Source organism: Acinetobacter sp. WA-87 (assembly GCF_039938935.1).
In the GTDB taxonomy this organism is placed as follows: Bacteria; Pseudomonadota; Gammaproteobacteria; order Pseudomonadales; family Moraxellaceae; genus Acinetobacter; species Acinetobacter seifertii.
Genome location: NZ_JBDUVF010000010.1, coordinates 1 through 47,775, shown reverse-complemented (window position 1 = coordinate 47,775; position 47,775 = coordinate 1). Strand labels below are relative to the sequence as shown.

The window sequence follows — 47,775 nt, the reverse complement described above, 5'->3', positions numbered from 1 at the left end:
AGATTCCAAAGATTCCAAAGATTCCAAAGATTCCAAAGATTCCAAAGATTCCAAAGATTCCAAAGATTCCAAAGATTCCAAAGATTCCAAAGATTCCAAAGATTCCAAAGATTCCAAAGAAACAATAGAGTAAATACTCTATTTCAACCTATATTTCTTCTTATTTTTAAATTAGTTCTTTTATCATTAATTATGTTTAGTGGGTTCCACGTGGAACGTTTAATTGATTTTATGATCCAGAAATAAAAAAAGCAGGATTACTCCTGCTTTTTATCACTACAGAACATTCTTAGTCAGTGAACGTTACACGTGCAATTGCTTTTTTACCTGACTGAATAATGAAGCTTCCGTTTTCTTTTACAGAGAAGCTTGCATCAACGGCATTCCAGTCAACTTTTACTGCACCACGAGCTACGGCATCTTTTGCAGCTGCAGCATTCGGATTTAATCCAGCTACACGTAAAATCGTAGCAATAAAGATTTCTCCTCCAAACTCACCAAGTGAAATAGTCACTTCTGGTGTGTCTTCAGGTACTTCACCTTCTGTAATACGGTTACCAGCACTCTTATGGGCATTAGCAGCAGCTTCTGTATCATGGAAGCGTTCAACTAGCTCAAGCGCAAGGATACGTTTTACTTCCTGCGGATTACGACCGGCAGCAATTTCATCTAATAAAGCTTTGATCTCATCGAGAGATTTAAAACTTAATAAATCGAAATAGCGTTCGATTAAAGAGTCAGGCATTGATAATACTTTTTGGTACATTGCCCCTGGTGTATCAAATACACCAATATAGTTACCTAAAGATTTAGACATTTTATTTACGCCATCTAGACCTTCTAGAATCGGCACAGTGATACATACTTGTGATTCTTGGCCATAACGGCTTTGTAAGGTACGACCCATAAGTAAGTTAAAGGTCTGGTCTGTTCCGCCTAACTCAACGTCAGCTTCAAGTGCAATTGAGTCATAACCTTGAACTAGAGGATATAAAAACTCATGAATTGCAATCGGCTGATGGTTGCTATAACGCTTAGTAAAGTCATCACGTTCTAACATACGAGATACAGTTTGCTGGCTTGCTAATTGAATAAGGTCAGCAGCAGACTTTTGATTAAACCATTCTGAGTTAAAACGTACTTTTGTTTTATTTGGATCTAATATTTTGAAAACTTGTTCTTGATAAGTTTTAGCGTTAGCTTCTACTTGTTCACGTGACAACGGCGGACGCGTCGCGCTTTTACCAGTTGGGTCACCGATCATCGCTGTATAGTCACCAATTAAGAAGGTAACTTCATGGCCCAAGTCTTGGAACGTTTTTAGTTTGTTAATAAGAACCGTATGTCCTAAATGTAAATCTGGTGCTGTAGGGTCAAAACCAGCTTTAATTTTAAGAGGACGATTCTCTTTAAGCTTTTTCAGTAAATCTTCTTCTGAAATAATTTCGTGCGTGCCTCGTTGGATGAGGGCAAGCTGTTCTTCGGCGGGCAAGAAATTTGACATCACAAAACCTAAACACATCAGTTATTCAATTTGTGCGATATACTAACATTTTTTCAGCGTCTTGCAGGGGAAGTTGTATATGAGCGCAATCTATATCGGCGTAATGACTGGCACTAGTATGGATGGTGTAGATATTGTTGCGGCTTCATTTGAGCCACTACAGCTTCATGCCACTCTTACAGTTCCATTCGAACCCGAGTTACGTGATGAGCTTATGGCATTAACTTTACCCGATGACAATGAAATTGACCGCATGGGTAAAGCCGATGTTGCCCTAGCCAAAATGATTGGTCACGGGATTAATAGCTTAATTGAAAAGCATCAATTAGACCGTAGCCAAATTAAAGCGATTGGTTCACATGGGCAAACTATTCGTCATCGTCCAGAGCATGGCTTTACGTTACAAATTGGCGATCCAAACATCATTACTGAAATTACTCAGATTCCGGTTGTTTCTGATTTCCGTCGTAGAGATATGGCTGCAGGCGGACAAGGTGCTCCATTAGTTCCAGCTTTTCATCAGGCATTATTTCAACATCCAAGCATTCATCGTGTGATTTTGAATTTAGGTGGCATTGCCAATGTAAGTATGTTGCCTGCCAATAATCCTGACGGCGTATTTGGTTTTGATACGGGACCTGCGAATATTTTGATGGATGCATGGTGTCATCGCCATACGGGTCATCCATATGATGAAAATGGCGATTGGGCCGCTTATGGTCATCCTATTCGTTCTTTACTCGACCGTCTTCATGCACATGAGTATTTTTCTAAAGAACCACCTAAGAGCACAGGACGTGAAGACTTCAATATTGACTGGTTAGATGATCAGTTAATCGATTGGCGAAATGATTTAACTTATGATGAGTTAGAAGATACACCTGAAAATATCCAAGCCACTTTATTAAAGCTTACTGTGCGTGCCATTCAAAAAGCGATTTATCGCTCTGAGATGGAAACAGGTGAAGTATATGTATGTGGTGGTGGTGCTTATAACTCTTATTTGTTAGAGCAATTACGTTGGCGTTTACGTAAACATAATTGGTCTGTTCAACCTACAGATGTTTTAGGGCTCTCCCCTACTTGGGTGGAGGCTACCGCATTTGCATGGTTAGCTATGCGTTTTGTAAATGGTTTAAGTGGTAATTTGCCAGCGGTAACAGGTGCTTCTAATTTTAGAATTCTAGGTACGATCACGGCGGTATAAAACTATTAATTGATTTGATTGGTCAGATTCGACCTCATAGCACATTTACTGACCCGAAATGCTGTTATGTAAATGGACATAAAAACTCATGATAAATGCCGAAAAAAATAATTTAAGGCATGTTGTTATGGATTTGACCAACCGTATTCATCAATACACTCGTGGGGCTTGGACATTCGATGTGATTGATTCAGGCCCTCTAGATGGTCCGCTCGTTGTTTTATTGCATGGTTTTCCAGAAACTGCCCATAGTTGGGAGCAAACTTCTGAACAATTGCATCAGCATGGATTTAGAACGCTCGCGATTCATCAACGTGGTTATAGCTTAAATGCTAGGCCTCAAAGCCGATTTCAGTATTCTCTGAGTGAACTTGTAGAAGATGTGGCAAGCTTTATTAAGCAGATTGGTCAACCAGTTTATTTAATTGGGCACGACTGGGGTTCTGTAATTGCGTCTAGTGTAGCCATGAAGTATCCACAATATATTCAACATCTCACTTTAGTTTCTGTACCTCATCAAGCCGCATTTTTAAAAGCTTGTTTAAGCAGTAGACAACTTTTTAAATCTTATTATTTTGCAATTTTTCAGCTACCGATTCTGCCCGAACTTTTATTTAAAAAGATACCGAAATTAGGCCGTAAGTTTCTAAAGTCATCAGGCATGACTGAACAACAAATTGAAATATTCGAAACTGAATTTATAAAAGAAAATAGATTAACAACGGCGTTAAATTGGTATCGAGGATTTTTCTGGGATAAAGCTCGGAATTCGCTTAAAGCTATAGATGTTCCAACGTTGTTTATTTGGGGTAAGCATGATATTGCCGTTACAGAAAAAAGTGCAGAGCTAAACTCACATTATTTTAAAAATAGTTATGACGCAGTTTTTATGGATGCATCGCATTGGATTCCATATCAAAATGCACCAGAACTCGTGCAATATTTTTTAGAATCTGTCCGTGAAGAGTAAAGATATAGGCAATAAAAAACCTCTCAAAATAGAGAGGTTTTTTAAATTTTAAAATTCTTTTAAATCGAGAATGAAGAACCACAACCACATGTTGTTGTTGCATTCGGGTTTTGTACGATAAAACGCGAACCTTCAAGACCTTCTACATAGTCAACTACTGAACCAATAAGGTATTGGTAGCTAAGTGAGTCAACCAGCATTTTTACATCGCCATTTACGAATTCTGCGTCATCTTCATTTACGCTTTCAGCAAAATTGAAGCCATACGAAAACCCTGAACATCCACCACCTGTTACATATACACGTAACATGAGATCGTCATTCCCTTCACTATCACGGAGTTGGCGTACCTTATTGGCAGCATTATCTGTCAAAACTAGAGCTTGGGCATTCATGATGATGGTTCCTCGGATTTTGCTGTGCCTTTCAAAATAAAAAAGACCCTATATTGAGTATAGCATAATCAATATAGGGTCTGTCTTCGAAGTTTAAAGCGAATCTTGAGTATTTTTATCAAGATTATTTGTAATTCTCATCTTGCAAGCCGCATTCGAAGTTTTTCGCATCTTGTTTACAACGGAATTGCCATAATAGTTTCATCATCCGTTTATCATAAACACCACGCTTTGTAAGATTAATTCGTGATTCACGCATAAGCTTTTGATAGCCCGGTTTATCTGCAGCAGGAACATCCATCCAGTATTTTTGTGGAATATCCGCTTTCATTTTTCCTAAGATGGTAAACGCACGTGGTAACTGGCCTGCCACCCATTCTCTAGACTTCTGACCAAATCCAGCTGGGAATTTATCTGGACGAATAATAATATTTCCAGTCACCTGTAAGATTGGATAGTTAACGATTGCTCCTTTAGTACCTAAGCCTTTTTGTAGTTCTAAAGGTTTAAACGCTGCTGCTGGTGCACCAATAATATCAACCTGATGATTATTAAATTTAGCGCCAAAGTTAGTCACATCAGCACTCACAGCCTGTGCTCCTACCTGCTGAACCATAATCTTTTGCGCTTCATCGTAATCTAGTACAGCAATTTTTTTACCTGCAGCTTTGGCTACCGTATTAATGCTGCGATCGTTTACTAAAAGGTAAGCATCTCCTACGGGAATAACACCAACAACCTCGTAGCGGCCATTAACCATATATTTACTAAAAGTAGGACTCGCTAAACCTTGCATTATTTTTACAGCAAGCTTGAGGTCAGGAATCGCACCAATAGCATCTAATGAACCTGTAAATGAGTTAAATTGGCGACCACGCATCCCTGATACGCTAATGCCGTCACATTTACCCGCTTTAAAATCTTCAGCAATCACTGCTTCATTCTGGTTTACTTTTAGTTCGATATCAGCTCCCCAGTTTTTAGCGGCAAGTTGATAATCTTTCATGAGTGCATAAACGTCGCCATTTTTTCCAACGAAGTCAAAAACACATACCGTTTGTTTAGCCTGAACTGCAAAAGAAACTGTGGTAAGTCCCATAGCAAGTAATAGCGTTTTGGAAAATTGCATATTCGTTGTTCCTTTCCTTGTGGAGTTTTTGTTTTTCGATACCAAGAAATTTCATACCGATCAGGTATGAGTCGGATAGGCTTCATATAAAAATCATGTTGGAATATTTTTATAGACCGAATTTGCTTTTATGATTTTACTTCCATGAAAAATAGATAGTGACTGACCTACCTATTAGCAATTATTTTTAATCACTCAAGTCCTTGATCCATTTTTATACCTTCATGTTTCCTTATGAAGTTTTTATCTAAATTTAGCTTAACGTCTTTCTAACTATCCACAATGGCTGAATTGACAGCCTATATAAAGCAAAAAAGCCTAGAACTAAGTCTAGGCTTTTAAGATCAATATGAATTATTCACCAGCCATTGAACATTCAAAGTTAGCTTTGTCTACAGAACAACGTGCTTTTTTCAATACAGACATCATACCGGCATCGTAAATACCACGTTTCGTTAAGTCCATACGACCATCACGTAACATTTTTTGGTACTTAAGTTTGTCTTCAGCACTTAGGTTCATTTTGTATTTACCCGGAATCTGTGCTTCTAGGCGGTTAATCATTGCAAAGTTTTTAGGTAATTGTTTTACGAACCAATCACGAGATTTTTGACCAAAGCCCGCTGGGAATTTATCTGCACGTAATACAAGGTCAGCAGTTACGTGTAAAACTGGGAAGTTCCACATTACACCGTTTGCACCTAAACCTTTGTTTAGTTCTAATGGTTTGTATGCATAAGCAGGCGCACCTACCATATCTACCTGACCATTGTTAAATTTAGCAGCAAAGTTTGAAATATCAGAAAGAACTGCCTGAGCACCTACACGCTGCACCATAATTTTTTGTGCATCGTCATAGCCTAATACGGCGAATTTTTTACCCGCAGCTTTTTCAACAGAGTTGATGTTTTTGTCACGTACGAAAATAAATGCTGAACCTAGCGGAGAGATACCAGCAACTTCGTATTTTTTACCACCAAGGTTAGTTGTCATTTTTGCAGCATTACGTGCATCTAATACATAGGTAATAGCACGCTGTGCGATTTGGTTGTTAGGAACACCACCAAGCGAGTCGATTGATCCTGCGAATTTGTTATATTGGCGTGCACGCATAGCAGTCATTGCTACAGCATCACATTTACCAGCTTTAAAATCATTATCTGCAACAGCCTCGTCCTGACGAGGAACTAAGTTAATTTCAGTACCCCAGCCTTTTGCAGCTAGAGCCCATTCTTCCATCATTTTATATGAGTCGCCTGCTTTTCCTAAGAGGTCGAATACACACACGGTACTCGCTGCTTGTGCTGAAGCAGAAAAACCAACAACAGAAGCGGCAGCCATAGCAAGTACGATTTTTTTCATTTTCTTCATCCTTCCACGGAATAGATTTTTTGTTTGAAGTTTCCTTTCAAACACAGATATTAATCATGTTTTTTAGAAAAAAATAGAGCTTTTACTCAAATATTTTTATCTGATTGGATCATTGTTTGTTCTAGTTAAATTATTTATTAGAAATAAAAATCTCTAATTTTCCGTAAGTTACTTTTTATATTCACAATTTTCATACCCATATTCAGCTTTGAAATATGTGTAGCGATTTTGTGATTAAAAAACAAACTACTCATCATTGAGCGTACATTCAAAATTAGTCCGTTCAATCGTACAACGTGCACGTTTCAGCACACTCATCATGGTCGCATCATAGACACCTTGCTTGGTTAATTTGAGCCGTCCTTCACGTAATATTTTTTGGTATTTCAGCTTATCCTCAACTGAAAAATTTAATTTAATTCTAGGCGGTACACCTGCTTCCAACTGTTTTACCATATTGAAGTTTTGCGGTAACTGTTTAATAAACCATTCACGCGACTTGATTCCAAAGTTGGCTGGAAATCTATCATTTCTTGTTATTAAATCCCCTGTAACGTTAACAACAGGAAAAGTGAACATCGCTCCATTCGTTCCTACGCCTTTACCAATTTCTAAGGGTTTATAAGCATAAGCAGGTGCAGCAATTGCTTCGACTTGGCCACTATTAAACTTTTTCACAAAATCGGTAATTTCCGATGGAATAGGATGTGCACCGACACTTTCAACCATAATTTTTTGCGCTGCGTCATACTGTAAAATAGCAAATTTAGTACCGCGTACTTTTTCAATTGAGTTCAGGCTTTTATCTCTTACAAACAAATAAGCCAAACCAATCTGTACAATACCCACAACCTCGTAGTTTGTTCCATTTTGTGTAGTTACCATGCGATGTCTATTACGCTGATCTAAAACGTAACTAATCGCCTTTTGAGCAATTGCATTACTGGTCACACCACCAATCGCATCAATCGAACCTGCAAATTTATTATAATTTCTTGCTCGCATAGAGGTCATATAAGCTGCGTCACATTTTCCCTCTCGCAGTCTACGATCTACCAAAGCTTCATCTTGAAATGGAATTAAAGTAATGTCAGCTTGCCAACTTTTGGCTGCAAGCGCCCACTCTTCCATCATTTTGTAGGATTCACCTGATTTTCCCAATAAATCGAATACACATACATTTTGCCCAGCATGTGCTGTTCCCATAGCACAGCAAAATACTGTGCCAATTATCCCCAATCCTTTTTTCATTTGACTTTCCCTAGTCTAGTTTTATTAGGAGTTCATTTATCAACCAAGTTTTAAATTGTTTTTATTTTAGCCATATTTTTTAAAAAGTGGTCTATCTCGTTAAAAATTTAGATATTTTCAGACGAATAGCTTAAATAGAGATAGGTTAAGCCATGCAATCCCAGCATTTATAAACTAAAACTGCTAAAACTTTGTCTTCACGGTCAGTTCTCTTTAAAATACAGCATCCCTAACTCACCTCGATAAAACAAGATGATTCAATTTGACCAAGTTTCTTTACGCCGCGGTGGACGTGTTCTATTTCAAAAAGCGTCTATGCAATTACACCCAGGTTGGAAGATTGGTCTGACTGGGGTCAATGGAGCAGGTAAATCAACTTTATTTGCAGCGTTACTTGGAAGTTTAAGCGCAGATGAAGGTTCACTTACCCGTCCTACAGGCTGGACTGTTGCGCATATGGCACAAGAAGTAAAAGCTTTGGATATGCCAGCAATTGATTTTGTTCTTTCAGGTGATGAAGAGTTTTGGGATATTCAAAATAAGCTTGCTCATCCAGATCAACTAAGTGACTTTGAGTTAGCTAAATTACATGGTCGTTTTGATGAGATTCATGGTTATTCAGCACCATCTAAAGCTGCGCAGCTCATGGCGGGCTTAGGTTTCCTAGAAAATCAATTGCGTTTAAACGTTGAGAGCTTCTCTGGTGGATGGCGTATGCGCTTAAACTTGGCACGTACCCTTATGAGCCGTTCCGATTTATTATTACTAGACGAACCAACCAACCACTTAGACTTAGATGCAATTTTGTGGTTAGAAGACTGGCTTAAAGCCTATGAAGGTACCCTCATCCTCATTTCGCATGACCGCGACTTTTTAGATGCGATTACAGATCATATTCTCCATATTGAGAATCAGGAACTTACGCTTTATACGGGTAACTATTCAACATTTGAAACAACTCGAAGTGAACGTTTAGCACAACAACAACAAGCTTTTGAGAAGCAGCAAGAAACACGTGCTCACCTACAAAAATTTATTGACCGTTTCAAAGCAAAAGCCACTAAAGCTCGTCAGGCACAAAGTCGTATTAAACAACTTGAGCGTATGCAACAACTCGCACCCGCTCATGTCGATACGCCGTTTACTTTTAGTTTCCGTGAACCGACAAAAATGAGTTCACCGTTGCTGACCTTAGACAATGCCAGCATAGGTTATGGCGATAAACAAATCGCTGAAAAAATTAGACTTCAAATTACACCAAACTCGCGTATTGGTTTACTCGGTATGAACGGCGCAGGTAAATCAACATTAATTAAGAGCTTGGTGGGTGATTTACCACTTTTGGCAGGTGAACGTAAAGCTTCCGAGCTGCTTAATATTGGTTACTTTGCGCAGCACCAGATGGATGCTTTAGATGGTCACGCTAGCCCAATGTTACAGCTTGCCCGTATAGCAGATAAACAAATTAGTGAAGCCACCCTACGCTCTTTCTTAGGTAGTTTCGGCTTCAGTGGTGAACGCATGGATACACCATGTGAAAGCTTTTCTGGTGGAGAACGCGCTCGTTTGGCTCTGGCACTGATTGTATGGCAGCGTCCAAATGTTTTAATTCTCGATGAACCAACGAACCATTTAGATCTTGATATGCGTCATGCACTGAGCATGGCATTACAAGATTTTGAAGGTGCTGTCGTACTGGTTTCCCATGAACGTCAACTTATTGCCAGTGTGTGTGATGAGCTTCTTTTAGTACACGGCGGTAAATGTACCGAGTTTGAAGGTGATTTACAGGATTATGCTAAATGGCTACGTGAAGCCCGTCAGCAACAAATTAATGCTCAAACTGCCGTAGCACAAAATAACTCGTCCTCTACCACTTCTGCCCCAGCTAAAATCGATAAAGAAGCACAGCGTAAAGAAGCCGCGCGTCGTCGTGAACAAACTCGACCTATTCGTAAAAATATTGAAAAAGTTGAATCTCAAATTGAAAAGCTACAGCCACAGCTTGCTAAGATTGAAGAAGCTTTAGCGGATAGCTCATTATATGAAGCTGCACGTAAAGATGATTTGCTTAAGCTGATGAATGAACAAACTGAACTCAAAGCTAAACTTGAGCAATATGAAGAGCAACTTTTAGAACTCATGATGGAACTTGAGGAAATGGAAGCCTCTTTCGAGAACTAAGTTCTTGCCTGTACTGGTATTTTTAAATAGTAGTACAGGCTTTTAGTTCAAATAAAAGCTTTATTTGCGCTACTATATAAAAATGTGAATGACTTCGAATAATATTTCATTCAGCTGTTAAATTTTTGAGATAGATTCAAATTTGATAACATATAAAACTTAAGCTACATCTTAAGGGTTGCCATACACAGATAATTTAACTAAATTCTGTAACTTCGTTTTTACCCTTGTTTAGTAGGTATTTAATTCGGGATCAGACAAACTGAATGAATTTTATTGATTTTATTACTAATTTTGAACATTTTTTACCTATTTTAATTCAGGAGTATGGCGCATGGGTCTATGCCATCCTCTTTTTGATTATTTTTTCTGAAACAGCTTTTGTATTTATGTTCTTTTTACCTGGGGATAGTTTACTTCTAACCGTTGGTGCTTTGTGTTCAGTGATTGAAATGATGCATCTAGGTTACATGATTACTTTGCTGACTGTAGCTGCAACGCTTGGCTATATTGTGAACTATTCTATCGGTCGTCATTTTGGTAACAGAATTTTTGAAGCAAAATCACGTTTTATTAAGAAAGAGTATTTAAATAAAACCAACCGTTATTTCTTACAACATGGTGGCAAAACTATTCTTCTGGCACGTTTTATTCCTTTTGCACGTTCTTTCGCACCATTAGCTGCGGGCTCTAGCAATATGAGTTATGGAAAATTTTTAATCTATAATGTCGCTGGAGCTATTTTGTGGATTTGTATTCTCTTAACAGCAGGATATTTATTTGGCCACGCGCTCATTCAGGTTACAGACTTGGTAGAAAATTAATCTTTTTTAAATTTAGTACCTTCAAATGAATAAAGGGAATGATTGAATCATTCCCTTTATTTTATTTAGATAAAAATGAAGTTATCTAAATTTCTTATGATTTTCATTACGGATATTAACTAAATTGATTGCTTCCGTTTTTGCTTGGTCTAATTGACCCTTATTTACCAAAACTGTAACACGATCAATCTCAGCAACTAACTGATCTAAACCTGCTTGATATTGCTTTACCTGTACATTTTCAGGCGGTAAACCCTCCAACTTATGAGGTAAAGATTTTTTTGAAGATAATGCTGCCTGACGCATAATCACAAGCTGCTGTTTTGCGTTATTGAGATCTTTCGCTTCAGCAAAGGCTTTTGTGCTCTTTGCTAAAGTTTTCATGTCGGCTTCCAAGTCAGCTGCAAATGCAGAATGACTCACTAAAGCCGCACATGAAATCAGCATACTTGCTAAAATTTTTTGACTCATCATCTTCTCTCCCTAGACTGATTTAGAATCTAGCTATCAATTAAGCATCAATATCTGCATTTAATGCATTTTCTTCAATGAAAGCACGACGTGGTTCAACGTCATCACCCATTAAGCATGAAAACATACGGTCTGCTTCGATTGCATCATCAATAGTCACCTGTAACATATTACGGTTTTCAGGGTCCATTGTGGTTTCCCAAAGCTGTTCAGCATTCATCTCGCCCAGACCTTTATAGCGCTGAATCATCATTCCACGACGTGAGTCTTGCAAAATGTGCTGCCATACTTGATGGAAGTTAGCCACTTGAATACGGCGATCACCTTTCTGTAAATATGCACCGTCTTCAATCAATTTGAACCAACTCTTCGAGTTCTTCAATAAACGAGCATATTCTGCTGAATTTAGTAAGCCAGCATCAAGTAAGTAAGCATGTGGTAAGTTATGAACATACACTGTCACACGTGGCCAATAATGCGCAGTTTTCTCACCCTGAGCATTTTCACGCTCAAAGGTTTCCAGTGTAATTTCTGGACGCAAACTTGGCTGTAGTCGTTGTATAGCTTCACGTACTTGATCAGCCCATTGTTGTACATAAGCTTGATCATGATTCTGGTCAGCTTTAAACGCTTCCATTTCAAGTAATGCATCAAGCAAGCTCGCTGGATAACGCAATGTTAAACGCTGTAGGCTCTTTTGTGAAACTTGATAGTCCTGAATCACTTTTGCCAATGCTTCGCCTGTAATCGCAGGCGCTTCAGCACTAATATGTAAAGCAAGCTCATCAATCGCATTTGAAATTAAGTATGTTTCTAATGCATCGTTATCTTTGATGTATTGCTCTTGCTTACCTTTTTTCAACTTATACAAAGGTGGCTGTGCAATATAGATATGACCACGCTCAACCAACTCTGGCATTTGACGGAAGAAGAACGTTAATAACAATGTACGGATGTGAGAACCATCGACGTCGGCATCGGTCATGATGATAATTTTATGATAACGAAGCTTGTCAGGGTTATATTCTTCACGGCCAATACCACAGCCAAGTGCTGTAATTAATGTACCTACTTCCTGACTCGAAATCATTTTGTCAAAGCGAGCACGTTCAACGTTCAAGATCTTACCTTTCAAAGGTAAAATAGCCTGCATTTTACGGTTACGACCTTGCTTGGCACTACCACCCGCAGAGTCACCCTCGACAAGATATAATTCAGAAAGTGCTGGGTCTTTTTCCTGACAGTCAGCTAATTTACCTGGTAAACCAGCGATATCTAACGCGCTCTTACGGCGTGTCATTTCACGTGCCTTACGCGCAGCATCACGTGCACGAGCAGCGTCAATAATCTTTCCAGCAATCGATTTTGCAGCTTGCGGGTTTTCTAATAAGTAAGCAGAGAACTCTTTGTTCATTGCTTGCTCAACCGCTGGTTTTACTTCACTTGATACCAATTTTTCTTTCGTTTGAGACGAGAATTTTGGATCAGGAACTTTAACTGAAATAATCGCCGTTAAACCTTCACGCGCATCGTCACCAGTCACATTGACTTTCTCTTTCTTGAGAATGTTTTCATTTTCAAGATACTGGTTTAAGCCACGCGTTAAAGCTGCACGGAAACCTGCTAAGTGCGTACCACCATCTTTTTGCGGAATATTGTTTGTGAAACAACGAACATTTTCTTGATAACTTTCATTCCACTGCAATGCAACTTCTACACCAATACCACTTTCGGTATCTGCGGTGAAATGGAAGATCTCATTGAGATGAGTTTTACCTTCGTTAATGTATTTTACAAACTCAGATAAACCACCTTCGTAGTCATATACATGCTCAAGATTAATACGCTCATCACGTAAAACAATGCGCACGCCCGCATTTAAGAAAGAAAGCTCACGTAAACGGCGCGCTAAAATCTCAACGTTAAAAATGGTTTGACTAAAAGTTAGTTCACTTGGCCAGAAACGTACAGTTGTACCACTACTATCCGTTTCACCAATCACACGTAAAGGATATTGCGGATCGCCGTGTTGATATTCTTGTTCATGAATTTGGCCAGCACGATTAATAATTAAATGCAATTTACTTGAAAGTGCGTTTACAACTGAAACACCTACCCCGTGTAAACCGCCTGAAACTTTATAGCTGTTGTCATCAAACTTACCACCTGCGTGCAGAATAGTAAGAATTACTTCGGCTGCAGAAACACCTTCTTCAGGGTGAATATCAGTTGGAATACCACGACCATTGTCTGAAACACTCACAGATTCATCTTCGTGAATCGTAACAATGATTTCATCACAGTGGCCAGCTAAGGCTTCATCGATTGCGTTATCGACAACCTCGAATACCATATGGTGTAAACCGGTACCGTCGTCTGTATCCCCAATATACATGCCCGGACGTTTACGAACTGCATCTAATCCACGTAATACTTTAATACTAGAGGAATCATAAGCCTTTTCATTGGTTTGTTCTGTTTGAGAGGCTGATTGAGACTCTGAACTCATGGTTTCTCCCTAGCAAATATAGGTTTATTCAAAGATGGGTAACATCAAAAAATTATGGTGAAGCAAGACTAACTTGACCGGATTCAACATTGAATAATTGATATGAAATGGACAGATCATGTAAGTGTTTTTTTACCGAAGCATGATCTAAAGTTGTCATAAAAACCTGGCTACCAAGTTGGCTTAATCGTTCAATTAAACGTTGTTGTGCGGTTAAGTCTAATTCTGCTGTCAGATCATCTAATAATACCACAGTTTCCTTATTACTCGCATGCAACATTGCAATTTGTGACAGTTTTAAAGCAATAATCAGGAGTTTTTTCTGACCTCTTGATAAAACATCATCTGCGTGTCCAAAGGGTGTTTTTAAGCGTAAATCAGCTCGATGTGGACCATACTCTGTATAACGTCTTTCAATGTCTTTTTGATGCTGATTTAGCAAGTCTTGCATGAGTCCCTGCTCAGTATGAAAACCTGGGCTATATTCCAGTTCAATCTCTAAATCAGGCAGCAATTGACTTAAGTCATTTTGAAAATAAACATTCCATTGTTCTACGATGCTTAAACGCTGAGAGTGTAAAATTTCACCATAATCACTCAACATTTTGTTCCAAGGCTCTAAATCAGCCAAAGAAAGATTGCGTCTTGTTTTGAGTAAGGTATTTCGCTGTTTTAATGCACGGGAGTAGTATTGCCATGCAAAATAAAATTCAGGTTCCACGTGGAACATCAGCCAATCTAGAAGCTGACGTCTCGGCTTAGCGCCATGATCAATAATATCTGTACTTTGGGGGTCAATATGCTGTAAAGGAAGTAATTTCGCGAGCTGACCTTGTGTTGCCACCGTATCGCCATTCACTTTCATCAACTGCTCACCAGAAGCAAGTTTCTGCATACCGATTTTTTCAGTCACCGATTGGGCAAATACAATCGCGTCGTCAGCTTCATACTGAATATAATTCTTTGGAATATGTGTACGAAATGAACGACCTGTTGCAAGCAAATGAATTGCTTCCAGAATTGAAGTTTTTCCTGAACCGTTGGCGCCATAAAAAACATTAAACGGTTGCAAACCATGGAGTGCAACCGTTTTTAAATTACGCACACGTTCTATGTTTAAACGCGTAAGATGCATAGAATTAAACCAAATTAAACACGCATCGGCATAACAACGTAAGTCTGATCAGGGTGAGCTGGATCTTGTACCAATACTGATTGGTTCGCCTCAGTCATGCTCATATTGACATCATCACCATCTAATACACCTAATACATCAAGCAAATATTGAGCATTAAATGACATTTCTAATGGTGAATTTTGATATTGGATTGCTAAATCTTCAATCGCTTCATCTTGTTCAGGGTTATTTGCACGCAGCTGCAAAGAATCTTGATTAAAGTTTAAGAAAACACCACGTAATTTTTCATTACTTAAAATTGCGACACGCTGTAATGATTGCTTAAATACATCATGACCAATCAAAACATGTTTATCACCACCACGTGGAATCACACGGCGGTAATCAGGGAATTTTCCGTCAATCAATTTCGTCGTAAAACGAACGGTAATATCACCTTGTTCTTTATCACGACTTGGCGTATTAATCGTCACATTTAATAATTCACGACCAATAAGCAAGGTAAGTTGCTCATCTTCAATACTCAGTAAACGTTGTAATTCACCAACAGCTTTACGCGGCACAATTGCTTGTACTAATTGAGATGAACTAGAAGAAGCCAAAATTTCACAAAGTGCAAGACGGTGGCCATCAGTTGTTACTGCACGTAATTGATTTTCATCAATTTCTAACAAAGTACCTGTTAAATAAAAACGTACATCTTGTACAGCCATCGCAAAAGCAGTTTTTTCAAATAAACGCTTTAATTCACGTTGAGTCACCTGTACTTGCGTACCTTGGCTATTCTCAGTATTGAGTAACGGATAATCTTCAGCTGGCAGAGTACCTAATACAAAACGGCTATTACCAGACTTTAAAATACATCGTTGATCTTCAGTAATTTGTAAATCAATTAATGCAGCTGCAGGTAAAGATTTACAAATGTCCATCAACTTACGCGCAGGAACAGTTGTTTCACCTGCTTCAAGGCACGCCCCTTCTGATAAAGCAGTACTCGCCACCAGTTCAACTTCTAAATCCGAACCTGTAATGGTGAGTGCTTGACCATTAGTCTGAATTTTGACGTTTGAAAGAATATTCAAGGTATGACGACGTTCTACCGCACCGACAACATGCGATAAAACATTGAGTAAACTTTCTTTAGCGATTTTCAAACGCACGATTCATTCCTCTAGCAACTTGGAGCAAACATTTCATTTTTTAGCTGTGTACTATGCTGCACTTATGGAGACTTTGCAACAACGTCTTATGATTTCATTAACTCTGAAGAAGACGTAATAAGTTCTTATAATCTTCGTCAAAGATAGGATCTTCTTCCCGCAAACTAACCACTTTTTCACACGCATGCATTACGGTGCTATGGTCTCGTCCACCAAAAGCCATTCCGATTTCCGGAAAACTATCACCCGTCAATTCACGAGCAAGACCCATCGCCAATTGACGTGGTCGTGCATAAATTCGTGTCCGTTTTGGACCCACTAATTCTTTTAACGGGATACGGAAATATTCACTCACCACGCGTTGTATATTTTCTACACTAATTGTACGTGCACGAATCGCCAATACATCTTTTAAAGACTCTCGTACGACATCAAGGTCGATCGGAGCACCTTTGAAACGTGAAATTGCAACCACTTTATTCAACGCACCTTCAAGTTCACGTACGTTCGCTACCACTTGTTGAGCAATAAATAATGCGCAGTTTCTAGGCAAATCAACGCCACTATTTTCAGCTTTTTTAAGTAAAATTTCGATTCGTGTTTCAATATCTGGCGGTTCAACACCGACTGATAGCCCCCAAGAAAAACGAGAAACTAATCGAGGATCAAGTTCTGTTAATTCTTTAGGATAGCGATCAGAAGTTAAAATAATTTGTTTAGATTCATCAAGTAAGGCGTTAAATGTATAAAAGAATTCAACAAGACTAGCTTCTTTACCAGCCAAAAGGTGAATATCATCAACTAATAATAAATCTAGAGAACGACAATTTTTCTTAAATTCTTCAACCTTTCCTTTTTGTAAGGAACTCACAAAATCCTGTACAAAACTTTCCGAAGTCATATACATGACTCTCGCATTCGGCTTAGCTTGGAGCAATGCATTACCAACTGCTTGCATTAAGTGAGTTTTACCAAGGCCCGTTGGGCCATATAAAAACAAAGGATTGTGTTGAGATGCACCTAATTGCGTTAAAACCTTCCTGCATGTTTCAGCAGCCATCTGGTTAGAACGGCCTTCAACAAATAAAGAAAATGTAAATTGTGGATTTAAAAGCTTCTTTTTTGATGTTTTAGGATTAACAACATTATTAGCAACAGCTTCTACTTCCTTTTTAACCTTAACAGGTTGAGCTACAGGAGCAGTCTGTAAAGCTGCTGTAGTAGTTGCAGGTTGCTCATTAGAAGACAAAATACTACCAGGACGGGAATCGACCAAGATTTCAACTTGACGCACTCGTCCTTCTGACAATTGTTCTGCCAATATAGAAATTAACTCTAAATGATTCTCTTGAATATAACGCGTCCAATAAGGATTAGGAGCATATAGACGTAGTATACCCTCCACTTCTTCAGCTACTAAAGGGCGAATCCACATCGCAAAGACGTTATCAGAGAGCTCTTGTCGCAAGCGAGTTAAGCAGTCTGTCCAAAGCATGTGTATCCCCTATGTCTGCGTTTTAAATTCAAATCATTTAAAGATTAACCCTTCCTGATAAGAAGGGGTCGCCATTCTACCCAAGTTATCCACATCTGTCATGACGATTTCAGTTGATTTTGTCTAAAAAGAAAACTCTTGTGAATAAATTTAAATTCAAAACCAATTGTGAATAACTTTTTGCACATCCTGTGGATAAATTAACACATAAACTTATCCACAATCTATAAAGTTAATAAAAACAGAGTTATCAACAACTCAAATATATGTTTTTTAAATTTAAAACTACGAAATCCACAGAAAAAGTCCACACTAATAAGAATAAATTTAAATTTTAAAATTTGAATTTATATAATAGGGTCGCATCAAATTGTGGATAACTAAAAAATATGAATTTAAATTCAAATATACCAAACTAGAACCACTTTGACATCTTGGTTTGTTGATAAGTATGTAAATAAGAAGTGTATATCTTAAAAGTCTCAATAAAAATAAACAATTACTTTGTGCATAACTCTTAAATAAGAAAAAGTAGCTAAATATAAACAGAAGGTAGGAATGTAAAAATTTGACTTAAATACAAAACTTTCTCGGTTTTTCATTGACAGCGTAAACATTGCACAATAAAATCGCGGACCTTTATAGAAAGATCATTTTTGGGAGTTTCAATATGAAACGTACTTTCCAACCATCTGAATTAAAGCGTAAGCGCGTTCATGGTTTCCGTGCTCGTATGGCAACTAAAGCTGGTCGTCAAGTTTTAGCTCGTCGTCGTGCAAAAGGTCGTCATAGCTTAACTGTTTAATTACTGTTAGCTGACCAGACTTGGGTGTGATGGCACTTTACAGTTTTAGCACAGATCGTCGTGTACGCTGTGCTGCAGATTATAAAAGTGTATTTGATGGTGCGCTTTTTAAAGTGCATCAGCCCCATTTTTTATTTCTTGCAAAATTCACCGAACAGCCTAATAGCCGTTTGGGTATTGTCGTTGCTAAGAAAAAGGTGCGCCGTGCGCATGAAAGAAATCGAATAAAGCGTCTTGCCCGTGAGAGCTTTCGTCTTAATCAGCCGAAATTTGGGTTAGACATAGATGTTGTTGTAATGCCTAAAGTTGGTATTGAAACGATTACGAATGCTGAGCTATATCAACAATTAGATTTTGCTTGGCAAAAATTACAACGCTTGGCAAAAAAACATTCTAAAGTTGTCCCAACCTCGCAGAACTAAGAGATGACCAATGGTTCGTATTTTGCGTTGGTTGATTCGTCTGTATCAAATTGCGATTAGTCCGCTTCTTGGACCCCGTTGTCGTTATATTCCAACTTGTTCCCAATATGCGATAGAAGCATTACAAACTCATGGTGCAATTAAAGGCGTTTGGTTATCTTCTAAACGTATTTGCCGTTGTCATCCGTGGGGAGGCTCCGGATATGATCCGGTACCGCCAAAAGCAATTCGTTTTATTTCGTTTCATCAAATAGATTCTCAAACGCATCATGTTGCTGTACCCTTTCGTGATCGTTTAATGAAGCAAAATCTCTCTAACCATTTGGGGTAATAGATATGCAACAATGGGCCAGGTTTGCAATTCTCGGGGCCATGTTTGTCACCGCATATTTGCTCATTTTGGCTTGGCAAAAAGATTATGGAAATGCTGCAACTGCACCGCAACAACAAGCGGCGGCTGTAAGTTCGCATGAAGTATCTGCTGATTTGCCAAATGCCAAAACTGCAACAGTGGCTTCCGATGTGCCACAAGCAAATATTGCGCAGTCACAAACCACAGATGCAACTGCACCTGTGAATCAACAGCTTATTTCAGTACAAACTGACCTTTACCATATTTGGATTAATCCAAAAGGTGGTGATATTGTTCGTATTGAATTACTCTCTCACGACAAAAGCAAAGACAGTAATCAACCTTTTGTTATGCTTGAAAATGATGCCAAGCGTACATATGTTGCTCAATCTGGCTTAATTGGTTTGAATGGACCAGACAGTAGTCGTGGTGGTCGTCCGTTATATGCGGTTGAAAAAACATCATATACTTTGGCTGATGCTAAAGGTGTACAAGATCAAAAGGGTCAAGCTGAAAAAGTTTTAAATGTTCCTATGGTATTTAAAACACCAGAAGGCGTTGAAATTATTAAAACTTTCACCTTTACTCAAGGTCAGTATCCGATTGTTGTAAGCCATCAAGTCATTAACCGTAGCCAACAAAATTGGCAAGGTCAGATGTTTGGACAATTAAAGCGCGATAACTCTGAGGATCCTGGTAAGTCTTCTCAAGGTATTTTCACACTAGGAACTTTCTTAGGTGGAGCATGGGGTACGCCTGATTCACACTATAACAAGCTTAAATTTGCTAATTTCTCAGAAGAAAAAGTAAATACTGAAGCTAAAGGTGGATGGGTTGCGATTGTTCAGCATTATTTCGTTAGTGCTTGGATTCCTGGAAATCTTAAACTGACCCAAGCAAATGGTCAGCCTTATGTTGCGAAGCTTGAATCTCGTCAGTCTGCGGATCATATGAATATTATTGGCTTTACGTCGCCAGTAATTAATGTTCCAGCTGGCACTTCAATGGAAGTAGATGCGAAGCTTTATTCAGGTCCAAAAGTACAATCTGAATTAAAAGATTTGGCTGTAGGTTTAAACCAGACTGTTGACTATGGTTGGTTATGGCCAATTGCCAAGTTGTTGTTCTTAGGTCTTCAATTCTTCCATAGTATTGTTGGTAACTGGGGGTGGTCGATCATCTTGCTTACCATTATGGTGAAGATGATTTTGTGGCCTTTATCTTCAAAAAGTTATCGTTCTATGGCGAAAATGCGTGTGATTGCACCAGAAATGCAACGCATGAAAGAAGAGTTCGGTGAAGACCGTATGCGCTTCTCGCAAGAAATGATGGCACTTTATAAACGTGAACAAGTTAACCCACTGTCAGGTTGCTTACCATTATTGCTACAAATGCCAATTTTCCTTGCTTTGTACTGGGTACTCATGGAAAGTGTGGAATTGCGTCATGCGCCATGGTTAGGCTGGATTCAAGACTTGTCAGCAATGGATCCTTGGTTCATCTTGCCATTAATTATGGGTGCGACAATGTTTGCTCAGCAAATGTTGAACCCGCAACCTGCTGATCCAATGCAAGCGAAAGTATTCCGCATTATGCCGATTATGTTCACGGTATTTATGTTGTTCTTCCCTGCAGGTCTGGTGTTGTACTGGATTGTGAACAACAGTATTACTATTTTACAGCAGTCGTTTATTAACAAGAGTGTTGCGAAAAGTCGTCTAAACAAGACTGAATCAGCATCTTAAACGTTGAACTTTTGCTGAATCAATCCGCTTAAGATGGTAATCTTAAGCGGATTTTTCTTTGGCTGTATTTTGGGTTTTTTAGGTGAGTAATATGCAAAGTCAAACCACAATTGCCGCAATTGCAACGCCACCAGGGCGTGGTGGAGTGGGCGTGATTCGCTTATCTGGACCTAAGGCCTATGAAATTGCTCAAAAGCTGACGCAAAAAAACTTGCCTGAAGCACGCATGGCTGGTTTCCGTAAGTTTTATGATGTAGATGGAAGCATCATGGATGAAGGGATAGTGTTGTGCTTTCCAAATCCGCACTCCTTTACTGGTGAAGATGTTGTCGAGTTACAAGGTCACGGCGGTCCAGTTATTCAAAATGCCTTGCTTGGTCGCTTATTTGAGCTTGGTGCAATTGCTGCAAAAGCTGGTGAATTCTCCATGCGAGCTTTTGAAAATGGCAAAATGGACTTGGTACAAGCTGAAGCGATTGCGGATTTGATTGATGCGACTTCGCAAGCTGCGGCTCGTTCGGCAGTCCGTTCTTTACAAGGTGCCTTTTCAACAAAAATTAATACAGTTTTAGAAAAACTGATCCATTTACGATTGCATGTAGAAGCTGCAATTGATTTTCCTGAAGAGGAGATTGATTTCCTAGCAGATGGCAAAATTTTAGCTTTACTCGAAGATGTTCAGCAGTCAGTACATGCAGTTCAAACATCTGCACGACAAGGACAACTTTTGCGTGAAGGTTTGCAAGTTGTGATTGCGGGTAAACCGAATGCGGGTAAATCGAGCTTGTTAAATGCACTTGCTGGTGTAGAGCGGGCTATTGTGACTGATATTGCTGGTACTACTCGCGATGTTTTGCATGAAAAAATTAGCTTAAATGGCTTACCAATCACTTTAACAGACACTGCTGGGCTTCGTGAAACGGGTGATGTGGTCGAAAAAGAAGGGATTCGCAGAGCAATCAAGGAAATTGAACAAGCCGATTTATTGTTGTTAGTTTACGACTTGAATCAAGGTGATGACCCATTACAACTCGCTCAAGAATATTTTGCTGAGCATATTGAACCGCGACGTTTAATGCTAATTGGTAATAAATGCGATTTAACCGGTCAATTAGCCGAAATCACTGATTTTCAGGGGTTCCGTCATATTACAGTTTCTGCAAAACAAGAGATGGGTGTACAAGGCCTCGTAGATGCGATTACAGCGCATGCAGGTTTTCACCCTGAGGAAGATACGTTTATTGCAAGAACACGCCATTTAGACGCAATGAAGCGCACACAACTCTATCTTTCAGAAGCACGTGAGCAACTTGTTGTATTTAACGCTGGTGAGCTTGTTGCCGAGTCATTACGCCTTGCTCAAAATGCTTTAGGTGAAATTACAGGCGACTTTAGCGCTGACGACCTATTAGGCAAAATCTTTGGTTCTTTCTGTATTGGAAAATAATAAAAAAACTGGATGATGTAGAGTGCTATGTCATCCAGTAATTTCCTTAGCCGTATCTCTTTAAAACTTTTAAAAATTCCTCTAACTCATTTTGATCAACTTCTGCACCTTGAAGTACATGGTGGTGTAAGTGTTGTTCCATCAATTCACTCATTAAACCGTTTATTGCACCTTTGATGGCTGCAACTTGCTGCAAAATATCGATGCATGAGGATTCTGGTTGTTCTATCGCATTTTCGATGCTGTTGATTTGCCCTTTTAGTCGTTTTACACGATTAAGAATTTTTTTATCCTGACCAATGTGACTCATCTGTTTTCTCTTAATAATTCAATATACTGGTAGGGAGTATATTGGGTTTAAATGTTATGCACGGCTATAGTGTATCACGTCATGATCAAAATCAGATTGAGAAAGCTTTTAAAAGCTGTTTATGTTCCACGTGAAACATTGGATTAACTAAGTGGGAGTTTGGTTATAACTCGTAATCAGCTCTGTTTTGATAAGATGAACTGATTAAAATGATATTCTTTCCTCTCTATGAGTCGGTTTTATGCTTAAAAAATTAGGAATATTGGCATTATTTAGCTTAACTACAAGTTTGAGTTTCGCTAATGTGGATACTGTTAGGGAAAATATTAAAAAACAATATCCTAATTTGAAAATTAGCAATATTCAGAAAACCGAAATGCCCGGACTATATAGCGCTAATCTGGATCAACAAATCATTTACCTTGGTGAAGATGGTCAGCATATGTTGGTAGGTTCTATGATTCGCTTAAAAGATCAGAAGAATTTAACCAAAGACTTAGTTTTAGGGCAGAATTCAATTGATTGGAAACAATTACCTTTAAAAGATGCCATTAAAACAGTTAAAGGTAATGGTCAGCATGTTTTAGCGGTATTTTCTGACCCAAATTGTCCTTACTGTAAAAAGCTTGAACCTGAACTAGATAAGCTTAAAGACGTAACAATTTACACGTTTATCTATCCTTTAAAACCTCAGTCTATTGTCGTTTCCAGACAAGTTTGGTGTGCACCAAACCAATCATACTCTTGGAAAAAGCTAATTGAACAAGGTGTTAAACCAACGGTTGCGAGCTGTACAAACCCAATTGACCGAAACTTGGAGCTTGGAAGAAAATTAGGTTTTAATGCTACTCCTACCCTAATTTTTGCAAACGGTTTTAAATTAGTAGGTACAAGGTCTGCTGAAGAAATTCAGGAAGTCTGGAAAGAGCTAGGTCTATAAAGATATTAAAAAAAGCACCATAGGGTGCTTTTTTCATGAATGAACTAAAGATTAGCTTTTTCGTGCAATCAAATTGTAAATAAACAAAATAATGACTGCACCAATTACGGAAGCGATAAAGCCCGCAGCTGAATTTTCTCCGTAAAAGCCAAGTAAGCGACCACCATAAGTGGCTAGAAGTGAACCTGCAATACCAATTAAAGTGGTAACGATAAAGCCTGCCTTGTCATCACCTGGATGCAAAGCACGAGCGATTAAGCCAGCGAAGAAACCAACCACAATAGCAACAATAAGTGACCACATATTTGTTCTCCAGTTGTTTTTTTGATGAAGTTAATGATTTTGCTTCATATTCTATCGTGCGACAGAGCTGTCTATTTTGTCTGTAGCAGATTGCGACTTTTTGTGTCTTTTTTGTTCAAAGATAAAACCTTATATAAAAAAATAGCACCTTATGGTGCTATTTTTATGAAATTTATAGGCCAATTTCACCAATAAAAGGCAAATGGCGATATTTTTGATCGTAATCTAGGCCAAAGCCCACAATAAACTTATCTTCAACTTCAAAACCTAAAAATTTAACTTCGAGATCAATTTCACGGCGAGACGGTTTGCTCACTAATGTGCACAATTGAATCGAATTTGGCTCGCGAGTTTGCAACATTTCCACAACTTTGCTTAAGGTGTTGCCTGAGTCGATGATGTCTTCAACCACTAGTACATCTTTACCGCGAATTTCACCGTCAAGATCTTTTAAGATTTTAACATCTCGACTTGAAGTCGTACCGCCGCCGTAGCTAGACACTGTCATAAAGTCGAGTTCATGCGGTTTGGTAATCGTTCGGCACAAGTCTGCCATAAAAATAACAGAACCACGAAGTAGACCAATCAGAACCAATTCTTTATCACTATTTGCATAGTGAGAATTGATTTGCTCGCCGAGCTCTTTGACTTTTGCTTGAATTTCTTCGGTTGAAATCATGATGCTCATTGCAACAGTCATGGCAGATTCCTACAAGATATAAAAGAAAAAATAAAAAAGGTGTTGACCTGCAACACCTCGAAAAACTGAGTTAATGGTAAAATTTTAAAGCAAAATGACGTTTCATGCACCCTTTGAAGGAGTTGAAATTTTATGATTTTGCTGAATATGTCGATCACGCTTTAACGCAACAGCACATATTCCAAATAATAACAAAAACTTAATAATGCCTTTTTTACTGGGCTGTTTCTTTTTGATAAGCACGTTTTCCATAAACATAAGTCGCCTCAATATTACGATCATCACCTAAAGTGAATAATGCAAATAGTGAATCTTCAACAGATTTGGATTTAGACTGACGAAGTTGCTGTAATGCTGTTGGCTTGAGATTCAATACCACAAAGTCTGCTTCTTTACCGACGTTGAAGTTGCCTAACTGGTCTTGTAAATCAAGCGCTTTTGCTCCGCCTAAGGTTGCATGATAAAGCGCTTCATAAGCTGAAAGTTTATCACCTTGTAACTGCTGAACCTTATAAGCCTCGTTAACAGTTTGCAGCAAGCTAAATGATGTACCAGCACCGATATCTGTCCCTAAACCTACTTTCACTTGCTTTTCCCATGTTTTTTTCAATGGGAATAAACCACTACCTAAGAACAGGTTTGAAGTTGGACAAAATGCGATAGCTGACTGCGTATCATGCATACATTGCCATTCTTGATCTTCTAAGTGAACGCAATGCGCAAATATAGAACGTTTACCAGTTAGACCATAATGTTGATAAACATCTAAATAGCCCGCTTGTTCTGGGAATAAAGATTTCACCCAAGCAATTTCATCTTTGTTTTCACTTAAATGTGTATGTACATAAACATCCGGAAATTCTTGTTTTAACTGCCCTGCTCTTTCTAACTGTTCAGGTGTAGATGTTGGTGCAAAACGTGGCGTAATTGCATATAGAGCACGGCCTTTACCATGCCATTTTTTAATGAGTGCTTTAGTGTCGCTGTAAGCCGTTTCTGGGGTATCACAAAGCGCTTCAGGGGCATTACGGTCCATGAGTACCTTACCGGCGATTAAACGCATCTGAACGTGCTCTGCGGCTTCAAATAAGGCATCCACAGACTCAGGATGAACTGTACAGAAAACGAGGGCCGTGGTTGTACCGTGTTTTAATAGCTCTTGAACAAAGAACTGGGCAATTTCACTTGCGTATGCTTTGTCTTGAAACTGGATTTCGGTTGGAAATGTATAGGTATTAAGCCAGCTTAAAAGTTGCTCGCCGTAAGCTCCCACCATTTCAGTTTGCGGAAAATGAATATGGGTATCAATAAAGCCAGGTACAATCAATTGCTCTGGATAATGTTGAACCTCAACTCCAGCTGGAAGATGCTGTTGAGCGTCTTTCCATGCACCAAACCATTTGATTTTTCCATGTTCACTAATCAATACACCATCTTCTAAATAACGCACTTGATTTGGAATATCAGTTGGCTCAGAGACAGTTTGTTGAATATCTAAAAAACGACCACGCACAATGGTGGTATTTGCGATCAATGACATGGAAAGCCTTTATATTTTCACTTTTTTCGATTGATTGTACCCCACTTAGCCAAGATTTAAACGGTATAACGTTTACTTAGTCCCCATTCTGCCAAAATCCGTCGATAAGTCGTTGATGAACGGTCTGCTTCAAAATGTGCCTCCATCATTAAATCAAGCGGAACGTCTTCCGGCTTTTGTGATTCGACCATGTCTTGGTCTTCAGCAAAAATTTGCGCATTAAATGCATATACTTTTTCTAAATCGCCAGTTTGGTCAAAGTTACGCGTGAGTGGAACAAATAAACGGGTTTTATTGCTTGAGATAGGACAGCAGGCATTTAAGATTTTTAAGACCCCACCTTCTGGGAAATCGACCGTAAGTACCGCTGAAAAAGGTGGATAGACATCAAAGGTGCGTTTCCATAAAAAGCCTTCTGGTTCGAGATGTTTTAACTCATGCGGATAGTTACTGACATTGCTAATATAGACCGTTTTTAAGCCATATTCTGTACGTTCAGTATGGTATTTAGGGACAACGGGATTATCGCGACTGGCAAAGGCGTTGTGATGCACCCATGCAAAATGAGCGACATCGATAAATCCTTCGAGTTGACGCCCGCTAGAACCGCCAATATCGACAAAAGGCGGTAAAATTGATTGATGCTCTGCATGGTCCCAAGTATCTAATGCAGGAATATTGGCTTTAGCAACATCACGACCATGAATACTGGTCCAAATCAAGCCATAACGTTCAACAACCGGAAATTTGGTCAGAGAAAAACGATCCGAAATTTTAGTTAACTCGGGTTGAGCTGGTATTTGGGTACATTTCCCTTTAGTGTTATAGCGTAGACCATGATAAGGACACACAATTTCTTCACCATCGACCCAACCTTTGGTTAAAGGAACGCCACGATGTGGGCAAATGTCTCGCACCAGATGAATTTCACCACTTTCTGTCTTATATAAAGCCATGTTGACGTCTAGTAATGTAACTCGTTGAGGTGCTGTGGAGACATCTTGAATACGCGCAACTGGATACCAGTGAGTAGATAAAATTTCCCAATCTTTTGCTTCAAAGCTGCTGTTACACGGCATTGCAAGTGGCGTTAAAGTTGGAATCGCATTCATGGCATCTCTCCTTAAAAAAAATCAGGGCTCTTTCGAGCCCCTAAAATCTAGGCTTTTTTCTTTTTAGGAGATGCAAAGAGCTTGCCAATATTGATTTTTAATAAAGAAATTAAGAGTAAAATTATTAAAATACATAATTTTATAGATTTTTATTTTTGAATTTTTGTTCTAAATTAGATTTGAAAATGAAAGTGTATTATGCGTTTTATACTTAAAATGCACTGCTTGATCGCAAGCAACACTCAATAAAAAAGCACTTTTAAAGTGCTTTTTTATGTAGATCCCTTGATAGGATGAATTAAAAATGCAATTGCTTTTTGTTGTGTCGTAAAGAGAGATAAGCCGTAATTGCTAACACGATTACGATAAAGCTTAACGAAATCCAGATTGGCATGTGGAATACATCAAGCAACAACATTTTTGCACCAATGAACAATAAGATGATGCCTAAACCATATGGCAAGTAATGCAGTTTAGACGCAGCGCCAGCAAGTAGGAAGAACATTGCGCGTAAACCTAAAATTGCCATTAAATTCGCCGTTAAAACAATAAATGGATCACTCGTTACCGCGAAAATAGCAGGAATAGAGTCTACCGCGAAAATCACATCTGAAGCTTCAACCAAAATCAATACTAAAAATAATGGCGTTGCCCACAATAAACCATTTTGACGTACAAAGAATTTGTCACCTTCAAGCTGCGGCGTAATACGCATGTGCTTACGTAACCATTTTAGAGCTTTGATATCTTCAATATTAGTTTCTTCTTCTTGGCCTTTTAAGAATTTGAAACCTGTATATACCAAGAACGCACCAAAGATATAAAGCACCCATGAAAACTCTTGAACGAACCATGCACCAATGAAGATAAACAGAGTACGCAGTACGATTGCGCCTAATACGCCGTAAAGCAAAATTTTACGTTGTAGTGCTGCTGGAATAGCAAATGCCGCAAAAATCATTAACCAGACGAAAACGTTGTCAATTGCGAGAGACTTTTCAAGTAAGTAACCTGCGAAGTATTCCATGGTTTTTTGGTTTGCTAAGGTCACCCCAACTGTTTGTTGGAGATAAAGCCATAAACCGCCACCAAATAACACCGCGACGCTTACCCACGCCACACTCCAGTAAGCAGCTTGCTTAATTGATACATCTTGACCTTGTTTTTGCTTAAAGCCTAAAAAGTCAATTAGGAGCATGACAATGACTATGCCAAAGAATGCTACGTACAGCCATAAATTGCCGATTGTTTCCATAAATCCTCCATACATCCGGCAATTGGGCATAAAAAAACCTCGACCAGTTGCCAGATGAATTAAACATCTGTATCAACATGATCAAGGTCTTGCCTACATCATGAATTTCACGATGCTCAGATACCGACTTTTTAATAAAAGTGTATTGACGATATCTGACACATAACATTGCTGTTATGTTTGGAGGAGGCTACTCCCCTTGTCAAACTAAATTCTGTATTGGATAAAACCTATCCAATTTCACATAGAATGGCAGATTTTTTTGTATTACGCAACTGAACTTAATGTCGTAGTGGGAATACCAAAATTTCTACGAATTACTTAATCAAACCGCGGTCTAAAAGCGGTTTGCATATAATTTGGTAAAGGTGAATAAAGAATGCGGTCAAACTTGTACCGTAAGCATTCCAGAAGTAATAACCTGCCGTATTGACCAGAAGCGCGACAATAAAAGCCCCCAGCATGTCTAAAGGGAAATGCACACCTAAATAAATACGTGACCACGCTACCACAAATGACAAAAATAACAGAATGATGCCAATCATTTTGCGCTGAGCAAACAAATAAGACAAGGCTATGGTGCTGAAAATCAGCATATGATTACTTGGAAAAGATGCGGTTGGCGCATGCTCAATAAACGTGGTGCCAACACCCATTACAAATGGTCTTGGATGATGATAAAACAGAGAAATAACATAACCCACTAAAAGTGATATACAGGTTAAAAAGACAGATTTAATGACCCTATTTTTTAAATCTTGATCGCCGTAGAACCATAAAAATGTAAGGATGAATAAAAGAATATACAGGAGATCATTAGCAAAAAAGATAGCAAGACGAATGATAAATTGACTCGCATCCTGAGCACCATTTATGACATGGAATAAGCTAAGGTTGAGTGTTTCTAAAGACATTCATATTCCAAACAAGAACAAAAAAACGTGGGCTATGATAAAGAATTAAGCGTGTTGTCTTGATAAAGAATTGTCACAAAAATGAAATATAGTTTGTTTGTGACTAAAGATTAATCAGCAGACCTAAATAATTTTTAATGCGTGATCTGGTGGTTAATATTAAAGTGTTAACGTGTTGGCACTTTATTCGAGAACGTTATTTTATGACTACTCAAGAAAAACAGAAAAAATTAAGTTTGAGGCCTTTATCTCCAAGAGATCCTAAACAGCCGCATAGAGCAGCAACTCCCCTCGAATTATTGTTCGATTTAATTTTTGTGGTTGCGATTGCAACAGCAGGTCAGCAGTTACACCACGCGATTATTGAAAATCATCTGTGGCATGCACTGCCAAGCTACCTAATGGTGTTTTTTGCGCTGTGGTGGGCATGGATGAATTTTTCATGGTTCGCTTCAGCTTACGATAATGATGATGCATTGTATCGGTGCCTTACCTTTGTACAAATTGTAGGTTCATTGGTCATGGCTGCAGGTATTCCTGATGTGTTCCGTAGTCAGGACTTCGACATCATTATTGTGGGCTATGTGATTATGCGCTTAGCTTTAGTTACCCAGTGGCTTCGCGCAGCAAAACATGATCCTGAACGGCGAGTTACGGCTTACCGCTATGCGATCGGTATAGTCTTAGTACAAATTGGCTGGCTTGTAGCTAACTTTGCTCATGTCCTTTCTATACCTTTATTTTTATGTCTAGCTGTGCTCGAGTTATTCGTTCCCATCTATGCAGAAAAACATTCGCCTACGCCGTGGCACCCTCATCATATTGTAGAGCGCTATGCTCTTCTCACCATTATTGTTTTGGGCGAATCAATTGTAGGTAGTTTTAATGCCATACGTGATGCGCTTGCGGCGCAATCTATCAATATTCCTGCCGTTTTCTTAATGATTGGTGGATTGATGCTCATGTTTGCAATGTGGTGGGCTTACTTTGATCGCAGTGAACAGCATCATCATTTTAAAGGTGTACGCCCATTTGTATGGGGTTATGGTCATTATTTTGTTTTTGTGAGTATTGCTGCGGTGGGTGCTGCGCTTGCCGCCGCCGTGGATGTCACGACCCATCATGCACATATTTCTGATTTATATATGGGTGTAATTGTCGCAGTGAGTGTGGTGCTTTATACCACTTGTATCTGGATGTTATACGAGTTTGAATGTTTAGCTGGAATTTCTAAATGGTTTTATCCTATTACTGCACTCATTATTTTATGTATTCCATTTATTTGTAATAACGTGGGATATAGCGTATTTGCGATGGGTATTGTCTATACGCTACGTTTATTCATCTCGAATAAATTTATAGAAGATATAGAGCCAAAGCAGGTTTAAAAACCATTAAACTAAAAAAACGGGTTTCAAACTGAAACCCGTTTTTTATTAAATCATCTAGAGATAAAGTTAAGCAGCTTTTGCTTTTAATGCGCTTATAAGTTTTTGATGTAAGCCACCAAAGCCACCATTAGACATAATCACAACAGCATCGCCCTCACCTGCTTCATTAACAATACGGTTAATAATTTCATCAAGTGAACGGCTGACTTGAGCACGGTTTGATGCAGCTTCAATTACAGGTTGTAAATCCCAGTCTAAACCTTCTGGCTGGTACCAGATAACGTCATCTGCTAAGCGTGCTGAATGCGCTAAGCCATCCTTATGGCTGCCCATACGCATGGTATTTGAACGCGGTTCAATAATAGCCCATAAACGGCGTTCACCTAAGCGTTTGCGTGCGCCATCTAAAGTGGTGTCAATTGCTGTTGGATGGTGAGCGAAGTCATCATAAACCTCAATACCATTCACGGTACCGAGTAACTCCATACGGCGTTTCACACCGCCAAAGTTAGATAAAGCTTCACAAGCTGTTTCAAGTGCAACGCCCACATGTTGAGCGGCTGCAATGGTTGCCAAAGCATTCGCTACGCTATGTTGCCCTGTCATGCTCCATTTCACTTCACCAACGGCATTGCCATTTTCGAGTACTTTAAAATGGCTGCCATCAATTGAAATTAATTCGGCAGATAAGGCTGCTTTCTCATTTGCTTCTAAACTTGTACGAATCACGGGTGTCCAGCAGCCCATTTCAAGTACTTCATCAATATGAGTTTCGGTAATTGGCGCAATAATACGGCCTTCACTTGGAATAGTACGAACCAGATGATGGAACTGTTTTTGAATCGCTGCTAGGTCATCAAAAATATCGGCATGGTCAAATTCAAGGTTATTTAAAATCGCCGTTTTTGGATGATAATGAACAAACTTAGAACGTTTATCAAAGAAAGCTGAGTCATATTCATCAGCTTCAACGCAGAAGTATTTGCCACCGCCTAAACGAGCACTTTCACTAAAACCAAGTGGCACACCACCAATTAAAAAGCCTGGGTTTAAACCAGCCTGATCAAGTACCCAAGCGAGCATGGTGGTAGTCGTGGTTTTTCCATGAGTACCCGCTACACCAAGCACATGTTTACCTTGTAAAACATGATCTGCAAGGAACTGTGGGCCTGAAATATATGGCAGGCCTTCATTGAGCATGTATTCCACGGCATCAATACCACGTTTCATGGCATTGCCGACAATAACCAAATCTGGATGAGGCTGTAAATGGCTACGGTCATAGCCTTGCATGAGTTCAATACCTGCGTTTTCTAACTGGGTAGACATTGGCGGGTAAACGTTTGAATCGGAACCTGTTACCTTATGTCCTAAATCACGAGCTAAAAGTGCTAAAGAGCCCATAAAAGTGCCACAAATACCCAAGATATGCAGATGCATTGCTCGCCTTCTCCACTGCTTTTGTACACAGTATAAATATGATTTACTGTGGTTTCATTATTGATAAATTTGCCAGCAACGATAGCAAGGCTCAACTGGAAAAGATAGTCAAAATTCGTTGTTGTTCTATGTGTTTGAGATGCCCATAAACGGACAGCTTTATTTTTTAGATTTAAGCTGAATTACAGTTTTATCTTTTATAATATTTTTGATCCATATTAATACTTATATCATCGTAATGATGAAGGATGTGCCTTTGAGCCCAACGGTTTTAGCTTTTGTGCTATTAATTATTTCGAACTGTTTTATGACACTTGCATGGTATGGGCATCTTAAGTTTTTGCACCATGCTCCATTCTGGCAAGCGATTTTATTCGGTTGGATTATTGCCCTACTGGAATATAGTTTTATGATTCCAGCCACTCGAATCTTGAGTGATCAAAACTGGACCTTGGGTGAAATGAAAATTACCCAAGAAGTGGTTACGCTTATTGTATTTGTGCCATTTATGGTGTTGCTGTTTAAGCAGCCGTTTAAATTAGACTATGTTTGGGCCATGTTATGCCTGTTTGGCTGCGTCTATTTTGTATTTAGAAGCCAGTAAAATTATTTGAAATCGGGTTTTCAGACAGATCGTTGTTAAATCCATCGGATTCATGCTTTTTCCTCATAAACTTGGGCTTTGGGGTGAGTGAAAAAACAGCTATAATATTGGCCTCATCTTTTTCTCTCATGCTTGGCTTGGTGCAAGTCGAGTTTTTACCATTTTTACGCTTTGGAAATGCCAATGAACGCGGTCGCAACAGATACCCAACCTTTAGTCGGAATTATCATGGGTTCCCAGTCCGATTGGGCAACGCTTGAACATACTGCCAATATGCTTAAACAGCTTGGTGTCCCATTTGAAGCGGAAGTGGTATCTGCTCACCGTACGCCAGACCGTTTATTTGAATATGCAGAAACTGCGCGTGATCGTGGTATTCAAGTGATTATTGCTGGTGCTGGTGGTGCTGCGCACTTACCAGGTATGTGTGCTGCAAAAACTGACTTACCTGTGTTGGGTGTACCAGTTAAATCATCAATTTTAAATGGTGTAGATTCATTACTTTCAATCGTACAAATGCCAGCAGGTATTGCAGTGGGTACTTTGGCAATTGGTCCAGCTGGTGCGACTAATGCTGCGATTATGGCTGCTCAAATCTTAGGTTTAACTCGTCCTGAAATCGCAAAAAATGTTGCTGATTTCCGTGCTGCACAAACTGATAAAGTTGCAAGCAACAACATTCCGGGACAAGTTTAAGAGGCTGAAATGGATAAAACTATCGGTATTTTTGGTGGTGGACAACTGGGCCGTATGATGGCCCAAGCAGCTTTACCATTAAATATTCAATGTACTTTTTTTGAAGCAAATACAGATTGTCCAGCAGGTGTTTTAGGTCAAGTTTTTTCTAGCCAAGATGAACAAGGTTTAAAGCAGTTTATTGAAAGTGCTGATGTTTTCAGTCTTGAATTTGAAAATACGCCCGTTGCGGACGTAGATGTTTTAACTCAAACCAAAACATTACACCCTCCTCGTATTGCTTTAGCAACTGCGCAAAATCGTTTATCAGAAAAAGCATTGTTTGATGAACTTGCGATTCCTGTTGCGCCGTATCGTGCTGTAGATAGCTTAGAAAGCTTGAAAAAAGCTGTTGCTGAACTTGGTTTGCCGATTGTTCTTAAGACAGCAACTGGTGGATACGACGGCAAAGGTCAGTTTGTACTTCGTTCAGAAGACCAAATTGATACTGCTTGGTCTGAACTTGGCCCTGCAAAAAGCTTAGTTGCTGAAAGTTTTGTTAAATTTTCTCGCGAAGTTTCAATTATTGCAGTACGCGGCCAAAATGGTGAAGTAAAAACTTGGCCATTGGCTGAAAACCACCATCACAACGGTATTTTGTCGCACTCAATCGTGCCTGCACCGAACAGTGAAGCTCTACAACCTGTTGCTCAAGATTACATTACGCGTTTATTGAATCATCTCAACTACGTTGGCGTGTTAACTTTAGAGCTATTTGTGACAGAACAAGGCTTATGCGCAAATGAGATGGCACCACGTGTGCATAACTCAGGCCACTGGTCAATTGAAGGCGCCGTATGTTCACAGTTTGAAAATCATGTTCGAGCTGTTGCAGGACTACCATTGGGTTCAACAGACGTTGTTCGCCCAACGGTTATGATCAATATTATTGGTCAGCATCCTAAAACTGAAGATGTTTTAGCACTACATGGCGCTCATCTGCACCTTTACAACAAATCAGAACGTGCTGGCCGTAAGTTGGGTCACATTACGTTAATGCCTGTGGATAGTAATGAATTGACGAATTTATGCCGTCAATTAGCGAAAATTTTGCCAGAACCACTCGCATTGACAGCTGATATGACTATTTAATTAAGTTAAAATTTCTAAAAAGCGATCTTAGGATCGCTTTTTTTGTCTTTTAAATTTAAAAAATCTAATCTTGTTCTGTTGTGGATAACTTTTATTAAGCTTTTTGAATTTAAATGAGGACTTTTATTTTGAATTTAAAAAATGAAACAAGGTGTTTTGGTGGTTTTGAATTTAAAATAAGTTATCCCCAGTACCTAAAGTTTGAATTTAAATCTAGTAGATCAGCTTATGTTTGTTTTGAATTTAAAAAGATGCATGTTATCTCAGTGGTGTTTTGAATTCAAAACTGCATCTAAGTTTTAAATTTAAAACATGTATTCATGAGTAGCTAAGGCCTTATAGTTCGTAAGGATGATGAAAAGTATAAAGAATATAGTGTGTAAGGTGGTTTAGGTGTGGGTTTTATAAGTTATCCACAGATGGATTGGGCTTATAGTTTTAAATTTAAAGAGGCATTTTGAATTTAAACTACAGGAGAGATTTTTGAATTTAAAAACCAATTAATCTTGTGTAAGAAGTTTTAAATTCAAAACTAGATGTAAAATTTGAATTTAAAACTTTGGAAATGAATTTAAAGAATTAATTATGAATTCAAATTTACGATTTCTCTCTGAAAATTTTGAGTCCATAATGGTATGGTAAAGACAAATTTAAATTTAAAAATTGAACTAGGATAATATGCGACGTTTTTCTTGTATTGTTGGGTCTATATTTTTGACAATGACTCAGGCTCAAGCAGAGCTGATAATTAATGGTTCTACTTCTACAATATCTAGTAATGCGACTGTTCCTGTAACGAATAGCAATACTTACACGCCTAATAATAATTTTCAGAGTTGTTTGGCAAATTTACGTTCGCAAGCGATTGCTGCTGGTGTTTCAGGTAGCACTTATGACCGCTATACACAAAATTTAACGCCGGACTACTCAGTAATTGATAAGTTAAATTATCAGCCAGAATTTTCGACACCGATTTGGGACTATTTATCTGGTCTTGTAGATGAAGAGCGTGTTGAGCTTGGTAAACAAAAATTAGCGCAATATCGAGATGTTTTAAATCGTGCATCTCAAACTTATGGCGTACCGCCAGAAACAATTGTGGCAGTGTGGGGCGTTGAAAGTAATTTTGGTGATATTTCTGGAAAATATCCTTTATTGCAAGCACTTGGAACTTTAAGTTGTGAAGGGCGCCGACAAAGTTATTTCCGTACAGAATTTTTTGCCACTATGCGTATTTTACAACGTGGTGATTTAACCGAAGATCAGCTTAAAGGCTCATGGGCAGGCGCATTCGGTCATACACAGTTTATGCCATCAACTTATGAACGCTTAGCTGTTGATTTTGATGGTGATGGTCGTCGTGATTTAGTCTCTAGTACAGCAGATGCATTGGCATCAACAGCTAATTTCTTGAATAAAGCTGGTTGGCAAACGGGTATGCCATGGGGCTTTGAAGTCAAAATCCCAGCAGGTATGTCAATTGATGGAGAAGGACGTCGCTCTAAAAAATCATTGAGTAGCTGGAATGCGCGTGGAGTAACCCGGATTGATGGTACACCTTTAATTCAAGGTGCGTTGTCTGATAATACGCCTGCTGGTTTAATGGCACCAGCAGGAGCAAATGGCCCAATCTTTTTAGTATTTAAAAATTTTGATGCTATTTATAGTTATAACGCAGCAGAAAGTTATGGACTTGCGATTGCACATTTATCTGATCGTTTAAAAGGTGGTAAACCATTCGTTGCTTCTTGGCCAACAGATGACCCTGGTACTTCACGAGCAGAACGTCGAGAAATTCAGCAGTTTTTGATTAATCGTGGTTATGATATTGGTGCTGTGGATGGTTTAATTGGTGATAAAACTCGCGTTGCTATCCGTCAGGAACAAACTCGTTTAGGTTTAAATCCAAATGGACGGGCAGGGCAACAGATTTTACGTGCATTTCGCCAAGAGCAAGCTCGAAAAATGATGCAGTAATAACGATACCAAATAAAAAGGTCTGCATATGCAGACCTTTTTATTTAGCAGTTAAACTATGAATTAATCTAGCTTTACAGCTTCCAAAATGTCCAAAATAACTGAAGTGACATCTTGGCTTAAATCACGATCATTAAAGATTTCATAAGCAGTAATAGTGACATCAGTGTCACTTGGCAACTGCTTTTGTTCTTCTTCGATTAAATGCTCGATAGGGAGTAAGGTTTGCTTAACTTCAAGATGTAAAATATCTTTATATTCAATATTTTCATCTTCAAGCTCAATTTCTTGCTCGTTAAAGTAAGGCAACAAAATAGAATGAAGGTACGGTTTAAGTTCAATAATATCAAATAGTTCGATATCTCGAGTTTGTTCAATCGTACTAATGTGGTCATTTACTTCAATCAGGATATGATAATAACTCATCTTGATCTCCATTCTATTTTAGTCAGCTCTTACAACCACAATAACATGACTTTGACATGAATTTCGATGTATCTACTTATAAAATAGATACATCATTGATGTTTCATATCTAATTATTGAGGTAAAGCGTTTAGTAGATCACGATCAGCGTCAGTTAAAACATTAGTTTTTTTATCACTGTCTTTGCGAACTGAGTACATTAAGGCACTAGGTTGATCGCTATGTTTCAAACCAAGCGCATGGCCTAACTCATGAGCAATCGTTAAACGTAAATCATCAATAGAGCTATATTCATAGATTGTGATTTGTTTACCGTTATAAATGCCTTTCTTAAATACATCAGCTTGTGCATTTTGCTTAAACTGATTTAAAGATTGATTGAACTTATCATTAATTTGGTTAAAGTGATTAACCTTTTTATTTAAGTCTGCAGCTTGTTGATTATAAGCAGCAATATCTTTCTTCAAAGAAACTGTTTGTTTCTGTAAATCTTTCTGAGTTTTACCAAGCGATTTTGCTGTGTATTCAGGTGCTAATTTACCTTGATTAAACTGCATCATTTGTTGATCAAAATTTTTCAACTTCTCATTTAAGATCTGTTTTTTGTTTTCAAGATCAGATTGAGTTTGACTTAAATTTTGCTTCAACTGTTTAATTTGCTGCTGTTCATCAATGATACGTTGTTGATCTTGTTTAAATTGAGCAGAAATTTTTTGACGCTCTGCTGAACGATTTTGGCTGTCGTCATATACAAGACGAATTTCTAACTTTGCATTTGGGTCATAAGTAAAGTAATTCTTACCTGTCCCTTCTTTCCAAATATCAGCAGCTTGCTGAGTAATCTCAAGCAATTGATCTTGACTTAAACCAAAACGAGGATCAACTTCAGCAATTCTATATGTTAAATGTTGAGCATTTTTTTGCTGAACTTGAGTATTTGCAGAAGTAGCCAAGTGAGCATTGGCCTGAAAATTAGAAAAAGCAAAGGCTACGCCTAGTAACAAAGATGTTAAACGCATAATTGATGGGGGAGATTTAAAAAAAAACGTATTATAAGAATATAAAGTGAAAAATCAATCAAAAAATGTACAATTTGAATAAATAAATGAGACTTTAGTCTCGTTATTTTTTACCCTTTGAAAAAATCATTTATTAGTAAAATTTGATTAATTTATATTTAATTTAGTTTATTTAACTGGTTAGCTTTAATAGTTTTCACTATTTGATTTATAAAAGGAGCCTAATAAATTTAGATCGGAATCTGTTAATTTGAAGTTGTGAATATCTTGCTCTTTTAAACGAGGATACATTAGAGACTTTGGGTCGGTTGTATGTTTTAGACCTAATGCATGTCCAAATTCATGAGCAAGGGTTAGGCGTAAATCATCGAATGAACTAAAACCATAAATCTGAATTTGATTATGACTGAATAAACCCTTATGAAAAGTTTCTGGACCAACAGTCGTGGCTAAATTAATTTGTTTAATAGCTTCATTAAGCAGGCTTTGCTGTTGATTTATTTGCTTAATTTGAGAATTAAGACTTTCTATCTTATTGCTATGTTGAATAAATTTAGCTTTTAATTCTAATGATTGTTGATTTAACTGAGTTTGACGTTTGATTAAATCAACTTGATTGAATTTTCCCAAATTTCCTTGATTATAAAGAGTTATATCTTGCTGATAATGTTCAAATTTATTATTAAGCTGAAGTTTTTCCTCATTCAAAAGTACAGTTTCCTGATCTATTTGTTGTTTTAACAAATGAATAGCTTCATTTTTCTTATGCCATTCTTTCTGTTGTTCTAATAAATTGTTTATATTATTTTTCTTTTCGTTCTGAACAGCTTGATAATCATCAAATACTAAGTTAATTGTAAGCTCTGCTTGAGCATCATAAATAAAATAAGTTTTTCCTGTTTCTTTCTGCCAGATTTCAGCAGCTTCTTGACCAATTTGCATAAATTGTTCTTTAGTAAGATGAAAGCGTGGATCTATGAAATCAATCTTATATTTTAAAGGCTGATTAAAAGTAACACTTGATAAGTTGCTTTGAGCAAAAACAACTGTGTGTAAGCTCATACTTAAGTAAAAGCTCATTCCCCACCATAGAAATTTTTTCATGGCAAAATAAAAATATAAATATTAATAAATTCTTATTGTTAGTGAGTAATTTAGATTCGTCAAAGTGATAAAGGAGACCAAAGAAGGTGATCATTTTGTGATCTTGCTAAAGAAATGGAATAAATAAAACTATTTATTTGGCATTAATTTTAAAATTAATGGATTTAATAACAGTGGTTTTATTTTTTGAAAAATACAATAAATAATAAACAGTTAGTTTTTATAAGTGACTATTTTGACAATAAATTATTTCAAAAAATATATAAATTGTAATTGTTGTTTTTTTGTAAATAATAAAAGACCGCGCTTTCGCGCGGTCTTTTTTAAAGAGACAAATTATTTTTTGTCATCTTTTACTTCTGTAAATTCAGCATCTACAACACCATCATCAGTTTTTTGTTGACCAGCTTCACCGCCTTGGAATGCATTTGGATCAAAGCCTTCAGCACCACCAGCTTGTTGCGCTTGTTCATAAGCACGTTGAGTGATAGGCATCAAAATGTTTTGTAAAGCTTCAGTTTTTGCTTTGATCGCTTCAACATCATTTTCTTTAGTTGCTGCTTCAAGTTCAGAAACCGCTGTGCTTACCGCTGTTTTTTCATCTTCAGTCACTTTGTCACCAAGATCTTTAACAGCTTTATTCGAGCTTGAAATTAATGCATCAGCTTCGTTACGAGCTTTTGCAAGTTCTTCAAACTTACGGTCTTCTTCAGCATTCGCTTCAGCATCTCTAATCATCGCTTCGATTTCAGCATCAGATAAACCTGAGTTTGCTTTAATCTGAATCGATTGCTCTTTACCAGTGCTCTTATCTTTCGCAGATACTTTCAAGATACCGTCAGCGTTGATGTCAAATGATACTTCAATTTGCGGCACACCACGTGGAGCAGGTGGGATATCGCCTAATTGGAAGTTACCCAACAATTTGTTTTGTTGAGCCATTTTACGTTCACCTTGGTAAACCGAAATATCTACAGCTGGTTGGTTATCAGCAGCAGTAGAGAACACTTGTGATTTCTTCGCAGGAATCGTCGTGTTTTTCTCAATGATTGGTGTTAATACACCGCCCATTGTTTCAATACCTAAAGTTAATGGTGTTACGTCAAGAAGCAATACGTCATTCTTGTCACCAGACAATACAGCACCTTGAATTGCAGCACCGATTGCAACTGCTTCGTCAGGGTTCACGTCTTTACGTGGCTCTTTACCGAAGAATTCTTGTACTTTTTGTTGTACAAGTGGCATACGAGACTGACCACCAACCAAGATTACGTCAGAGATGTCAGAAGTCGAAAGACCAGCATCTTTAAGAGCAATACGGCAAGGTTCAATTGTACGAGCAACTAAATCTGCAACTAAACCTTCAAGTTTTGCACGAGTTACGTTGATCACTAAGTGTTTAGGACCAGTCGCATCAGCTGTGATGTATGGAAGGTTGATTTCAGTTGCATTAGATGAAGAAAGCTCGATTTTTGCTTTTTCAGCAGCTTCTTTCAAACGTTGTAACGCAAGTGGATCATTTTTCAAGTTCACACTTTGTTCTTTCTTGAATTCTTCAACTAAGTATTCAATTAACGCGTTATCAAAGTCTTCACCACCAAGGAAAGTATCACCGTTAGTTGATAACACTTCGATTTGTTGGTCGCCATCAAGGTCTGCGATTTCAATGATAGATACGTCAAAAGTACCACCACCTAAGTCGTAAACAGCAACTTTACGGTCGCCTTCTTTTTTGTCCATACCGAACGCAAGAGCCGCAGCAGTTGGTTCGTTAATGATACGTTTAACATCTAAACCAGCAATTTTACCTGCATCTTTAGTTGCTTGACGTTGAGCATCGTTAAAGTAAGCAGGAACAGTAATAACTGCTTCTGTAACTGTTTCACCTAAATAATCTTCTGCAGTTTTCTTCATCTTTTTCAAGATTTCAGCAGAGATTTGTTGAGGTGCTAATTTTTTATCGTTTACTTCAACCCAAGCATCACCATTATCTGCTTTGATGATTTTATACGGTACAAGACCAATGTCTTTTTGTACTGCTTGATCTTCATAACGACGACCAATTAAACGCTTGATCGCGAATAATGTATTTTTAGGGTTTGTTACTGCCTGACGCTTAGCGCTTTGACCAACTAAGATCTCCCCATCTTTATAAGCAATGATCGATGGAGTTGTACGTGCGCCTTCAGCGTTTTCGATTACTTTTACTTTATCGCCTTCAAGTACAGCAACACATGAGTTGGTAGTACCTAAGTCAATACCAATAATTTTTGCCATTTGGTGTGTTCCTCTAAAATTCTGTTGCAATGTTTTGCTTGTTATTCGATATGAGAGTCAATCTGTTTTTTTCAAGCATTTTTATGAAAAAAAATCAAAAAACTCTCAAATTCTTGTGCTTTTAGCAAAGCGATGCTTCGCTTTTGTTCGTTTTATTGACCAACCATAACCATAGCAGGGCGCAACAAACGACCATTTAAGGTATAGCCTTTTTGTAAAACGGTGCCGATTTCATTGGCTTTGGCATTTGGATCAATACCAACAGCTTGATGTAAATCTGCGTTGAAACCATTTTGAGTATCAGCTTCTACAACGCCAAATTTCTCAAGAGTTGTTAACAGTGACTTCAAGGTTAGCTTAATACCTTCAAGTACTGGTGTTTCTTCACCACCAGCAGCCTGAATTGCACGTTCTAAATTGTCGACAGAGTCCAACAATTCTTTTGCAAATTTTTCAAGCACAGTTTCTTTATGCTTCTCAGACTCACGTTGAATACGCTCTACACTTTTTTGTGCTTCATAAACTGCATTTGCTGTACGAGCTTTTTCCAGCTTAAGATTTTCTTCTAGTTTAGTGATTTGCGCTTGTAAAGATTCAACGGTAACGTCGTTTGCTTGCTCTACACCTTCAGCTTGAGTTTGCTCGTTAGATTGCTCAGCTTGCTCATTTTGAATGTCTTGAGCTTGCTCATTTTGCTCATTAGCCATTGATGATCTCCGTTTAAATGGGTTTTTAAACATGTACAGTCCTTTTTGGCATCAGTATTTACTGTGTAAAACCTGAACTGCCATGCATATGCTGTAATTCATTAATAGGGATGAAGTATGGGCATTGCCTAAAAATTCAAGCGTACACGGCAATTTAAAGCTTTTAATTTTGCGGTTTTAAGTAAAAATCTAAATTTTCGATCATAAAAGCAATAAATTCTTGAGTAATTCGAGGTAAATGTTGTCTAGAGGCATACACGATCGACAAGCTTAGCTCAGGAGCCATAAAATTTTTAAATAAAGCGGTTAGGCGTTTTTCTTTTAAATCTTTTTCAACTAATAATGACGGTAACATTGCGACTCCCTGTGCATGTAAACACATATCGTAAAGCGCATTTACATCATTACTTTTAAAAGTCACATTCAAAGGATAGTTCTGAGGTTGTTGTTCATTATCAAACAGTGTCCAGTATTGGTGCTGACTATGATGAGCAATACATTCATGCTGAATAAGTTGACGAGGATGGAGCAGGGGACTGTGCTGTTTTAAATAATCTGGATGAGCACAGAAAACGGACTCGATCTGACAAACTGGTCGTGCAATTAAACCATCGGCTACCTTTTGGGTAATACGTAACGCTAAGTCCACTTGTGCATCTATAAGATCCATAGTGTTTTCAGTCAAATAAACATCGAAATTAATATGCGGATGCTGACGTTTAAATTGGCGAATACATTCTGCTACTCCAAGTTCAAACAAAAATAAACCGCATGTAAAACGGATTGTACCGTTATGTTGCTCAGGCGCTGCGAGCTCTTGTAAAAGTTGTTGTTGTTGTAAAATATTTTCACAGTAGAGAAGAGCTTTCTCACCTGCGGGAGTGAGGGATATTTTTCGGGTATTTCTCTGAAAAAGTCGAGTTGAGAATGTATGTTCAAGGTGCTCAAGATAACGTGAAACCATGGCGCGAGAATAATTAAGATGTTCTGCGGCTTTGGTCAAATTGCCATGTTGTGCAATAGAAACAAAGACCTGAATCGCTTTTAAAGTATCCATATGTCTAGCTATTATTACAATATATGCAACAGTTTATCTTAAATTAGTGCATTTATCTTACATAAATTGCAATTTAAAGTGTTCTTCATGAAACAGGAGAATACCTAATGAAACTATTTAAATTAACCGCTTCTGCGCTTACTACTGCAACGGCATTAACTATCGCTCAGTCAGCTTTTGCTCAAGACCTAAAAATCCAGAGTTTTCTGGCTAAACCCGAACATTTTGGCGTGACGTCTACTTTAATTGAAGGCGATAAAGAAGTTCTATTGGTTAATGCGCAATTCTCAAAATCTGAAGCATTGCGCATTGCCGCAAATATTCTAGATAGCGGTAAAACGTTAAAAACAATTTTTGTAAGCTATGGTGACCCAGACTATTACTTTGGTTTAGATGTATTTAAACAGTATTTTCCGAATGTACAGATTACTGCCACTCCAGAAACAGTAAAGCATATTCAAGATACTCAAGCGCTTAAAGTTAAATATTGGGGACCACAAATGGGTGCAAATGCACCTAGCCAAATTATTGTGCCTCAAGCTTATACAGCTAAAACTTTAAAACTTGAAAATGAATCAATCGAAATTAAAGGTAAAAAAGAACTTACCTATTTATGGGTACCGTCTGCAAAAGCAGTAGTAGGGGGAATCCCTGTGTCTTCAGGCATTCATTTATGGATGGCCGATACTCCTAAAACTAAAGATCGTGCGGAAGTTATTCAATCTTTAGAAAGTATCAAAGCTCTTCAGCCTAAAATTGTTGTGCCTGCACATATGGTTGAGGGAGCTCCCCAAGGTCTCGATGCGGTTAATTTCTCGATTAACTATTTAAATAGTTATGAAAAGGCAGCTAAAGCAACTAAAAACTCTGCTGAATTGAGCAAAGTTATGCAAAAGCAATATCCAACTCTTCAAAGTGTTGATAGCTTAGAGTTAGGGGCTAAAGTTGTAAAAGGTGAAATGCAGTGGCCATAATTTAACGTTTAAGCCATATTCACTTTCAAAAAGTCGCGATCATTCGCGGCTTTTTTATGATTAAACCACTTTTAAGGGTAAAAAAGCTCTGTAACAGTCTACGTACCTTATATAGCGTTTCTATAAATGGAAAAATTTTAAATATAAGGATTCAGCAGAATAAAATGAAAAAATTGATAAAATTAAACAAACGTTTATCTATGGTTTAATTTATAAAATAGATTGGTCAGATTAAAAAATTGATTTTAATAAAAAATTGCAGAATTTGTACTTCTATTACTAGAAAAGACAACCAATGATACGCACGCCAGAAAAAAAAATTGTGAATTATAGGCAGCGCGAAGATGAACTTTGCATTTAAACGTTTGTCGTAATGAAAGGAAAGTGATTATGAAAAAATTAGGTCTTATCTCTGTAGTGCTTGCTGGTGTCGCTTTTACAGCTGTTGGTTGTGCATCTGAAGCCGGTTTAAACGCATCAGGTTCTGCTCAAACAAGTGCTAGCCCATCTGGGGTACAAGCAGGTGCTGGTATTGATGCAGGTGTTTCTGGTCAAGCACAACCAGGTCAAGTAGATGCTGGTGCTTCTGGTTCAGTTTCAGGTTCTGCAACTGCTCAGTAATTTGCTGCTAAAAATAAGAGATATGAGTTTATAGAATATATATGTTCAAGATGCCAATACATATATAAAATGAGCTGCTACTCATTTTTCTATAGATTTGAGAGAATTTATATTCCTCAAAAAAGCCCCAAAAGACTTATTTCTTTGGGGCTTTTTATATAAAAGTAAACTTAGTTATCATGACGATAATCTCGGCGGTCATGATCTCGATCTTCTACCCGTTTTTTATCCCTTTCATTGTGATTTTTGTCCTGTTCACGAGCATCTTTAGGATGTTGGGAGTATCTTTGGCGCTCTTCCCAACGTTTTCGCTCCCAATCACTATAATGACGTCCATTGTGATCGTAATGACGATCTTTTTCTTGTTCACGAATATCTTTACGTTGTTGTTCATATACTCGTTGACGCTCTTCCCAACGCTTCCGTTCCCAATCATTATATCGACGTTGATCATCACGATCATAGCGGCGATCATGGTCATGGTAAACGTATCCGCCACCACGATAATAAGGATCATCTGGATAAGCAACACAGCCTACAGTTAAAAGACTGGTTGCTAACATAGTAACAACTAGTTTTGCTGACATAGCGGTACCTCTTTTTGTCTGTTAACAATAATTGGCAAAAAAGTCCTGTTTTAATCGACAGATTTGTTAATGACATTTGCTATAAATCAGATTAGCGTAGATTGGTTTTTACCTTTGTATCTTGATTGCATGAGTTGTATGCGAATATAGTCAAACAACAAAGAATTCTGTAGAAAATATGAAGGATAAGAGGGATTCAAGGAGACAGGCATGACAGCATTTAATCAAAAAATTCAAACATTGCTAGATAAAGGGCAAGGCCCTGCCGCTCGAGCACTCGATAGGTTGCCTCGACTAGCCCAAGAGTTTCTTGCGAAAATTTTAGGATATTCTTATCAGTATCCAGATCTTGATTCATTTACTAAATGCATGATGGCTGTGCAAATTAAACAGGGGAAAGAGGGCTTTATTGGCTCTGACCCCATTCAATCAAGAAGAATGTTTGATGCACAAATGCAGGCTATACGCCAAAAACCAACTTATATTGATTCAGTAGAGGATATTCGCCTACCACTACAAAGCGGGACAATCTTTGCCAGACATTATCATCCTGCTCCTAACAAGAAATTGCCATTAATCGTGTTTTATCACGGAGGTGGTTTTGTCGTAGGTGGTTTAGATACCCATGATGAGGTTTGTCGTTTATTAGCTAAATATGCAAAAGTACAGGTACTCAGTATCGACTATCCTCTTGCTCCGGAAGTTTCACCACAACATTTAATTCAGTCATGTGAAGATGCATTAGCATGGGTTTATCAAAACCGCAGACAATTAAAAATTTTAAAAAATAGAATAGCGGTCGCAGGGGACAGTGCAGGTGGAAATATTAGTACTGTTGTTGCGCAAAGATCAGTAAATAAAGCTTATGCTCCGCAAGCACAATTACTTATTTATCCAACAGTGGATTTCAAAAGCAGACATCCTTCTTTTTATGCTTATAACGAAGGGTTGGTTTTAACAAATACCGATATTGATTACGTCACACAATATTATGCAACTCAGCATAATGTAGAACTTGATGATCCAATTATTTCACCTACCTATGGCAACCTAAAGAAAAATCCACCAGCTTTTGTGATTACAGCCGGACATGATGTCTTACATGACGAAGCAAGAATATATAGTCATAAGTTAAGACAAAATGGCGTAAAAATGTATTACGAAGAATTTCCGGAACAGACACATGGTTTTATTAATCTGACACCAATTTCTAGAAAAGCGAAACGCCATACTATCGAAATTAGTAAAAACTTTAGAAAATTCTGGGATAAAAATAGTTAAACAAACACAGTAATCCATGTTTCACGTGGAACATGGATTACTTAGAAAATAGAATTAAAATTCTTAATAAATACTCACTAGAATTCTTTGCTGTAGACGATTAGATTTAATGATTATCTTTTTATAAATTTTATTGTAGGAAAATATGAAAAAGCTATTGATGTTGTTTTGTCTAGGTCTAAGTAGTCACTCAGTATGGGCTAATAGCTTAGTTGAGATGCAAACAAATTTAGGCAACATCGAAATAGAGTTATATGACGACAAAGCACCGATTAGTGTGAATAACTTTAAAAGCTATATAAAGTCTGGTTTTTATAAAGAGACAATCTTTCATCGTGTGATTCCAGGTTTCATGGCACAAGGTGGTGGCATGACTGCAAATATGCAGGAAAAGACAACACGAGCGCCTATTAAGAATGAAGCAGGAAATGGTATTGCAAATACGCGTGGTACTTTAGCCATGGCTCGTACATCAGATCCAGATTCAGCTACTAGTCAGTTTTTTATAAATGTTGCAGATAATAAATTTCTTAACCGTTCACCAGGAAATCCAGGATACGCCGTTTTTGGTAAAGTGGTAAAAGGAATGGATGTGGTTGACCGTATTGTTCAGGTTCCTACATCAAACTATGGCATGCATCAAAACGTGCCAAAACAGCCTATAAAGATTGTAGATATAAAGATCAAAACATCGAAAAAATAAATTAATGATATAAATCAAATATTTAATAATTTTATAAGCTTTATTTGAGTGAAAAAGAACCGGTCGAACACGGATATTTATAAAAGTGCTTGCGTACCGGTTTTTTTTCCCTATAATGCACTCATCCCGACGCGATACATGAGAATATCTTAGCTTACAGGGTTAAGATAAAAGCTTAGTATTGTGTCGAATCTGTCTCTGACGAAGAGCAGAAAAATCATTAAGAGAATTGAAGAACAACTTGTGTGGATTTTTACTGATTGATTAATCGAAATAATTTTCATTGATTGATTGGTTTAAATTACTCGAAGTTTATTTGAGCGAAAT

At 38.0% G+C, this 47,775-nt stretch carries 43 protein-coding genes and 1 pseudogene; 19 read left to right on the top strand and 25 right to left on the bottom strand.

Annotation, left to right across the window (positions count from 1 at the left end; genetic code table 11):
• Window positions 1-289 precede the first annotated feature (289 nt).
• Window positions 290-1,522 carry a tyrosine--tRNA ligase gene (gene tyrS / locus ABFY81_RS18605; protein WP_347914371.1) on the bottom strand — a complete coding sequence of 411 codons (1,233 nt, stop codon included), beginning with the start codon at window positions 1,520-1,522 and terminating at the stop codon, window positions 290-292.
• Window positions 1,523-1,583: 61 nt separating this feature from the next.
• Between tyrS and ABFY81_RS18600 the strand changes: the two genes are divergently transcribed.
• Together ABFY81_RS18600 and ABFY81_RS18595 are read left to right on the top strand one after the other, a co-directional pair.
• Window positions 1,584-2,711, top strand: a complete 1,128-nt coding sequence (locus ABFY81_RS18600; protein ID WP_004698186.1) for an anhydro-N-acetylmuramic acid kinase — start codon at window positions 1,584-1,586, stop codon at window positions 2,709-2,711.
• Between the two features lie 127 nt (window positions 2,712-2,838).
• Complete coding sequence (locus ABFY81_RS18595; RefSeq protein WP_347914372.1) at window positions 2,839-3,681, top strand: alpha/beta hydrolase; 843 nt, start codon at window positions 2,839-2,841, stop codon at window positions 3,679-3,681.
• A 59-nt stretch (window positions 3,682-3,740) separates the two neighbouring features.
• On the opposite strand, the gene erpA is transcribed toward ABFY81_RS18595, so the two are convergent.
• From erpA to ABFY81_RS18575, 4 genes are all read right to left on the bottom strand, one after another.
• Window positions 3,741-4,076: an iron-sulfur cluster insertion protein ErpA gene (gene erpA / locus ABFY81_RS18590; RefSeq protein WP_002115421.1), complete on the bottom strand. Its 336-nt coding sequence runs from the start codon at window positions 4,074-4,076 to the stop codon at window positions 3,741-3,743.
• A gap of 124 nt (window positions 4,077-4,200) precedes the next feature.
• Window positions 4,201-5,205, bottom strand: a complete 1,005-nt coding sequence (locus ABFY81_RS18585; protein ID WP_019456685.1) for a putative solute-binding protein — start codon at window positions 5,203-5,205, stop codon at window positions 4,201-4,203.
• Between the two features lie 354 nt (window positions 5,206-5,559).
• Window positions 5,560-6,567 (bottom strand): putative solute-binding protein, encoded by a 1,008-nt coding sequence (locus tag ABFY81_RS18580; RefSeq protein WP_004698179.1) that lies wholly within the window; start codon window positions 6,565-6,567, stop codon window positions 5,560-5,562.
• Between the two features lie 255 nt (window positions 6,568-6,822).
• Window positions 6,823-7,827, bottom strand: a complete 1,005-nt coding sequence (locus tag ABFY81_RS18575) for a putative solute-binding protein (RefSeq protein ID WP_347914370.1) — start codon at window positions 7,825-7,827, stop codon at window positions 6,823-6,825.
• Window positions 7,828-8,079: 252 nt separating this feature from the next.
• Here ABFY81_RS18575 and abc-f point away from each other — a divergent pair, with 252 nt between their 5' ends.
• Window positions 8,080-10,011 carry a ribosomal protection-like ABC-F family protein gene (gene abc-f / locus ABFY81_RS18570; RefSeq protein WP_039250100.1) on the top strand — a complete coding sequence of 644 codons (1,932 nt, stop codon included), beginning with the start codon at window positions 8,080-8,082 and terminating at the stop codon, window positions 10,009-10,011.
• A 266-nt stretch (window positions 10,012-10,277) separates the two neighbouring features.
• Entirely contained in the window at window positions 10,278-10,835 is a 558-nt protein-coding gene (locus tag ABFY81_RS18565; protein WP_002051888.1) for a VTT domain-containing protein, read from the top strand.
• An 81-nt stretch (window positions 10,836-10,916) separates the two neighbouring features.
• On the opposite strand, the gene cybC is transcribed toward ABFY81_RS18565, so the two are convergent.
• From cybC to dnaA, 5 genes are all read right to left on the bottom strand, one after another.
• The gene (gene cybC, locus ABFY81_RS18560; protein ID WP_004698167.1) at window positions 10,917-11,309 is read right to left on the bottom strand and encodes a cytochrome b562; all 393 of its coding nucleotides are present in this window, start codon (window positions 11,307-11,309) and stop codon (window positions 10,917-10,919) included.
• Between the two features lie 37 nt (window positions 11,310-11,346).
• A complete protein-coding gene (gyrB, locus tag ABFY81_RS18555) occupies window positions 11,347-13,815 on the bottom strand; it encodes a DNA topoisomerase (ATP-hydrolyzing) subunit B (protein ID WP_068934753.1) in 2,469 nt (822 codons plus the stop codon).
• Between the two features lie 52 nt (window positions 13,816-13,867).
• Window positions 13,868-14,950, bottom strand: a complete 1,083-nt coding sequence (gene recF / locus ABFY81_RS18550; protein ID WP_019456681.1) for a DNA replication/repair protein RecF — start codon at window positions 14,948-14,950, stop codon at window positions 13,868-13,870.
• A 14-nt stretch (window positions 14,951-14,964) separates the two neighbouring features.
• Window positions 14,965-16,113 carry a DNA polymerase III subunit beta gene (gene dnaN / locus ABFY81_RS18545; RefSeq protein ID WP_004698161.1) on the bottom strand — a complete coding sequence of 383 codons (1,149 nt, stop codon included), beginning with the start codon at window positions 16,111-16,113 and terminating at the stop codon, window positions 14,965-14,967.
• A gap of 97 nt (window positions 16,114-16,210) precedes the next feature.
• Window positions 16,211-17,608 carry a chromosomal replication initiator protein DnaA gene (gene dnaA, locus ABFY81_RS18540; RefSeq protein ID WP_049065436.1) on the bottom strand — a complete coding sequence of 466 codons (1,398 nt, stop codon included), beginning with the start codon at window positions 17,606-17,608 and terminating at the stop codon, window positions 16,211-16,213.
• 670 nt (window positions 17,609-18,278) lie between these two features.
• Here dnaA and rpmH point away from each other — a divergent pair.
• From rpmH to mnmE, 5 genes are all read left to right on the top strand, one after another.
• Window positions 18,279-18,413, top strand: coding sequence for a 50S ribosomal protein L34 (gene rpmH, locus ABFY81_RS18535; RefSeq protein WP_000831329.1), 135 nt, complete (start codon window positions 18,279-18,281; stop codon window positions 18,411-18,413).
• A 29-nt stretch (window positions 18,414-18,442) separates the two neighbouring features.
• A complete protein-coding gene (gene rnpA / locus ABFY81_RS18530; protein ID WP_004706196.1) occupies window positions 18,443-18,835 on the top strand; it encodes a ribonuclease P protein component in 393 nt (130 codons plus the stop codon).
• 10 nt (window positions 18,836-18,845) lie between these two features.
• Window positions 18,846-19,166 carry a membrane protein insertion efficiency factor YidD gene (gene yidD / locus ABFY81_RS18525; RefSeq protein ID WP_004706194.1) on the top strand — a complete coding sequence of 107 codons (321 nt, stop codon included), beginning with the start codon at window positions 18,846-18,848 and terminating at the stop codon, window positions 19,164-19,166.
• Between the two features lie 5 nt (window positions 19,167-19,171).
• Window positions 19,172-20,932, top strand: a complete 1,761-nt coding sequence (yidC, locus tag ABFY81_RS18520) for a membrane protein insertase YidC (protein WP_004706192.1) — start codon at window positions 19,172-19,174, stop codon at window positions 20,930-20,932.
• A 91-nt stretch (window positions 20,933-21,023) separates the two neighbouring features.
• Complete coding sequence (mnmE, locus tag ABFY81_RS18515; RefSeq protein ID WP_004706190.1) at window positions 21,024-22,379, top strand: tRNA uridine-5-carboxymethylaminomethyl(34) synthesis GTPase MnmE; 1,356 nt, start codon at window positions 21,024-21,026, stop codon at window positions 22,377-22,379.
• A 46-nt stretch (window positions 22,380-22,425) separates the two neighbouring features.
• On the opposite strand, the gene ABFY81_RS18510 is transcribed toward mnmE, so the two are convergent.
• Window positions 22,426-22,689: a metal/formaldehyde-sensitive transcriptional repressor gene (locus ABFY81_RS18510; protein ID WP_004706188.1), complete on the bottom strand. Its 264-nt coding sequence runs from the start codon at window positions 22,687-22,689 to the stop codon at window positions 22,426-22,428.
• A 241-nt stretch (window positions 22,690-22,930) separates the two neighbouring features.
• On the opposite strand from ABFY81_RS18510, the gene ABFY81_RS18505 reads away from it, so the two are divergent.
• Window positions 22,931-23,629 carry a DsbC family protein gene (locus ABFY81_RS18505; RefSeq protein WP_347914369.1) on the top strand — a complete coding sequence of 233 codons (699 nt, stop codon included), beginning with the start codon at window positions 22,931-22,933 and terminating at the stop codon, window positions 23,627-23,629.
• A gap of 51 nt (window positions 23,630-23,680) precedes the next feature.
• Here ABFY81_RS18505 and ABFY81_RS18500 read toward each other — a convergent pair whose 3' ends face one another.
• From ABFY81_RS18500 to ABFY81_RS18475, 6 genes are all read right to left on the bottom strand, one after another.
• On the bottom strand, window positions 23,681-23,932 hold the full coding sequence (locus tag ABFY81_RS18500) for a GlsB/YeaQ/YmgE family stress response membrane protein (RefSeq protein WP_004706183.1): 252 nt from the start codon (window positions 23,930-23,932) through the stop codon (window positions 23,681-23,683).
• A 172-nt stretch (window positions 23,933-24,104) separates the two neighbouring features.
• Window positions 24,105-24,632: a hypoxanthine phosphoribosyltransferase gene (gene hpt, locus ABFY81_RS18495; RefSeq protein WP_347914368.1), complete on the bottom strand. Its 528-nt coding sequence runs from the start codon at window positions 24,630-24,632 to the stop codon at window positions 24,105-24,107.
• 214 nt (window positions 24,633-24,846) lie between these two features.
• Window positions 24,847-26,172 (bottom strand): guanine deaminase, encoded by a 1,326-nt coding sequence (gene guaD, locus ABFY81_RS18490; RefSeq protein WP_347914367.1) that lies wholly within the window; start codon window positions 26,170-26,172, stop codon window positions 24,847-24,849.
• 56 nt (window positions 26,173-26,228) lie between these two features.
• Window positions 26,229-27,284: an aromatic ring-hydroxylating dioxygenase subunit alpha gene (locus ABFY81_RS18485; protein WP_347914366.1), complete on the bottom strand. Its 1,056-nt coding sequence runs from the start codon at window positions 27,282-27,284 to the stop codon at window positions 26,229-26,231.
• Window positions 27,285-27,582: 298 nt separating this feature from the next.
• Entirely contained in the window at window positions 27,583-28,539 is a 957-nt protein-coding gene (locus ABFY81_RS18480; protein WP_347914365.1) for a TerC family protein, read from the bottom strand.
• Between the two features lie 317 nt (window positions 28,540-28,856).
• Window positions 28,857-29,453, bottom strand: a complete 597-nt coding sequence (locus tag ABFY81_RS18475; protein ID WP_004706173.1) for an undecaprenyl-diphosphatase — start codon at window positions 29,451-29,453, stop codon at window positions 28,857-28,859.
• Between the two features lie 137 nt (window positions 29,454-29,590).
• Here ABFY81_RS18475 and ABFY81_RS18470 point away from each other — a divergent pair, with 137 nt between their 5' ends.
• Entirely contained in the window at window positions 29,591-30,841 is a 1,251-nt protein-coding gene (locus ABFY81_RS18470; RefSeq protein ID WP_347914364.1) for a low temperature requirement protein A, read from the top strand.
• Between the two features lie 69 nt (window positions 30,842-30,910).
• Here ABFY81_RS18470 and mpl read toward each other — a convergent pair whose 3' ends face one another.
• Entirely contained in the window at window positions 30,911-32,284 is a 1,374-nt protein-coding gene (gene mpl / locus ABFY81_RS18465) for a UDP-N-acetylmuramate:L-alanyl-gamma-D-glutamyl-meso-diaminopimelate ligase (protein ID WP_100191594.1), read from the bottom strand.
• 241 nt (window positions 32,285-32,525) lie between these two features.
• Here mpl and ABFY81_RS18460 point away from each other — a divergent pair, with 241 nt between their 5' ends.
• The 4 genes from ABFY81_RS18460 (at window position 32,526) to ABFY81_RS18445 (ending at window position 36,692) form a co-directional block, all read left to right on the top strand.
• The gene (locus ABFY81_RS18460) at window positions 32,526-32,888 is read left to right on the top strand and encodes a DMT family protein (protein ID WP_004711246.1); all 363 of its coding nucleotides are present in this window, start codon (window positions 32,526-32,528) and stop codon (window positions 32,886-32,888) included.
• 183 nt (window positions 32,889-33,071) lie between these two features.
• The gene (purE, locus tag ABFY81_RS18455) at window positions 33,072-33,584 is read left to right on the top strand and encodes a 5-(carboxyamino)imidazole ribonucleotide mutase (RefSeq protein WP_000994663.1); all 513 of its coding nucleotides are present in this window, start codon (window positions 33,072-33,074) and stop codon (window positions 33,582-33,584) included.
• A 9-nt stretch (window positions 33,585-33,593) separates the two neighbouring features.
• Window positions 33,594-34,715, top strand: a complete 1,122-nt coding sequence (locus ABFY81_RS18450; protein WP_032041595.1) for a 5-(carboxyamino)imidazole ribonucleotide synthase — start codon at window positions 33,594-33,596, stop codon at window positions 34,713-34,715.
• A 678-nt stretch (window positions 34,716-35,393) separates the two neighbouring features.
• A complete protein-coding gene (locus ABFY81_RS18445; RefSeq protein ID WP_004706164.1) occupies window positions 35,394-36,692 on the top strand; it encodes a lytic murein transglycosylase in 1,299 nt (432 codons plus the stop codon).
• Window positions 36,693-36,755: 63 nt separating this feature from the next.
• Here ABFY81_RS18445 and ABFY81_RS18440 read toward each other — a convergent pair whose 3' ends face one another.
• The 6 genes and pseudogenes from ABFY81_RS18440 to ABFY81_RS18415 all read right to left on the bottom strand — a co-directional run bounded on the left by ABFY81_RS18440 (window position 36,756) and on the right by ABFY81_RS18415 (window position 43,282).
• Window positions 36,756-37,130 carry a hypothetical protein gene (locus ABFY81_RS18440; RefSeq protein ID WP_077164428.1) on the bottom strand — a complete coding sequence of 125 codons (375 nt, stop codon included), beginning with the start codon at window positions 37,128-37,130 and terminating at the stop codon, window positions 36,756-36,758.
• A 101-nt stretch (window positions 37,131-37,231) separates the two neighbouring features.
• Window positions 37,232-38,244 (bottom strand): annotated as a pseudogene (locus tag ABFY81_RS18435) (M57 family metalloprotease).
• A 79-nt stretch (window positions 38,245-38,323) separates the two neighbouring features.
• A complete protein-coding gene (locus tag ABFY81_RS18430) occupies window positions 38,324-39,241 on the bottom strand; it encodes a matrixin family metalloprotease (protein ID WP_191105796.1) in 918 nt (305 codons plus the stop codon).
• 336 nt (window positions 39,242-39,577) lie between these two features.
• Entirely contained in the window at window positions 39,578-41,518 is a 1,941-nt protein-coding gene (dnaK, locus tag ABFY81_RS18425) for a molecular chaperone DnaK (protein ID WP_347914363.1), read from the bottom strand.
• 152 nt (window positions 41,519-41,670) lie between these two features.
• Complete coding sequence (gene grpE, locus ABFY81_RS18420; protein WP_039250138.1) at window positions 41,671-42,225, bottom strand: nucleotide exchange factor GrpE; 555 nt, start codon at window positions 42,223-42,225, stop codon at window positions 41,671-41,673.
• Window positions 42,226-42,388: 163 nt separating this feature from the next.
• A complete protein-coding gene (locus ABFY81_RS18415; RefSeq protein ID WP_019456663.1) occupies window positions 42,389-43,282 on the bottom strand; it encodes a LysR family transcriptional regulator in 894 nt (297 codons plus the stop codon).
• A 107-nt stretch (window positions 43,283-43,389) separates the two neighbouring features.
• Between ABFY81_RS18415 and ABFY81_RS18410 the strand changes: the two genes are divergently transcribed.
• Window positions 43,390-44,256, top strand: coding sequence for an MBL fold metallo-hydrolase (locus ABFY81_RS18410; RefSeq protein WP_347914362.1), 867 nt, complete (start codon window positions 43,390-43,392; stop codon window positions 44,254-44,256).
• A gap of 390 nt (window positions 44,257-44,646) precedes the next feature.
• Window positions 44,647-44,877, top strand: a complete 231-nt coding sequence (locus tag ABFY81_RS18405; RefSeq protein WP_004706148.1) for a hypothetical protein — start codon at window positions 44,647-44,649, stop codon at window positions 44,875-44,877.
• Window positions 44,878-45,047: 170 nt separating this feature from the next.
• On the opposite strand, the gene ABFY81_RS18400 is transcribed toward ABFY81_RS18405, so the two are convergent.
• The gene (locus ABFY81_RS18400; RefSeq protein ID WP_347914361.1) at window positions 45,048-45,464 is read right to left on the bottom strand and encodes a hypothetical protein; all 417 of its coding nucleotides are present in this window, start codon (window positions 45,462-45,464) and stop codon (window positions 45,048-45,050) included.
• Window positions 45,465-45,674: 210 nt separating this feature from the next.
• Between ABFY81_RS18400 and ABFY81_RS18395 the strand changes: the two genes are divergently transcribed.
• A complete protein-coding gene (locus tag ABFY81_RS18395) occupies window positions 45,675-46,745 on the top strand; it encodes an alpha/beta hydrolase (protein ID WP_347914360.1) in 1,071 nt (356 codons plus the stop codon).
• 145 nt (window positions 46,746-46,890) lie between these two features.
• A complete protein-coding gene (locus ABFY81_RS18390) occupies window positions 46,891-47,448 on the top strand; it encodes a peptidylprolyl isomerase (RefSeq protein WP_004706142.1) in 558 nt (185 codons plus the stop codon).
• Window positions 47,449-47,775: the final 327 nt, after the last annotated feature.

Excerpts from the sequence above, each read along its gene's own strand:
- rnpA (WP_004706196.1), top strand. The coding sequence starts at position 18,443 with ATGGCACTTTACAGTTTTAGCACAGATCGTCGTGTACGCTGTGCTGCA.
- purE (WP_000994663.1), top strand. The coding sequence starts at position 33,072 with ATGAACGCGGTCGCAACAGATACCCAACCTTTAGTCGGAATTATCATG.
- dnaA (WP_049065436.1), bottom strand. The coding sequence starts at position 17,608 with ATGCTTTGGACAGACTGCTTAACTCGCTTGCGACAAGAGCTCTCTGAT.
- ABFY81_RS18505 (WP_347914369.1), top strand. The coding sequence starts at position 22,931 with ATGCTTAAAAAATTAGGAATATTGGCATTATTTAGCTTAACTACAAGT.
- hpt (WP_347914368.1), bottom strand. The coding sequence starts at position 24,632 with ATGACTGTTGCAATGAGCATCATGATTTCAACCGAAGAAATTCAAGCA.
- ABFY81_RS18585 (WP_019456685.1), bottom strand. The coding sequence starts at position 5,205 with ATGCAATTTTCCAAAACGCTATTACTTGCTATGGGACTTACCACAGTT.
- ABFY81_RS18460 (WP_004711246.1), top strand. The coding sequence starts at position 32,526 with ATGAAGGATGTGCCTTTGAGCCCAACGGTTTTAGCTTTTGTGCTATTA.
- ABFY81_RS18510 (WP_004706188.1), bottom strand. The coding sequence starts at position 22,689 with ATGAGTCACATTGGTCAGGATAAAAAAATTCTTAATCGTGTAAAACGA.
- ABFY81_RS18390 (WP_004706142.1), top strand. The coding sequence starts at position 46,891 with ATGAAAAAGCTATTGATGTTGTTTTGTCTAGGTCTAAGTAGTCACTCA.
- grpE (WP_039250138.1), bottom strand. The coding sequence starts at position 42,225 with ATGGCTAATGAGCAAAATGAGCAAGCTCAAGACATTCAAAATGAGCAA.
- tyrS (WP_347914371.1), bottom strand. The coding sequence starts at position 1,522 with ATGTGTTTAGGTTTTGTGATGTCAAATTTCTTGCCCGCCGAAGAACAG.
- recF (WP_019456681.1), bottom strand. The coding sequence starts at position 14,950 with ATGCATCTTACGCGTTTAAACATAGAACGTGTGCGTAATTTAAAAACG.
- yidC (WP_004706192.1), top strand. The coding sequence starts at position 19,172 with ATGCAACAATGGGCCAGGTTTGCAATTCTCGGGGCCATGTTTGTCACC.
- ABFY81_RS18565 (WP_002051888.1), top strand. The coding sequence starts at position 10,278 with ATGAATTTTATTGATTTTATTACTAATTTTGAACATTTTTTACCTATT.
- ABFY81_RS18405 (WP_004706148.1), top strand. The coding sequence starts at position 44,647 with ATGAAAAAATTAGGTCTTATCTCTGTAGTGCTTGCTGGTGTCGCTTTT.
- ABFY81_RS18395 (WP_347914360.1), top strand. The coding sequence starts at position 45,675 with ATGACAGCATTTAATCAAAAAATTCAAACATTGCTAGATAAAGGGCAA.
- mnmE (WP_004706190.1), top strand. The coding sequence starts at position 21,024 with ATGCAAAGTCAAACCACAATTGCCGCAATTGCAACGCCACCAGGGCGT.
- ABFY81_RS18445 (WP_004706164.1), top strand. The coding sequence starts at position 35,394 with ATGCGACGTTTTTCTTGTATTGTTGGGTCTATATTTTTGACAATGACT.
- ABFY81_RS18470 (WP_347914364.1), top strand. The coding sequence starts at position 29,591 with ATGCGTGATCTGGTGGTTAATATTAAAGTGTTAACGTGTTGGCACTTT.
- ABFY81_RS18485 (WP_347914366.1), bottom strand. The coding sequence starts at position 27,284 with ATGAATGCGATTCCAACTTTAACGCCACTTGCAATGCCGTGTAACAGC.
- rpmH (WP_000831329.1), top strand. The coding sequence starts at position 18,279 with ATGAAACGTACTTTCCAACCATCTGAATTAAAGCGTAAGCGCGTTCAT.
- ABFY81_RS18410 (WP_347914362.1), top strand. The coding sequence starts at position 43,390 with ATGAAACTATTTAAATTAACCGCTTCTGCGCTTACTACTGCAACGGCA.
- gyrB (WP_068934753.1), bottom strand. The coding sequence starts at position 13,815 with ATGAGTTCAGAGTCTCAATCAGCCTCTCAAACAGAACAAACCAATGAA.
- dnaK (WP_347914363.1), bottom strand. The coding sequence starts at position 41,518 with ATGGCAAAAATTATTGGTATTGACTTAGGTACTACCAACTCATGTGTT.
- ABFY81_RS18400 (WP_347914361.1), bottom strand. The coding sequence starts at position 45,464 with ATGTCAGCAAAACTAGTTGTTACTATGTTAGCAACCAGTCTTTTAACT.
- mpl (WP_100191594.1), bottom strand. The coding sequence starts at position 32,284 with ATGCATCTGCATATCTTGGGTATTTGTGGCACTTTTATGGGCTCTTTA.
- ABFY81_RS18480 (WP_347914365.1), bottom strand. The coding sequence starts at position 28,539 with ATGGAAACAATCGGCAATTTATGGCTGTACGTAGCATTCTTTGGCATA.
- ABFY81_RS18440 (WP_077164428.1), bottom strand. The coding sequence starts at position 37,130 with ATGGAGATCAAGATGAGTTATTATCATATCCTGATTGAAGTAAATGAC.
- yidD (WP_004706194.1), top strand. The coding sequence starts at position 18,846 with ATGGTTCGTATTTTGCGTTGGTTGATTCGTCTGTATCAAATTGCGATT.
- ABFY81_RS18575 (WP_347914370.1), bottom strand. The coding sequence starts at position 7,827 with ATGAAAAAAGGATTGGGGATAATTGGCACAGTATTTTGCTGTGCTATG.
- cybC (WP_004698167.1), bottom strand. The coding sequence starts at position 11,309 with ATGATGAGTCAAAAAATTTTAGCAAGTATGCTGATTTCATGTGCGGCT.
- guaD (WP_347914367.1), bottom strand. The coding sequence starts at position 26,172 with ATGTCATTGATCGCAAATACCACCATTGTGCGTGGTCGTTTTTTAGAT.
- ABFY81_RS18500 (WP_004706183.1), bottom strand. The coding sequence starts at position 23,932 with ATGTGGTCACTTATTGTTGCTATTGTGGTTGGTTTCTTCGCTGGCTTA.
- ABFY81_RS18430 (WP_191105796.1), bottom strand. The coding sequence starts at position 39,241 with ATGAAAAAATTTCTATGGTGGGGAATGAGCTTTTACTTAAGTATGAGC.
- ABFY81_RS18450 (WP_032041595.1), top strand. The coding sequence starts at position 33,594 with ATGGATAAAACTATCGGTATTTTTGGTGGTGGACAACTGGGCCGTATG.
- ABFY81_RS18415 (WP_019456663.1), bottom strand. The coding sequence starts at position 43,282 with ATGGATACTTTAAAAGCGATTCAGGTCTTTGTTTCTATTGCACAACAT.
- abc-f (WP_039250100.1), top strand. The coding sequence starts at position 8,080 with ATGATTCAATTTGACCAAGTTTCTTTACGCCGCGGTGGACGTGTTCTA.
- ABFY81_RS18580 (WP_004698179.1), bottom strand. The coding sequence starts at position 6,567 with ATGAAAAAAATCGTACTTGCTATGGCTGCCGCTTCTGTTGTTGGTTTT.
- ABFY81_RS18600 (WP_004698186.1), top strand. The coding sequence starts at position 1,584 with ATGAGCGCAATCTATATCGGCGTAATGACTGGCACTAGTATGGATGGT.
- erpA (WP_002115421.1), bottom strand. The coding sequence starts at position 4,076 with ATGAATGCCCAAGCTCTAGTTTTGACAGATAATGCTGCCAATAAGGTA.
- ABFY81_RS18475 (WP_004706173.1), bottom strand. The coding sequence starts at position 29,453 with ATGTCTTTAGAAACACTCAACCTTAGCTTATTCCATGTCATAAATGGT.
- ABFY81_RS18595 (WP_347914372.1), top strand. The coding sequence starts at position 2,839 with ATGGATTTGACCAACCGTATTCATCAATACACTCGTGGGGCTTGGACA.